Source organism: Nocardioides hungaricus (assembly GCF_054782915.1).
In genome coordinates this window covers 57,672-112,377 of the sequence record NZ_BAAGRO010000026.1, presented here as the reverse complement: position 1 = coordinate 112,377, position 54,706 = coordinate 57,672, and the positions used below count along the sequence as shown (strand labels likewise).

Below are 54,706 nucleotides of genomic sequence, written 5' to 3'. Positions count from 1 at the left end.
GCGCTCTGATCATCAGTGAGGTCGCGAAAGGCCGGATCAACGAGGTGCTTCTCGAACTGGGAGAACAGAGCCTGAACCGCCAGCGCAAGGCAAAGGTCGTCTTGGGCGCGATGCTGGACACCGCGGTCGCGCTCGGCGCGCTGACCGCTAATCCGGTACGAGGGTCGCTAAGCATCAGCCGACCCGCGCCTGACCATCCGTCGCTCACCGAAGTTGAACTCGAGTCCGTGCGCACAGCGGTGCACGCATGGCTCAGCAAGGAGCGCTCAGGGCCGAAGTCATCGGGCAACATCGCCGACATCATCGAGGTGATGCTCGCGACCGGGGCGCGGATCGGCGAGGTGCTCGCGCTCCGCTGGCGTGACATCGACCTTGGGGCGAGGGTCGTCGAGATCAACGCGACGATCAAGACGGAGTCTGGCGTGGGGACCTACCGGAAGCCGATCGCCCGTCCGCGCCTGGTCGCCCTGCCTGAGTCAGCGGCAATGATGCTTCAAACTCGCCGCCGCGACATGCCGGACAACTTCCTCGATGCCGTTTTCCCTACCCGGAACGTGACGTGGCAGCAGGTCAACAACGTCGAGCGCCGGTGGCGACAGATTCGCCGTGAGGCTGGTCTTGGGTGGGTCACGCCCGAGTTGTTCCGTCGAGGTGTCTCAACGACCGAGCCGACACGCGAGCTGCCCAGCTGATGCTAGACAACCGCGTCGTCATCGCTTTCGCGATCCAGGGTCGCGAACAGTTCCTCCTCTCTGTCCGCCGGCCGGTTCGCGAGAAGCGCGCCGTCCGGCTCGGACGGCCGCAGCGTTCGTTCGAGGTGCATGGCGGGCGTGGGATCGATCGCACGGTCCGGCTCGATGTAGTGACCCTCCGTGATCACGGTGGAAGTGTGCCCGAGGAATGCTGCCGCAGCGTCGGTCCCGATCCCACGCGCGATCACGGTCGCTCCGGTCCGCCGGTACCAGCGCAGACTGATGCCGCTGCCACCGAGGCCGGCGAGCTGCAGAAACTCTCGGAACGTGCGGCGGACGTTGTACGGGCTGAGGGCGCTGCCGTTGCGGCTGGCGAAGATGGTCCGGCTACCGGCGCTGCTGGGCATGCCAGCGATGCGACGTCGCAGCACGTCGGCGGCGAACTCGGGGACGGGGATGCACCGGATGGACGCGTCGGTCTTGGGTCGCGGCTGTCTCTCGGCGCCGCTCCCCTTGCGTTGGACGACGGTGCCGTTGACGCTGGCGATCATCCCGGTGGGGAGGTCTTCGATGTCGCTGGGGCGCAGCGCGAGAACCTCACCCGGACGCATCGCGGTGCCGAGCAGGACCTCGATGATGTCCCGGACCTGGCCATCCGGCTTGGGCCCGGGGAGTCCTGGTTCGGTGCGCCACGAAGCTCCTGCCTCCCGGATCGCAGCGATCTGCTCGATCGTCAGCGCTTGCGGTGTGGCCTTGGCCCGTCGCAGCTGCGACGTTCCTTCGACCGGGTTGCGAGCGATGGCGTCGTGTCGCAACGCGAAGGCGAAGAGCAGGTTGAGCATGGTGCGGCTCTGCTTGGCCTGCGAGGGCGAGACCTTCGCCTGTCTCGCGAGGAACCATTCGACTCGGCCGGTCGTCACCTCGACGAGCGTGTAGTGCTCGAAGGCCGGTCGGACGTGCAGCCGCAGGCAGGCCCGGTAGTTCTCCTTGGTGTTGCCGGCCAGGTCACGTTGCTCGAGGTCGGTCAGCCACAGGTCAGCGAGATCGGCAAAGGAGCTCGTGGGCCGCAGCACGCCGGCGCTCGGGAGGGACGGGCGCTCGCGGATGCGCTCGAGCAGCCGAGTCCGCGCGGCCGCTGCGGTAGGCCCCGACGCTCTCACCTGGCGGAGGCGACCGTCGAGGTCGCGGACTCTGGTCTCGGCCACGACGCGGCCACTGTCGCGGCGGGTGTTGATGGCACCGTGGGTGCCGATCGGGGTGCGTGGTCTTCCGGTGCGCATCAGCCGGCCTGTCGGGGGTGTCGCTCGGCGTCGTCGTCCTCAAGTTGGGCGAGCCAGGAGTCGATCTCGCTGACCCGGAACCGGAGCTCACGGCCGACGCGGAACCCGCGTGGGCCACGACCCTGGCTGCGCAGGTCGTACAGGGTCTGGACGGTGACGCCGAGCTGGGAGGCGAGTTGGGACAGGGTGAGGACGGGGCCGAGCCCGGTCTCGGAGGGTGTTGTGGTCGTCATACAGACCAGGTGTGCGAGCCGCGCCTTGGCCGGCCGAGACCGGCCAAGGCGGGCCGAGTACCCCTTGCGTCCGATCGACTTAGTGCTGACTTTCCGCTGAGTTGCCATTGCCTTCTCCTGATTTCAGGATCCGTGCAGGCTTCTGACCAGCGAGTTTGGTGGAGCTGAGGGGATTCGAACCCCTGACCTTCTCATTGCGAACGAGACGCGCTACCAACTGCGCCACAGCCCCAGGTTGTTGCGGTGCGAAACGTTAGCACCGGACCCCGGTGGGGGCCGAATCGGGTCAGGAGGGGATGAGGGCGGCCTCGAGGCGGGCGAGGGCGGTGCGAGCGTAGGGGTTCCACATCCGCTCGAAGAGCGGCATCGCGGCGCTGCCGAGGGCGCCGCGCGGGTGGACCACCCAGGACCAGGTGACGCGGACGCCGGTGCCGGCGGGGGCGAAGGCGAAGCGGCCGTCGACCGAGGTGGCGAGCAGGCCCATCGGGCCGGTGAGTCGGTAGGCGAACGCGTGCGGGCGGTCGACCTCGGTGAGCGTCACGCGGAGGGTGCAGCCGGCGGCGTCCCACTGCTCCTGGTCACGCACCAGCTTGACGGGCGGGATGGCGGCGTACCGGTGCACGAAGCGGTACGCCAGCGTGGTGTCGAACGAGCGCGCGACCCCTCGGACGATCAGGAGCCGGTGGCGCGCTCGCCGGACTCGCGTGCCTCGCGGGCCGCGCGGTCAGCCTGGTCGGCCTGGTCGGCCTCGCGGGCGAGGGCCGCGTCGGCCTCGGTGCGGCCGGACGTCCAGACGCCGGTGCCCTCGAGGTCGATGGTGCGGACGGTACGGCGGGTGGCGGCCGGCTTGCCGACGTACGTCGGGAGGGTGACCGGCACCGGGTCCCACAGCGCCGGGTCGACGACCGCGGCCATGCCCGCGGAGGTGTCGGCCATCGGGTCGACCTCGTCGGAGACCTCCTCCTCGACGAGCACCCTGCCGTCGACCCGGTCCTCGGGCGCCTCGACCTCGTCCTCGGAGGGCTTCTCCACCGGGATCCGGGAGGACGGCGCGACCATCCGGCGACGCTCGCCCCTGACCATGATCCGGCAGGTCACCAGCCAGGCGACCAGGATGCCTGCCGGGATGGCGACGTACCACCAGGCGATGACGCCGAACCCCGCGACGCCGGCGGTCGCGAGGTTCGCCACGAGAACGAGCACCAGCACGTTCCGACGCCGCTTGGTCGCCCGCTTCGCCGCTGCGCGCTGGGCCCGGATCCGGTCCGGGGTGACGGGGACTTCGGTGACGGGGGTGGCCTCGGCGGCCGGGCGGCCGGGGGTGACGACGAGCCGCGCGCTCTTCTTGCTGACCGGCTCGCGCCGCGCCAGCACCCGCATCGAGTGCGAGAACCGCTCGACCGAGCGGCTGCGCGCCACGTCGTCGTGGTGGCGGAGCGCCTTCGGGACGAGGTAGACGGCCCACGCCACGGCGAGGGCGACGAAGATCAGTGCGCTCAGGTCCACGAGTCAGAGGTTAGGAGCGCTACCTCACGCCGTGACGGAGGTCAACAGGTGTGTCGTGAAATCACTCGTGTGACTCGTGGGATGCGAGCCGGGCGAGCAGGCCCTCCGGACACTCCTCCCGGGTGACCGCGTAGAGGCGGTGGTCGCGCCAGTCGCCGTCGATGTGGAGCAGCCTCGGGGCGTAGCCGATCTCCCGCAGCCCGAGCTTCTCCACCACCCGCAGGGAGTTGGAGTTCTCCGGCCGGATCGCCACCTCGATCCGGTGCAGGCCGGCCGTCGTGAGGCAGTGGTCGACGACCAGCGCGAGCGCCCGGGGCATCACGCCGCGGCCGGCGTACTGCCGGTCCAGCCAGTAGCCGATCGAGGCGAACTGCGCCGAGCCGCGCACGATGTTGTTGACGGTGATCTGTCCGGCGAACCGGCCGGCCACGTCGATCGCGAAGGGGTACGTCGTCCCGGCCCGTGCCTGCCTGTGCAGCCGCCGCACCAGCGACCGGAACGTCGAGGGCCGCGCGGACGCGCCCGGCGGCACGGTCGCGTCCCACGGGCGGAGCCAGGCCGCGCTGCGGCGGCGGGCGTCGCGCCAGGCGCGGGCGTCCCGGTAGGCCAGGGGGCGGACGGTCACCTCGTCCGAGGTGAGCCAGGCGGGCCACCCGTCGGTCATGCCCGTTCGATGCTTCGCATCAGTGGTCGCTCCCGACGACCTGCTCCGCGGCGTGCACGAGGATCGGCCGCAGCACGGCGACCGCGTCCTTCACTCCCCCGCGCGAGCCGGGCAGGTTCACGACCAGGCAGGAGCCGACCACGCCCGCCAGCCCACGGGACAGTACGGCGGCCGGGACGCCCTGCGCGACGCCGTACGCCCGGATCGCCTCGGCGATGCCCGGCACCTCGAAGTCCAGCAGCGCCCGGGTCACCTCGGGCGTGCGGTCGGTCGGCGTGAGGCCGGTGCCGCCGGTGGTGAGCACGACCCGCGCTCCCCCGTCGGCGGCCGCGGCGATCGCGGCGCCCACCGGCTCGCCGTCGGGTACGACGACCGGCGACTCGACCAGGAAGCCCAGTTCGCGCAGGAACTCCACGAGCACCGGCCCGGTGATGTCCTCGTAGACGCCGGCGGCGGCCCGGTTGGACGCCACGACGACCTCGGCGCGGAGAGCGGTCACCGCGACCAGTCCCCGCTCTTGCCGCCGGACTTCGACTCGACGCGCACGTCGGTGATGACCGCGCCCTTGTCGACCGCCTTGACCATGTCGACGACGGTGAGGGCGGCCACCGACACCGCGGTCAGCGCCTCCATCTCGACGCCGGTGCGGTCGGCGGTCCGCACGGTCGCGGTGATCTCGACGGCGTCATCGGCCACGGCCAGGTCGACCGTGACGCCGGAGACCGCGAGCGGGTGGCAGAGCGGGATCAGCGCCGGGGTCTGCTTGGCGCCCATGATCCCGGCGATCCGCGCGACCGCGAGCGCGTCGCCCTTGGGCACGCCCTCGCCGCGCAGCAGCGCGACGACCTCGGCCGACACCAGCACGCGGCCCGAGGCCGAGGCGGTGCGGGCGGTGACGTCCTTGCCCGACACGTCGACCATCCGGGCGGCGCCCGACTCGTCGACGTGGGTGAGCCGGCCAGACGGTTCAGCCATCAGAACTCCTCGTCGAGCCTCAGCACCTGCACCTGCTCGCCGGCGGGCACCGTGCCGACGCCCTCGGGCACCACGACCAGCGCGTCGGACTGTGCCAGATCGCCGATCAGGTGGGAACCGTGTCCGCCCACCGGCGTGACCGCCGGCCCGTCCTTCTCGATCGAGTACGACGCCCGCGCAAACTGCCGCCGGTTGTCGGGCGAGCGCAGGTCGTGGGTGAGCCGCGCGGTCACCATCGGCCGGGCGTACGGCGTCCGGCCCATCAGCTTGCGGAGCGCCGGCAGCACGAACTGCTCGAAGGAGATGTACGACGACACCGGGTTGCCCGGCAGCGTGAAGATCGGCGTCCGGTCCTCGCCGACGTGGCCGAAGCCCTGCGGCTTGCCCGGCTGCATCGCGACACCGCCGAACCACACGGTGCCGAGCGGCGACAGCGCCTCCTTGACCACGTCGTAGTCGCCCTGCGAGACCCCGCCGCTGGTGACGACGACGTCGGCCCGGACCAGCTGGTCCTGGATCGCGTCGAGGAACAGCCGCGGCTCGTCGGGCACGATGCCGACGCGGTAGGCCACAGCGCCCGCCCGCCGCGCGGCCGCCGCGAGCAGGAACGAGTTGCCGTCGTAGATCGAGTCGTGGCCGAGCTCGGTGCCGGGCTCGCGCAGCTCGGAGCCGGTCGACACCACGACCACCCGCGGCCGCGGGCGGGCGAGCACGGTCACGCGGCCGACCGCCGCGAGCAGGCCGACGTGGCGCGGGCCGAGCACGGCGCCCGCGGACACCAGCACGTCGCCGGCCTCCACGTCGTCGCCGGCGGGCCGGACGTGCTGGGCGTACGCCGGCGCCCGGTCGATCCGGACCTGCGCGACCCCGCGGTCGGTCCACTCGTAGGGCACCACCGAGTCCGCGCCGGTGGGCACCGGGGCGCCGGTCATGATCTTCACGGCGGTGCCCGGCGGAAGCGCCAGCAGCCGGGCCTGCCCGGCGCCGATCTCGCCCACGACCGGCAGGTGCACCGGCGACTCCTCCGATGCCGTGGCGACGTCGGCGAGCCGCACGGCGTACCCGTCCATCGCGGAGTTGTCGAAGGACGGCAGGTCGATCGTCGCGGCCACGTCCTCGGCCGCGGCGAGGCCCAGCGCCTCCATCAGCGGCTGCGGGAACGCCGGCAGCGGCTCGATGGCCTCGAGGATCCGCTCCCGGTGGTCGTCGACCGAGAGCAGGCCGTCAGCCATCGGTCGCGAGGACGGTGTCGGCGGCGACCCGCTGGGCGGAGCCGGCCTCGAGCGCCACGTCGCCGACCACCTGGACGCCGTGGCCGAAGGTGAAGTCGCCGTCGATGCGCAGCGAGGACGCCCGCTGCAGCGACGGCGCCCCCTCCGGGAACCGCTTGTCGAACTCGCCGACCAGCCTGTAGAAGTCGCCGTCGAGGTCGATGAACGGGATCTCGGCGGACACCTGGTCGAGCACGAAGTCCGAGCCGATGTCGTAGACGTCGGAGCGCAGCACCAGCAGGTCGTTCGTGGTCTTCACCGGCACGAACCGGTCGCGGCCGACCTCGAGCAGCCGGGACCCCTCGAACACCTCGACGGCGGCGCCCATCGCGGTCTCGATCTGGACCACCTCGGGCGTGGACGGATCGCCGGGGTCGAGCGTCTTCACGTTGCGGATCAGCGGCAGGCCCAGGATGCCCTCGCGCTCGTCGAGGACCTGCTTCATGGCGGCGAGGTCGAACCAGATGTTGTTGGTCGAGCAGAACCGGTGCCGGTCCAGGTCGGCCAGCGCCTCCCGGTCGGCGTCCAGCGTCTGCGCGCTCTCGCGGAGCACGATCCGGCCGTCGGCCCTGCGGCGCGCGAAGTGGCCGCCCTTGCGGTCGGAGGGAGTACGCCGGACCGCCTCGATCGCGAACGGCGTCCCGGTCGTCGCGAACCAGCCCGCGATCCGCGGGTCGGGTACGGCGCCGAGGTTGTCGGAGTTGGAGACGAAGACGCGCTGGTAGCCGGCGGCGAGCAGCAGGTCGATCAGGCCGGTGCCGCGCAGCGCGGTGTAGATGTCGCCGTGGCCCGGCGGGCACCACTCGAGGTCGGGGTCCTTGGGCCAGCTCGCCGGGGCGAGGTCCGTGGCGAGCAGCTTGGGCTCCTTGTTCTGCAGGAACTCCAGCGGCAGACCCTCGACCGGGAGGTCGTCGTAGCGCGCCAGCGCCGCCATCGTGTCGCCGGAGGTGCGGAAGCTGTTCATGAGGAGCAGCGGCAGCGGGGCGTCGTACCTCTGCCGCAGGTGCAGGACCTGGCGGGCGATCACGTCGAGGAAGGACAGCCCACGACGCACACAGAGGAGCGACTTGGCGCGGTCCATGCCCATCGAGGTGCCGAGGCCGCCGTTGAGCTTGATCACCGCGGTCCCGCGGATCGCGGCCGCGGCGTCCTCGTCGGGCACCTCCACGCTCGCCAGCGACTCCATGTCGACCGGCTCGATGGTCGACTCGGGGATCATCCCGGTCTCGCCGTGCTCGAGGAGGCGGTAGTAGTGGGCGAAGGTCTCGATCGCCACCTCGTCCACGCCGGCCGCAGCCATCTTCTCGCGTGCCCTGTTCAGGCCAGCACTACCCATGCCCACGATCGTAGGCTTCCCGTGTGACGGCCATGCAATCACCCGCCAAAGTCGCGGCCCGGGACCGGCTCCTGACCGCCCGCAACCGCCGCCCGCTCGCCGAGGTCGGGGAGGCCGCGCGCGCGATCGCCCGGCACCTCCTCGCCTCCGATGCGGTACGGCGGGCAGCGACCGTGGCGGCGTACGTCTCGGTCGACGGGGAGCCCGGCACCGGCCCGCTGCTCGACGGCCTGCGCGCGGCCGGCAAGCGGGTGGTGCTGCCCGTGGTACTGCCCGACAGGGACCTCGACTGGGCCGTCTACACCGGCCCCGACGGGCTCGTGCCCGCGCGGTTCGGGCTGCTGGAGCCGACCGCCGATCCGCTCGGGCCGGACTCGATCGGGACCGCCGACGTCGTGCTCGTGCCCGCCCTCGCGGTCTCCCCCACCGGCGTCCGGCTCGGCCGCGGCGGCGGCTGCTACGACCGCGCCCTCGGCCGGGTGCCGGTCGGCACCTTCACCTGCGCCCTGCTCTACGACGAGGAGGTCGGCGTCGACGTCCCGGTCGAGCCGCACGACCGGCCGGTGCTGTTCGTGGCGACGCCGACGGGGATCCGCCGGCCGGCCTGAGCGTCAGCACGTCCTCGCCGGCGTCCTCGACGGCCCTCTCGCTGAACGCCCAGGGCAGCGTCTCGCCCCTGACCCAGAGCTCGGTCTGGTCGGTGTAGTGCTCGTTGAACGGGTGGCCGGAGACGCCGGTGAGGCTGATCCAGCGCGAGTCGTCCCAGTCCGCCAGCGACACGACCATCCGCATCGACGGCGCGCTGTCGACGCCATATCCCTCGCTCGACCCCTCGCTCGCGTCCCACGACGTCGCGTTCACCGTCGAGGCGCCGCCGCCGACCTCCCAGCCGCCGCGGTTGACCAGCCACTCGACCGGCCCGATGCCGGACTCGCCGAGGGTCGGGCTGCGCAGGTCGAGCCGGTGCAGGCGGCCCCACGACCACTCGCTCGGGTCCAGCGCCTGCCGGCGGGTGAGCTCGTCGCGGGCGTCGAGCAGCGCCCGGCGCAGGATGTCGTCGCGGGTCTCGGTGACGTCCTCGGTGCGCTTGTCGTCCCACCACGGGCTCTCCGGCTCGCGGAGCAGGTCGGTGACCACGGCGTACCACCGGTCCCCGCCGTCGGGCCAGGCCTCCTCGGGCAGGTCGTCCTGGAACGTCAGCGCCAGCAGGTTGCGCCAGACGACGTTGAAGTACGCCGCGCCCGGGCTGTCGGCGCGCTGCCGCCCGTCCCAGCCGCGCAGCTCGCGCTGGCCGGCGGCGTAGTAGCCGCCGCCCAGGTCGAGGTCGAGGAGGTACGGCGTGAGCACGCTCGCCATCGGATGCCGGTCGTCGAGCTGGATCGCGAGCATGTCGTCGACGGAGAGCCTCCCCTGCTCCTCGATCAGGTCGCGGATGCGCTGCGAGCGGTAGCCGCGGTCCCAGTCGTCGGTGAGGAAGTAGGGGTAGTCGGGGCCGGTGACGGCCTGGTTGGCGGTGACGATGAACCCCTCGTCCGGGTTGAGCAGGCTGGGCAGCCCGTCGAACGGGATGTAGTCGCCGGTCCAGTCGTCCTCCGGCAGCCAGCCCTTCGCCGGCAGCCGGCCGTCGTTGCCGGACTTGCGGATCGGGATGCGCCCGGGCGCCTGGTAGCCGATGTTGCCCTGCCGGTCGGCGTAGACGAGGTTCTGCGCCGGTACGGCGAACCTCGCCGCCGCGGCCCGGAACCTGTCCCAGTCGGCGGCCCGGTTCATCGCCAGGACGGCGTCCATGGTGCGCGAGGGCTCCAGCGCGGTCCACTGGAGCGCGACGGCGTAGCGGCCCCGCCCGACCGCGGCCACGTCGTCGGCCACGTCGGAGAGCAGCGGGCCGTGCCGGGTCTCGCGGATGGTGAGCTCCACGTCGGGCCCGTCGGCCACCGCGATCGTCTCGGTGCGCGTGCGCAGCGGGCGCCACCTCCCGTCGTAGCGCCACCGGTCGCCCTCGACCCGCTCGAGGTAGAGGTCGCTGACGTCGGGCCCGAGGTTGGTGAAGCCCCAGGCGATGTCGGCGTTGTGGCCGATGATCACGCCCGGGACGCCGGAGAACGTGAACCCCGAGACGTCCAGTGGGCACTCCTCGCTGACCGTGCGGCAGCGCAGGCCCATCTGCATCCAGATGCCCGGCATGCTCACGCCGAGGTGCGGGTCGTTGGCGAGCAGCGGGGCGCCGGTCTCCGAGCGCTCGCCGCTGACCACCCAGCTGTTGCTGCCCAGGCCGTCGCCGCGGCCGAGCAGCTCGGGCAGGTCCGCGATCCCGGCGCGGAGCCGGGTCAGTGCGGCCCGCATGTCCGCGGTGTACGCCGGCCGGGTCGGGTTGCGCGTGCCCGGCCCGGTCGCGTCCTGCTCGAAGACGCCGTCGACGACCGCTCCCCCCGACACGATCGGCGCATTTGCGCGGTAGTCGTAGGGCGGGTACAGCTCGGCCACCTGCGCGGCGGAGTTGCTCGCCAGCGCGAGCGCGCGGTCGATCTCGTCGGTCATGTTGCCGCGCAGGTCCCACGCCATCGCCTTGAGCCAGGCGATCGAGTCGACCGGCGTCCACGGCTCGGGCTCGTAGCCCAGCCCGCCGGCGTTGAGCACGGTGTACTCGACCGCGATCTGGCTGGGCGACCTCTGGTCGAGGTAGGCGTTGACCCCGGCGGCGTACGCCGTCAGCGCGGCGCGCGTCTCCGGCGTCACCAGCGCGAGCTCCTGCTCGGCGACCCGCCGCCAGCCCATGGTGCGGACGTACTCGTCGCTCTCCAGCGCCGCTTTGCCGAACATCTCCGCCAGCCGCCCGGCGGTCGCCTTGCGCCGCACGTCCATCTCGAAGAACCGCTCCTGGGCGTGCACGTAGCCCTGCGCCATCATCAGGTCGGACATCGAGTCGGCGTAGAGCTGCGGGATGCCGGACTCGTCGCGCACCACCTCCACGGTGCCCTCCAGGCCGGGTACGTCGATGGTGCCGGTCGTCTGCGGGAACGGCCGGCGCACCAGGTAGACGCCGGTCAGCAGGCCGGCGACCAGGAGCAGCGCCAGCGCGCCGGCGACGTAGGTCGCGAGCCGGGCGGCCCGCGGCCAGCCCCGGAACCCCGTCGCCCCCACCGTCCCCGCAGCCATGTCGCCCGCCATTGTGCCGTGTCGTAGCATTGGCACTCGCTTGGCCCGAGTGCCAGCGGAGGCTCTACCAGCGAAAGAGGGGACAGTGCCGACCTACCAGTACGCCTGCACCGAGTGCGGCCACGCCTTCGAGCAGGCCCAGAGCTTCTCCGACGACGCGCTCACCGAGTGCCCCGAGTGCCGCGGCCGGCTGCGCAAGCTGTTCAACGCCGTGGGCGTGGTGTTCAAGGGCTCTGGCTTCTACCGCACCGACAGCCGCTCCGCGTCCGACACCTCCTCCTCGTCCCCGACGACCGAGACCAAGGGCGAGAGCAAGACGGAGACGAAGACCGACTCGAAGCCGGCTCCGGCGGCCGCCGCCGCGTCCTCCTCGAGCTCCTCCGACTGAGGCCTGTGGAGAGCCGCAGCGCGTCCGGCCGATCCCGCCTAGCGTCGCGGCCATGCGCCGCCTCGCCGCCCTGCTCCGATCCGTACGCCGTGCCGTGCTGGCCCGGCGCCGCCTGCTCGCCGCGCTGCTGACCGCCGTCGCCGTCGCGGCGGCGCTGCAGGCGGCCACCGCGCCCCCGCCGGCCGAGGTGCCGGTGACCGTCGCCGCCCGCGACCTGCCGTCCGGCGCGGTGCTCACCGACGCCGATCTGCGCACGGTCGGGTTCGTGCCCGGCTCGGTGCCCGCCGGGATCGTCGACGCGGCCGTCGGGCGGACGCTCGCCGCGCCGCTGCGCGCGGGCGAGCCGCTGACCGACGTGCGCCTGGTCGGGCCCGGGCTGACCGAGGGCTACCCGGGGCTGGCCGCGGTCCCGGTGCGGCTCCCGGACGCCGGCGTGGCGGGCCTGCTGACCGTCGGCGACCGGGTCGACCTGGTCGCGGCCGACCCCCAGGGCGGACCGGCCACGGTGGTGGCCGCGGACGCCGCGGTGCTGGCGCTCCCCGCCGACGAGGGCGACCCGGGCGTCGCCGGCCTCGGCGGGCGGCTGGTCGTGCTCGGCGTGCCGCCGTCCGACGTACCTCCGGTGGCGGACGCTGCGGCGCGGACGTTCCTCACCGTCGCGTTCACCGGCTAACGTGCCGACATGACCGGCTTCAAGAACTTCATCCTCCGCGGCAACCTCGTCGAGCTCGCCGTCGCGTTCATCATGGCAACCGCGTTCGCAGCCGTGATCACCGCGACCGTGAAGTTGATCATGGACCTCATCGGCAAGGTCGGCGGCACGCCCAACTTCTCGAGCTACACACCCGGCGGCGTCTCGGTCGGCGCGTGGCTCACCGCGCTGATCTCGTTCGCGATCATGGCCGCGGTCGTCTACTTCCTCATCGTGAAGCCGTACACGGTGGCCAAGGAGCGCTACTTCCCGAGCGAGGAGCCCGGCACGCCCGAGGACGTCAAGCTGCTCGAGGAGATCCGCGACCTGCTCGCCGCGCGGCAGGGACCGCCGGCCTAGGAACCATGGTGCGGGGGCACCTGCTCCCGCAGCCATCGGTCGCTCTCGTCGTCGCGCTCCGGCGCGTCCCCGCGCTCGTCGCGGGTGGTGTCCGGCATCGGGTCGCCGAAGACCTCGGCCCGCCGCTTGCGGCGCTCCCAGTCCGACTCGGCGGGCTTCCCCCTCACGACGTGCACAGCCCGGCGTCGGCGAGCGCCTGCTGGTCGGCCTGGCTCTTGGGCCCGCCGCCGCTCCCGGGCAGGTTGCCGGCGGAGATGACGTCCTGGGTGAGCCTCTTGGTCAGCGGCTCGTCGTTGGCGATCTTGTCCCAGACCTGCTGGGCCTGCGGCTGGGTCCACACCAGGCGGTTGGGGTCCTGCGGGTCCGGCATGTTCGGGATCGTGAGGAACTGGATCTGGTCCAGGCCGGTGTTCTGGAACTGCAGGCCCAGGTCGGCGATCTTCACGACGTTCTTCAGGCCGGGGTCGACGGTGAGCGAGCTGGTCGCGGCGTTGAGGAACCGCACCAGCCGGTCCGGCCGGGCGAGCGTGCCCGCGGACACCACGGCACTGGTCATCGACGCGATGAACGCCTGCTGGCGCTTCATCCGTCCCACGTCGGAGCCGTTGCCGATCGAGTAGCGGGCCCGGACGTAGTTGAGCGCCTCGGCGCCCTTGAGCTTGCGGGTGCCGGCCTCGATGTTGATGCCGTGCGAAGGATCGTCGATCGGCTGGGGGATGCACATCTCCACGCCGCCGACGGCGTCGACCATGTCCTTGAAGCCCTCGAAGTTCACCACCACGAAGTGGTCGAGGCGGACGCCGGTGAGCTGCTCGAACTGCTGCATCGTGCAGGCCGGGCCGCCGAGCCCGAACGCCTCGTTCCACATCACGTTGTCGGCACCCGGGATCGTCTGGCCGTCCGCGGTCTTGCACTCGGGACGGTCGACCATCGAGTCGCGCGGGATGCTGATGCCGTAGGCACGCTGCCGGTCGGCGGAGACGTGCAGCAGGATCGTGGTGTCCGAGCGCTGGCCGCCGCCGGTGAGGTTGTCGATGTTGCAGCCCTCGCAGTCGCGGCTGTCGGAGCCCATCACCAGGATGTTGAGCGGCTCCTTCGGCCCCTCCACGTCGACCTTGTCCGGCCGGTTCGACATCTGCGCGCTCGGATCGAGCACGTTGAGGTTGCCGTTGAGGTGCCGGTAGAGCCAGATGGTGCCGAGGCCGGTCACCATGCCGAGGACGACGACGGTCGCGACCAGCACCTTCGCGACGGTGTGCCGCTTGCGGGTCTTCGCCTTGCGTCTGGGTGCGCCGGGGTCGCGCTGCTCGTGCTCGGACGCAGCGTCGGGCATGCGGTGGCACCTCAGGAGGTCGGGAGTCGGGCTCGGCCGAGGGTACGGCTCGATCCTTAAGTGTCCCTGTGACCAGCGGCTTCGGACAAAACGGCGGCACGCCGCCACGGGGATCGGCTGCCGGACGTCTCTTGTACCCTCGTCCCCGGCCCCAGTAGCTCAGTGGATAGAGCAGCCGCCTCCTAAGCGAAAGGTCGTAGGTTCGACTCCTACCTGGGGCACCCAGCGATCCACACCCAGAGCAGCCGCACTCCACCACAGCCCGGAAGCGAAAGGTCGTAGGTTCGACTCCTACCTGGGGCACCCAGCGATCCACACCCAGAGCAGCCGCACTCCACCACAGCCCGGAAGCGAAAGGTCACCAGTTCGACTCTGGCCTGGGGCACCCAGCGATCTGGGGCCACCCAGGACGACCCCGCGGCGCCCAGGCTCCTGCTCTTCGAACAGGTGGTGGAAGTGCCCAGAACGTCCCTAGAGCGTCCAGGTCGAGAAGATGATCGCCTTCTCGCGCCAGGCCTGGATGTTGGCGTCCAGGACGTCGAGCGGGTTGAACGCCTGCACGCCCTCGATCAGGTCGTCCTCGCGCATCCCGTACAGCGCGCCCATCGCGAACCGGCAGGCGTAGACCTTGGCGCCCTCGTCGATGAGCGTCTTGAGCTGCTTGTTGTAGCCGAGGTTGCCGGGGAAGCCCTCGGAGCCGACCGAGGGGTAGCCGCGGGCGGCCGAGGCCATGAGCACGCCGGGCCCGTAGAGGACGAAGGTGAGCTCGAAGCCCTTCCGCTGGAGGCGGGTGGCGGTGAGCATGTTGACCAGCCCGACCGAGCCCTCGAAGGGCACCGTGTGCATGAAGACGTAGGCCTTCTCCCCCTCGTTGGCCTGCAGGTCGGGGAAGACCTTCTGCTCGACGTCGAACAGGATGTCGCCCTCCTGGGGCGGGTCGATAGTGACGGTCTTCGGCATCGGCTGACTCCTTCTTGATTGGTGTTGGGTGCTGCTTCTCACTGATCGTGCGGTGGGAGGTAGGTCGGGTGCGGCCAGCCCATCCGGTGGCTGCCGGGGATCCGCTGCATGGCCGCTCGCCGCAGCCGCCACGGCAGGATGCGGTAGAGCGGGGTGAAGACCTGACGCCACCATCGGTCCTCGAGCCCGTGCGGGCGGCCCGGCGGGTTGGCGCCGTACTTGGCGGCCATCCGCCTCTGCGCGTCGCGCAGCAGGGCGTGCTCGGAGTTCGAGCGGAGCCAGCGGAAGAAGGACACCGTCGCGCCTCAGAGCTTCGACACGAGGTTCTGGGCCGCCATGGCGATCGGCTCGTTGAGCGCGCCGATGGCGGGTGAGTAGACGTTCTCCATCGTGGCGAGCGTGTCGACGGTGACCCCGGTCCTGGCCACCACGCCGAGGAAGTCGGCCCGCTCCTTGATGCCCTCGCCGCCGACCATCTGGGCGCCGATCAGCCGCCTCGTGGCCGGGTCCGCGAGCAGCTTCACGGTGATCGGCTTGACGCCGGGGTAGTAGCGCGCCCGCGTGATGCCGTTGGCCACGCCGGTGACGAACGGCAGGCCCAGGGCGGTGGCGAGCGTCTCGCCGAAGGAGACCCCACCGATCATCCACTGGCCGGCGAGCATGCCCCACGGCACCACCACCGGGTCGTGCACCCGGTGGCCGCCGGCAGCGTTGATGCCCGCGGTCTTGCCCTGCGCGTAGGCGTGGCTGCCGGAGAGTCCCTGCAGCGGAACGCCCGAGACACCGTGCGGGATCTCGGCGCAGTCGCCGGCGGCGTACACGTGCGGGTCGGACGTGCGCATCCGCGCGTCGACCGCGATGCCGCCGGTGCTGCCGAGCTTGATGCCGGCCGCGCTCGCCAGCGCGGTGTTGGCCACCTTGTGGCTGCCGATGATCGCGAGCTGGGCCTCGACGGCGCCGAACGTCGTGCTCACGTGGGTGAGCGTGTCGGTGCCGTGGAACGCCGTGACCCGTTCGTTGAACTTCAGCTGGACCCCGGACTCCTCCCAGTCCCTGCGGACCGGTTCCACGATCTCGGGGTCGATCACGTCGGCCATCGGCCATGGGCCCGGGTCGACCAGGGTGACCTCGATGTCCCGGTGCCGGAGGGCGGAGACCATCTCCATGGCGATCGGTCCGGACTCGACCACGACCGCGGACTTCACGGTGTCGAGGAACCTGTCCCACTCCATCGCGGCGCGGATGTTCTTGACGTGGTAGATCCCGCCGAGATCGACCCCGCGGAGATCCGGGGTGTCGTAGTTCCAGCCGGTCGCGAGCACGAGCTCGTCGTAGGAGACCTCGCCCTCGCCGCGCACCTTGACGGTCCTCGACCTCGTGTCGATGCTCTCGACCGTCGTCTCGTAGTGGACGTCGATGCCCTGCGCGACGTACTGCTCCTTGGTGGCGAGGAACAGCTTCTCGAAGGACTCGATCTCCTTGCCGTGCACGAACGGGATCCCACACGGACTGTAGGCGACGTCCTCGAACTCGGTGTAGACGACGGTCTCCACGCTCGGGTCGTGGCCCTTGGCCGCGCCGGCCACGCCGAGCCCAGCGGCACCCCCGCCGATGACGACGATCTTCACGTAGCGCTCTTTCTTCGAATCTGATCCTAAATAATTGTGTCTGATAGTAGATACCCGGCTGAGCGCTGGTCAAGGCGTGACGACGGCCGCCCGGGTCGTCAGCTCGACACCTCGGCGCAGCGTGTTCGTCACGTAGCAGACGCGCTCCGCGGTCGCGACCAGACTGGCGAGCTCGTCCTCGGGCGCGCCGACCTCGGCGCTCACGTGCACGGAGGCGAACCGCAGCCCGTCGTACTCCCCGGTGACCGTGACCGACAGGTGCGAGAGGTCGACGGAGCGCTTCCTCGCGGCGTAGCTGATCGCGAGGGTGAAGCAGGAGGCCACCGAGGCGAGGAACAGGTCGGTCGGCTGCGGACCCAGGTCGGTGCCGCCGGCCTCGGGCGGCTCGTCGACATCGAGAGTGAAGCTGCCGGCCTCGACCGTGCAGTGGTAGCCGCTCTGCCAGGTGCTCCGGACGGTTCTCACGGTGATGAATGTCTCCGATCTGAGATGAACACACAAGATGAGAAACGATTCTCGCGGGTCGACCATGAGCTAGCCTGAACGCCGTGTCCCCTTCCTCATCCCCATCCCGCGCGGCGGCCGGGCCCGAAGCCGTGTCCGTCGACCGGCTCAGCACCGCGCCCCTGAGCGAGTCCGAGGTCACCGAGGTCGTCTCGGGCATCGGTCCCCGGCTGCACGCACTACGGTCTCGCCACGGCCTCTCCCTCCAGCAACTCGCCGACCGGTCCGACGTCTCGCCCGCGGCGATCCACAAGGTCGAGCAGGGCACGATGGTGCCGACCATCACGACGCTGCTGAAGCTCGCGGCGACCTTCCAGGTCCCGGTGGCCCACTTCGTCAACGAGGCCGGGGACGCCGCCTCCCCCGTCGTCTACACGCCCGCCCGGCAGCGCCCCACCAGGACGTCCACCGACGGACAGGTCGAGATCGGCAGGATCAGCGCCGGGTCGGGACCGTTCGACCTCGACGCCGCGGTCCGGGAGGTCGCGGGCGGGGCGCGGTCCGACGAGGCCGCCGACCCGGCGGGCGAGACGCTGGTGCACGTCGTCTCGGGCACCCTGGAACTCACCGTGGGCGGCCAGGTCTTCCGGATGACCGCCGGCGACTCGCTGCACTTCCGGTCCGAGGAGGCCCACGCCTGGCGCAACCCCACCAGCCGGGTGACCAGGGCGATCTGGGCGTCGGTGCCGGAGCGGCGCTGACCCGGTCCGGCCGCGGCCCGACGCAGGCTCAGTACGTGTTGAGAAAGGGGTCGGCCGTCGCGAGCGTCGCATCCGGTGCGTGCCTGGCAAGGCGGAGGAGGGAGGCGGGACGGAGTCCCGGCGACCGACGACAACGCGGTCCAGGTGCGTGCCGGGGCGGCGCGCAGCAGGCCATGACCCTCTCTCAACACGTACTCAGACCGTGGCGAACACCGGCTCGACCGAGCGCGCCGCGAGCGGCAGGGGCGTGACGGTCGCCAGCGAGGATCGGGCGGGGGCAACCGAGGACAGCGCAATCGAGGACAGCGCGACGAGGGCGTCGAACACGCGGTCGGCGTCGCTCCAGGCGTGCTCCTGGGCGAACTGGATCCAGTCGGCCGGCGCGATCACCGGCTCCGACTCGCCGAACTCGAGCTCGCCCCAGGTGGCGGCCATCTCGATCAGCTCGACCAGGGACGTCATCGGCTCGTGCTCGAGGGCGACGAGCCGGCGGTGATGGGCGGGAGCGCTCTGCTCGAAACGGCAGCCGCAGCGGTCGGGTGTGGGTTCCATGACGGGAGCCTGGCTCGCGCCGTTGCACCGACGTTGCACGCCGTTGCAGCGCTCGCTCAACCGCGCGCGGCCTGCCGCGCGCGGGCCACCAACCGAGCCTCGGCCACGGCGTAGGTCTCCAGGGCGTGGCGGGCCTGCCTCTCGAGGTCGGCGGCGCGGACGAGGTAGTCGTCGACCATCGCCGAGACCGCCTCCGGGGCGGCGCCGCCGAGGGCGCTGCGGGTGGCGACGATCGTGCGCGGGTCGAGGACGGCGCGGACCTCCTCGGGGTCGAGGCCGAGCGGGCGGCCGACGACGTCGGCGGCGGCCGCGTCGAGGTCTCCGGAGGAGATGTCGACCCCGCGTACGCCGTCGCGGCTGGCGGTGCGCACCGCCTCCCCGACGACGAGGTACGCCGCGCGGTAGTCGATGCCGCAGCGCAGCATCACGAACTCCGCGAGGTCGGTGGCCTGGGTGTAGCCCTCCTCGAGGCGCTCCCACATCCGCTCGGCGTTCACCGTCATGGTGTCCACGACACCGTCCATCAGCGCGGTCACCCGGGCGGCGAAGTCGAGCGCCTTGGGGATCTCGCCGTAGGCGAAGATCAGGTTGTCGCTGCGGGCCGAGGGGCTCTTGACCACGGCGAGGAAGCCGGCGAGCCTGCCGATCAGCACGCCGCCGGCGCCGCGCACGATCGAGAGCGCGTACGGGTTGCGCTTCTGCGGCATCAGCACCGACGCGCGGGTGTAGGGGCCGGCGAGGTCGATGTAGTCGAACTCCTGACTCGACCAGATCTCGAGATCCTCGGCGAGCTTCGACTGGTTGGAGAGGAGGCTGACGCTGGTGGCCAGCAGGTCGATGAAGGTGTCGGTCTGCCACATCGCGTCGCGGGTGTGGGTGATGACGCCGTCGAAGCCGAGCAGGTCCGCGACGACCTGGCGGTCCTCGAGCAGCCGGCTGCCGTTGACGCAGCCGGCACCGCCCGGGCTGGTGTTCACCTCGGCGAGCGCGCCGAGCAGACGCTGCCCGTCCCGGAGCGCGGGCGGCACGAAGCCGAGCAGGTAGTGGCCGAACGTCGACGGCTGGGCCTGCTGGAGGTAGGTCTGGTCGGGCATGAAGACCTCGCGGCAGCGCGCGGCCGTGCGGCAGGTCGTCGTCGCGAAGTCGGCGGCCGCGACCGCGAGGTCGGCCGCGAGGGTGCGGAGCAGCAGCCGCAACGCCACCCGCGCCGCCTCCCGGCGCGGGCGGCCGGCGTGCAGCCACCCCGCGTCGTCGCCGATGGTGGCCACGAAGTGCCGCTCGCGGGAGTTGTACGGCTCGCCGTACTCGGCGTGGTACGGGAAGTCCTCGGGCGCGGTGCCGTGGGCCTCCAGCAGTACGCCGAGCAGCCGGGCCGCCGCGGGCTCCGGGACCAGCCGGCGGTGCCGGAGGTCGAGGACGTGCGCGATGTCCGCGAGGTTCAGGCCGTGGTGCAGCAGCGGTGCGTCGGCGATCTCCCACGCGAAGCCGGCGTCGATGAGCTGCCGCGCCGGCTGGTCCTTGGACGGCCCCTCGGCCCGGCGGTGGGTGTCTGCTGCGGTCATGTCCCTGACTCCTCGGTGAGTGCGTCGGCGGCGGCGAGCAGGCCGCCGGTGCTCCAGTAGACGACCGGTCCGGCCAGCTCGCCGCGGTGCCGGCCCAGCCACCGCAGGGCCTTGACGTTGTAGACCGGGTCGGCGACGAACCCGCTGCCGCGCAGCAGGGTCGCAGCCAGGCCGTCGTCCTCGCCCGCCCGTCCGTCGACGAGCACGAGGTCCGCTCCCGGGTCGGGTCCGCCCAACAGCCGCGCGGTCTCGGTCGCCCGCGCGATGATGCGCTCCGGGTCGGGGGCCCGCGTCGCCGAGACCCCCACCAGCCGGACCCGGTCGTCCAGGCCGTGCCGCGCCAGGCCCGCCAGCAGCCCGGCGATGCTGCCGCCCGAGCCGACCGGCAGCACCACGGTGACCGCGCCGAGACCGGCCTCGTCCAGCTGCGCGACCAGCTCGGGAGCCGCGACGGCGAAGCCGCGCGCACCCACCGCCGAGGCACCGCCGCGCGGCACGGCGTACCCGCCCAGCTCGCGCGCCAGCGCCTGGGCGCCGGTCTCCATCGACCCCTTGTCGTCGGAGCCGGTGAAGGTGACCGCGGCCCCGGCCTGGCGGGAGAGCGCGAGGGCGGTGGCGGAGCGGGGCCGGCCGTGGCAGACCTGGTGCACCGCGAGCCCGCAGCCCGCGGCGGCGACCGCGAGCAGCGCGGCGAAGTTGGAGGCGGGGGCGCCGGCGACGACGACGGTGCCGACCCGGCGCTCCAGCACGTCGGCCAGCACGGACTCGACGGTGCGCACCTTGTTGCCGCCCCAGGCCCAGCCGGTGAGGTCGTCGCGCTTGAGCCAGAGGTCGGTCAGGCCGGGCGCCCCGAGGTCCGCGACATGGTGCAGCGGCGTCGGGAGCCGGGCGAGCTCTAGCGCCACGACTCGGACTCCGTCGCCCGGCGCCGCGTCGCCCGGGCGACCACCTCGTCGGCCATCGCGGCCGCGGCACCGGTGTGCACCCGGCCCAGCTCGGCGAGCTCGTCGGGCTGCACCCGGCCCGCGAGCACCACGGTCAGCGGGGAGCCGCTGCGGGCCACCTCGGCGTAGGCGTCCTGGAGGGCCGCCTGGGCCCGGTGCTTGCCGAGCCGTGCGGACATCACGCTGAGCAGCCGCTCCGATCCGGACGTGCCGGCGGCCTCCAGGTTGGCGAGCATCCGGTCCGGGTCGACCTCGAGGCCGGCCACCAGCCGGCGCGACATGGCGGAGGCGGCCAGCGCGTAGTGGCAGAGCTCGGGGAACGCCGCCCACTCGGTCTTCCAGGCGCGCGCGTCGCGCTCGTGGTCGCCGACCATCGTCTCGGTCAGCACGCCGGCCAGCGAGCGGACCAGCCGGGCCAGGGCGACGATCTGCTCGCTGGCCTCGGGGTTGCGTTTGTGCGGCATGGTGATGCTGCCCACCGTCGTGCTGCTGGTCGGCTCGCGGACCTCGCCGACCTCGGCCCGGGCCAGCACGTAGACCTCGTTGGCGATCCGGGCCAGCGTCGCGGTGACGGCGGCGGCGACCTGGGCGAACTCCGCCAGCCGGTCGCGGGTGGAGAGCCAGGAGATCGGCGGCTCGCCGAGCCCCAGCCGCCGGCAGTACGCCGCGCGCAGCGGCAGTGCCTGCTCCCCGAAGAAGCCCAGCACCCCGACCGCGCCGCCGAGCTGGGCGACCAGCCACCGGTCCCGGCCCTCGCGCAGCCGCTCCAGGCCGCGGCCGAGCTCATCGGCCCACGTCGCCGCCTTGAAGCCGAACGTGATGGGCGCACCGGGCTGGCCGTGGGTGCGGCCGAGCATCGGGTCCTCGCGGTGCCGGGCCGCGAGCCCGAGGAGGGCGGCCTCGGCCCGCCACAGGTCGCGCCACAGCAGGTCGCCCACCGCCGCGAGCTCGAGCACCTGGGCGCTGTCGCTGACGTCCTGCACGGTCGTGCCGGAGTAGACGTGCTCGGCGGCCTCCGGTGGCAGCTGCTGCTGGAGCACCTGGATCAGGCCCAGGGTCGAGTGCGACGTGGTCCTGGTGCGCTCGGCGACGGCCGCGAGGTCGAGGTCCCGGTCGCGCAGCTCCGCGATCGCCGCGGCCGAGGACGCGGGGATGATCCCGACCTCGGCCTGCGCCTCGGCGAGCGCGGCGATGACGTCGACCCAGCGGCGTACTCGGGCCGGCTCGTCGAAGACCGCGTGGCTCTGCGGCGTGCTCCACTGGTGGCCGAAGACCTCCGAGTCGATCAGGTGGCCGTCCACGCCACCCCCGAGAGCCTCACGACCTCGTCGACGGCCCGGTGCACCTCGGCCAGCGAGGCGCCCCACGGCACCACGACGTTGCCGCCCTCGACCTCGACGCCCTCCTGGAGCAGGCAGCACCGGGTCAGGGTGACGCCGTCGCTCCCGACGGGCAGCCACTGCCGCGGGCAGGTGTCGACCCGGCGCGGCGCAACTCCGTAGCACCACCGGTGGATCTGGTCGGAGCGCTCGCAGCCGAGCAGCGTCCAGTCACGTGCGTCCGGGCGCTCGTCGAGGAACGAGACCTCGCTGCCCGCGAACTCCATGCCCGCGGCCCGGCAGGGCAGCAGCACGTCGGCCGGCGGCGGGTCCGGGAGCAGCCGGCGTACGTCGTGCAGCTCGGCCTCGGCGAGCACCGGCGGGACGTCCTCGGCGAGCGCGAGCACCCGCGCGACCTGGTCGGCGAGCTTCGCCGGGCCCGGCGGCTCGACGTCGACCACCCGCAGCCGCACCGGCGCCGGGTTGAGGATGAAGCTCACGTGCGAGTAGAGCCCCTCGACGACGACGCACCGCGCCCCCGGCACTCGGGCCGCCGCTGCCGCGAGCTGTGAGGGCACCGCCGTGTCGACCGACTCGTCGGCCACGAACCCGCACTCGTCGGGGCCGGCCAGGACCCGGGCCGCCACGGTGGGCACGAACAGCTCGCCCGACTCGGGCCGGTCCACCTCGACCAGCGCCCGGCGGCCCTCGCACTGGGCGACCACGAACCGGGTGCGGAAGTAGACCTCGCGGCCGGTGAGGTGCTCCACGAGCCACCCGGGCTCCAGCGTGGGCACGGTCGAGACCGAGACCTGGCGGTAACGCGACGGCACGAGGTTCGGCGCCGACGCGTCAGTGGCCATGCCCGCTCTCCTCCAGGGCCCGCGTGTGGCACAGGGTGTCCGAGCGCAGGCCGCGGCGCAGCGTCTCCAGGCTCATCAGGTCGTCGAGCGCGATGTTCCCGAGGCCGACCTCGGAGCCGAGCCGCCGGATCAGCACGGCCTGCTGAGAGCGCTGCGGCGCCTCGTAGACGATCCGGCCGGCGTGCGGCAGCGCCGCGAGCTCGTCGAGCAGGTCCTCGCGGACCGCACCCGTGCCGTCGTACAGGCCGACGGTGCCGCTCTCGCGGCCCTCCGCCACCACCCAGGACGCGCCCGCGGCGAGGTCCGCCTCGGCCTCCGCGGCCCAGGCCGACGCCGAGACCGGCTCCTCGGGGTCCTTGCTGCCGATCTCCGCGAAGACCTCGAAGCCCAGCGACCGGGCCCGCTCCACCAGTCGGTGCTTCTCGTCGAGCGGCAGCATGGTCGCGCCGCGCGAGACCTCGACGCAGTCGAACCCGGCCAGCGTCACCCACTCGAAGAGCTCCTCGGTCCTCCCCTGGACCCAGGCGATCTCGAGCAGCGTGCCGCCCGTGCAGAGCCGGACTCCGTGGTCACGCAGCAGCCGGACCTTCTCCGCCAGGTGCGGCTCGACGTACGCCGTGCCCCAGCCGAGCTTCCACACGTCGACCCAGGCGCCGTAGGAGCGCAGGGCAGACTCGACCCGGTCCGGCGAATACCCTTTGTCGAGCACGTGGGTCAGCCCCGCCGACCGTGGCTTGGTCGACCGCTCCGGCAGCGTGAGGAAGTCTGGCGCCACGCTCAACTCCGTCTCCTCGGACTCGTTTCATATAGGCGGTTAAGCGTACATTATAGGAGACGGATCGAGCGGGAGAGGAGCTGGACCAGGCGATGCCGAACCACTCCGCGCCGGCGACCGTGTTCGTCCTGGGCAGCCTCGAGGTCGTCGACGCCGACGGGCGCGAGCTCGGCCCGGTCCCGGCCGGCCGCGCGAGCGTGCTGCTCCGGCGCCTCGTCGCCTCCAACGGCGGTCTCGTGGAGGTCGACGCGCTGGTCGACGCGCTGTGGGACGACGACGTGCCGCACTCGGCGGACCGCGTCATCGCCTCGCTCGTGAGCCGGGTGCGCCGGACCGTGGGCACCGACCTGATCACCGGCTCCGCGTCGACCGGCTACCGCTTCAACGCCGGCCTGGGGTGGACGAGCGACCTGGCCCGCGTCGAGGAGCTGACCAGGTCCGCGCAGACCAACGCGGCACTCAGCCCGGCCGTCACCGTGACCGCCGCCCGGCGCGCCCTGGGCCTCCTGGCCCGAGGGCGCCCGGAGCTCCCGCCCGCCTTCGCCCAGCGGGCCTGGGCCGAGGACCAGCAGCGGTACGTCGAGACGCTCGCCCGGCGACTGCACCGATCCCTCTGGGACGCCGAGTCGCTCCTGGGCATGTGGGGCGACGTCGTCGACCGGGCCGAGGGTGTGCTCGCCCACGACCCGCACGACGAGGTCGCCGCCCGCGCGCTGATGAACGCCCAGTGGCATCTGGGCGACCGCGCCTCGGCGCTGCGGGCCTACGACGCGCTCCGTGCCCGGCTCGAGGCGGAGTTCGGCGTCGAGCCGAGCCGCGCGACCGACGAGCTGTTCAGCGCGATCGTGAGCGGCGCGGAGCCCGGCGCCGCGCCCGGCCACGGGTCCGGACACGAGACCCGCGCCTCGAGGCTGATCGGCCGGCGGGACGAGCTGGACGCCCTGATCGAGCGCTGGCACGCGGCCGCCGGCGGCGTCCCGGGGTCCGTGGTCGTCACCGGCGGCCCCGGCGCCGGCACCTCGTCGCTGGCCCAGGAGCTCGCCCAGTACGCCGAGCGCGAGGGCGGTCGGGCCATCCGCGTGGACTGCTTCGAGGGCGACCGCTCCTCGCCCCTGCAGCCGCTCGCGACCGCACTGAGCCGGATCCTGCTGTCGACGCCGCCCGACTCCCTGCCACCCCTGCTCGGCCTGTGGTCCGACACGGCGGTGGAGCTGGTGCCGGACCTGCGCGCGATCCTCGGCGTCGTCGAGTACCGCCGCGCCAGCCCCGAGATCGAGCACCGCCGGGTGCTCAACACCATCCGCTTCGTGCTCACCTCGGCCGCCGACCAGCAGCCCCTGCTGCTGTTCTTCGACGACCTGCACCTGGCCGGCGCCGCCACCGTCGAGGCGCTGCAGTGGCTGCTGCACAACGTCGGGACCGCGCCGCTCCTGGTGGTGGTCACGGTCCCCGCGGACCGGATGGACGAGGAGCTGCGCAGCCTGGCCGCCGACGGGCTCCGCGTCGAGCTCGGCCCGCTGGCCGAGTCCGACGTGGCCGAGCTGGCCCAGCAGGCCGGCGTACCGGCCGAGGCGCCGTTCGTGTGGGAGCTGACGCAGGGCCACCTGATGTTCGTGGTCGAGGTGCTCGCCGCGCTCGGGCGGGGCGAGCCGCGCTCGGCCGTCCCCGCGACCCTCGGCTCGATGGTCCTCGACCGGGTACGCCGTAGCGGCGCGGACGTCGACGAACTCCTCCAGTCGGCATCGGTGATCGGCACCGCGTTCGACGTGGACTCGCTGCAGGAGCTCGTCGGACGCCCCGCGACCGAGCTCACGCCGGTCCTCGTCAAGGCACTCGAGGCGGGGCTGCTCGAGCCCCGCCAGCACCTGTTCGTGTTCTCCCCGCCGGTCCTCGCGCAGGCGCTCTACGACCACCTGCCCGGACCGATCCGGATGCTTCGGCACCGCCAGCTCGCCGACATCCTCTCGGCGCGGCCCGAGCTCCGGGCCCACCATCAGCAGCGGGCCGGGCTCGTCGCTGCGGCCGCCCGGTCGTGGTACGAGGCGGCCGCGCTGGCCCGTCGGGCGTTCGCCAACGCCGACGCGGTCCGACTCTTCACCTCGGCCCTGCAGGCCGCCCGGGAGAGCGGTGACCAGGAGCTCGAGGGCCTCGTGCTCATCGGCCGGGGCGCCGCCCGCGAGGACCTCGCGGACTTCGACGGGGCCACCGACGACCACCAGGCCGCGGAGGCCCTCGCCGTGGCCACGGGCGACCGCGCGCTGCGCGCGTCCGCGGTGGAGCGGCTCGGCTGGACGGCGTACTACCGGCGCGACGTGGACGAGGCGGTCGCCCGGGCAGAGGAGGGCGCGCAGATGCCCGGCGCCGGCCCCGGCACCTGGAACCTGCTCGGCCGCACCCGGCACTGGGCGGGAGACCTCGACGGGGCCTACCGCGCCTACGAGCGGGCACTGATCGAGGTCGGCGACGACGACGAGGCGGTGCGGGTGTCCGTGCTCAGCTGCCTGGGCGCGCTGCTCGGCCACGCGGACCGGTACGGCGAGGCGATCGAGGTCCTCGACGACGCCGTCGCGGTCTCCACCGAGCTGGGCGCCCTGCACCCGCTGCTGCGCGGGCTGTTCTTCGCCGGCCTGGCCCGGGCCAACGCGGGCGACCTCTCGGGCGCGCTGACCGCGCTGCAGACCAAGGCGACGATCCTGGAGCGGTACGACGTGTCGTTCTACCGTGCCCGGACCAACACCACGCTCGCGTGGGTGTGGCGTGAGCTCGGCGAGTACGACCGGGCGCACGAGCTCTCCGACCTCGCCCTGGTGCAGTCGCGCGAGGTGGAGGCCGGCAGCCTGCAGATCGAGCAGGAGCTGCACGCCCTGTGCGCGCTCGCCGACAGCGAGCGGCTCGCCGGGCATGCGGACCGCGCGGCGGAGCACCTGGCCGCGGCCCGGCGGCTGATCGACAACTGGCTGCCCTTCCGCTGGCGCGCGGACCTGCGGATCCGCGAGGTGGCCGCCCGGCTCGGGGCCGAGGACCCCGAGGCCCTGCTCGAGGCCGCGCGCGCCGCGAGCTCGCTGAAGTACCAGTCCCTCGCTCTGCACCTGATGGGCCGGGGAGCGGAGGCCTCGCGGCTGGCCCGGCGGACCGGGTCGCTGCTGCTGCTCGGCGAGGTCGGCGCCCCGGACGAGTCGCGCGACGCACTGCGCCGGCTCGAGGCGACGCTGCCGCGCCAGCTGCGCAGCGGCTTCACCCGAGCCGGTCGGCTGCCGCAGGAGCGGGGCTGAGGGCCGCGAGCCCGATGCCCCACAGCAGCGCCGTCCCGGACGAGGCGCCGATCGAGGCGATGGTGTCGACGAGGTGGTCGAAGCGCTCGTCGTCGGCCGCCGCGGCCACCAGCCCGTGGACCGGGGCGAGGCTCTGGCCCTGCGCCGCCCAGGCCAGGAACGACCGGCTCAGGCGGGTGGTCGCGGCCGCCTGCGCGGCGGCGCGCAGCCACGCGGAGTCGTCGCCGCACCACGCGCGGACCAGCAGGACGCCGGCGAGGACGTCGTCCCCGGTCGGGGTCAGCCCGATCCCCCGGCCCTCGAGCAGCGTGCGGAGCGACCCGAGGTCACCGGCCTCGACCGCCGCACGCACCTCGTCCCATCGGGACGCGAGGTCGTCGGGTACGGCGAGCCGGCCCAGCATCCGGTGGAGGGCGGGCCGGGCGGCCAGCAGCTCCGGGCCGTGCGGCTGCGATGGTGCGTACGCCGGGACGGACCCCAGGTCGACCTCCCAGCCGGTCGACCGGAGCCGGTCGCCCGTGCGCCAGACCGCGAGCCCCTCCGCGACGGGGCGCGGCGGCTCGGCGACCACGAGGTGGATCGGGCCCGGCACGACCGACGGCCCGGCGACGGCGTACACGCCGTGCTCGACCTGCACGTAGCAGCCGTGGCGGAAGGTGCCGACCACCGACCCGTGCGCGCCGTCTCGGTGGGCGGCAGCGACCCCGGCTCCGACCGACAGCGCAGCGAGGCGGGCAGCCATCGCTCAGGCCAGGCGCCGGTCGAGGTCGAGCAGCGCAGCGGTGAAGCACTCGATCGGCGCCCACGCCACACCGGCGCCGACCTGACCCGTGCCGTCGGCCCTGTGGACGATGCCGGTGTTCACCGCGGGCGTGACGCCGAGCTCGACCACCTTGCGGACATCCACCCCCACCGGCGTGCCCACGTTGTCGAGGATCGGCAGCCGGAGGCGCGGACTCTCCCCCGCGCAGATCCGCTGCATGCTGCGGGTCGCCGCGATCGCGTCCGCCATCCGGCCGCCGAGGAAGCCGGCCACCGCCGGCGAGTTCGCCGCGGCCGGGCCGCCGAGCCCGACCAGCTCGAGCACCGCGCTGTCGCCGATGTCGGGAGCGCTGGTCTCGGGTCCCTGGCCGGGGTAGTAGAGCGCGTCCTGGACCGGCGGTGCCGGCGCGAGGAACCAGTCGCCGCCGCCGGCCAGCCGGACGCCGTACGTCGCACCGTTGCGCGACATCGTGGTCACGATGCTGGAGCCCGGGACCTCGGCCGCCCACTCGACCAGCGACTTGGCCCCCGCCATGGCGACGTTGAGGAACATCAGGTGGTTGCCGCTCAGGAACGTGGCCACGTCCGGCGCGGCCGGGTTGGTGCCGCGGACCAGGTAGGGCAGCAGGTCGCGCAGGAACAGGTTGGTCGTGGCCTGCACCCGCAGGTGCACGTCGTCGCCCATCGACACGCCCTGCGCGGCCAGCGAGAACACGTCGACCGGCCCCTTCGCCTCCAGCGCCGCACCGAGCACCGGGGCGAGCTCGTCGCGGACGAAGCGCAGCCGCGCGATCGCGTCGTCGCTGTCCACGCCGAACCACTGCACCGCGCCGGAGCCCTGGTTGAGGCTGGAGTACGCCGTGACCCCGCCGGCCTCGTTCTGCACCACGTACACCGGCGCGGACGGTCCGATCGAGGTCGCCATCGGGAGCACCGTGCGCGACTCGTTGGCCGGCTTGAGGGTGACCTCGCCGGCCTCGACGAGGCGGCCGGCCGCCTCGACGTCGTCCGCCCAGCCCTCGGCCACGACGGCCGCGCGCACCGAGCGCTGGAGCGGGTCCGGCATCTCCGCCCAGGCGATCGCGGGGCCGCAGTGCAGGACGTCGCGCTCGCCCATGCCCGGGACCACCGCGCCGGCGCGGTCGATGCCGACCAGCAGGGGCACCCCGTCGTTGAGCCGCCGGAGGACCTCCCCGTTCGCACGGTCGACCCGCTCGGCCTGCGGGCCGTAGAGCCGGGCCAGGGCCGTCACCACGTCGAGCGCCCCGCCCGCGGGGATCCGCCAGTCCACGCCGACGACCGCCACGCCCTGGTCGCGCAGCGCGTCCTCGAACAGCGGGAGGCCGATGTTGACCACGTCGACCGAGCTCGGCAGGGCGACCACGGGAGTGCCACTCATCGCAGCGCCTTCCTGTCATGACGGACACGTGAAATCTACTATACGATACGACGCATGGGGAGCGCGGAGCTCGACGAGGTCGTCGTCGCCGTCCGGCGGCACGCAGGCGTCTCGGGCAAGGAGGCGATCTCCCAGCTCCGCGCCTTCGTCGATCCGGGCGACCCGTTGCGCGGACCCGGCGACGACGGCGCCGTGGTCGAGATCGACGGCGTCCGCGTGGTCGTCTGCGGCGAGGCCATCGCGCCGGCGTTCGTCCGCCGGGACCCGTACGGCGCGGGCGTCGCCGCCGTCCTCGCCAACGTCAACGACGTCGCCGCGATGGGTGGTGTGCCGCGGGCCGTCGTCGACACCGTCGTCGGCCCGGACGCCGACGTGCACGAGGTGCTGCGCGGCCTGCACGACGCGGCCGCGATGTACGACGTGCCCGTCGTCGGCGGCCACACCACCCGCGCGGAGGGCGACTGCTCGCTGTCGGCCTTCGCACTCGGGCAGGTGCGCTCTCCCCTGTCCATGGCCGCGGTCCGGCCCGGCCAGTCCGTGCTGCTCGCCGCCTGCCTCGACGGCACCATGCGCACGGACTTCCCGTTCTTCACCTCGATCAGCGAGCAGGCCCCGACACTCGCCCGCGACGTGCGCCTGCTCGCCCGGCTCGCGGACTCGGGTGCGGCGGTGGCGGCCAAGGACGTGTCGATGGCCGGTGCCCTCGGCTCGCTCGCGATGCTGCTGGAGTTCACCCGCCACGGCACCCGGGTGGACCTGGATCTGCTGCCGGTGCCGGCCGGCACCGACCCCCTGTGCTGGCTGGTCGCCTTCCCGACGTACGCCTTCTGGATCACCACCGAGGCGGGCCGCGCCGGCGAGTGCGTCGACCTGTTCGAGCGGCACGGGCTCGCGTGCCGGGAGGTCGGACAGGTCGACGAGAGCACCGAGCTGCGGATCGCGAGCGGCGACCGCGAGGCGGTCCTGCTCGACCTGGCCGCCGAGGGCGTGACCGGCCTCTGGCGGTGAGGGGGCGGTGAGGGTCAGCCCGTCCGCGCCTCCAGGGCCGGCCCGACCTCCAGGCCCACCGGCCGCCCACGCATGGTCACTCCGGGCGCCCGGCCGAGGTCGAAGCACATGGCCTGGTGCTCGAGGCCGCAGTACGGCGCCGGCTCGCCCGCCCGGACCCACCCGAGCCGCTCGAAGAACCGCACGTTCGGGAGCTGGATCTGCGCCGTCATCGAGCTGCCACCGCGTGCCGCGGCGGTCGCGACGGCGAAGCGGACCAGCTCGGCCCCGACCATCGACGACCGGTGCGAGGGGAGCACCGCGAGCCGATCGCCCTGCCAGAGGCCGTCTTGCAGCGGGTACAGCCGCACCGCCCCGACGGTCCGGCGGCCGTGCGCGGCGAGCACGTGGACGGTGCCGGGCGAGAGGTCGTGGATGTCGATGTCGGTGAGCTCCATGACCCGCTGCTCGAGGACGAACACGCGGTGCCGGATCGAGTAGTGCGCGGCGCGGTCGTCGTGGTCGGCGATCCAGACACCGATGTCCTCGGTCCGGCTCACGAGGCGTCCCGCACCGGGACGGCCGGCATGCCCAGCTGGATGGTGCGCTCGAGCGAGCCGAGAGCCGAGCAGGCCTGGCACCGGGCGCAGCCGGCGGCGACCTTGTCGGCGGTCAGGCCGCGCCGGACCAGCTCGGGTGCCACGGCGCGCGCGATCCGCTCGGTGTAGTCGTGCGGCGGCGGCGTCTCGTCGGCCATCAGGCTTCCCGGCACCGGGCGCAGCGGGACGATGAACGGGTAGACGCCGATGTCGACCGCGCGCTTGCAGGATTCGATGGTCAGGTCCGGGTCCTCGCCCATGCCGAGGATGACGTAGGTCGAGACCTGGCCCTCGCCGAAACGCTCGACGGCGTACTCCCAGGTCTCGAAGTAGCGCTCGATGCCGGTCCGCGCCTTCGGCGGGGCCACCCGGGCCAGCACCTGCGGGTCGAACGACTCCACGTGGATGCCGAGCGAGTCGATGCCCAGGTCGTGGACCCGGTCGATGACCGCGAGTTCGGTGGGCGGCTCGAACTGCACCTCGACCGGCAGGCCGGATGCCTCCTTCATCGCGTGGCCGCACCTGCTGACGTAGAACGCCCCTCGGTCCTTGCCGAACGTCGAGCCCGTCGTGAGCGTGATGTCCACGGCACCGTCGAGATCGCGGGCGGCGACCGCCACCTCGGCGAGCTGCTCGGGCCGCTTGACCTTGACCGTGCTGCCCGACGCGAGCGAGACGCCGATGCCGCAGAACCTGCACTGGTCGTCGTTCCCCCAGTAGGCGCAGGTCTGGAGGACCGTGCTCGCGAGCGAGTCGAGGTGCATCAGCGCGAGCTTCCAGTACGGCGTGCCGTCGGCCGTCTCCAGCTCGTAGAAGCGGGGCCGGCCCGCCGGCGTGGCCGATGCGAGCCGGACGCCGTCCTTGTAGATCCCGTGCCCGGAGTCCTCGCGCTCCATGGTGTACGGCGTGCCCGCGACGTACGGCGCGTCGACCGGGACCGTCACCGGCGTCCCCTCGACCCAGACCATCCCGGCGTCCGACGGGCCCGCGCCCCCCGGCCGCCTCTCCAGCGCGCCATTGACCGCGAGGCCCTTCGACTGGAGCTCCAGGATCAGGTCGCTCAGCCGGCTGCCGTCGTCGACCGTGGCGATGGGCACTCTGGACGCTGAGCGGGTCACGGGCGATCCTTCCGGACGAGGCGTGGTGCCACTTTACTTCGTCACGGACATGACCGTCTACTATCAGATACGTCTCGAGGCGCGCTGCTCGACCAATCCGCGGAGCGTGGACTCGCCGGCGCGGAGGGACGCGACGTCGGGGCAGGCCAGGTCGGCCACGCCGGGGTCGTCGTCGAGGAGGTCGCCCGTCTCGGGGTCGAGCTGGACCACGACGAGGGTGCGCACCGGTGATCCGTCGGAGGGGTCCGGGTGCAGGCCGGCGACGATCGCCAGGCCGGAGCCGACGTGCATCCGGGTCGAGCCGTAGGGGTCGGCCAGGCCCGCCAGCGGATCGCCGCTCTCGTGCAGCACCACCCAGCCGGCGCCCTCGACCCGTGCCGCACGGACCAGCTCCGTACGCGCCTTCCGCGCCTCCTGGGCCTGGAGTGCGGCGCACCGGAGCGCGAACGCCGCGCCCGCGACCCGATCCACCTGGAGGCCGCCGACCGGCACCCCCGCCCGTGCCGACGCGGCTCCGACCAGCGCCTCGGCGTCCGGCCACCGGTCCACCAGGGCGGCGGTCGACTCGACGTCGCCGAGCTCGTCCGACACCGCGCGCACCAGCCGGATCGCCTGCTCGTATCGGTCGACGTCGCCGCCGATCGCGTACAGGGACTGCTCCGCCTGCCGCCACGCGGTCCGCAGCGCTCGCGCGGTCATCTCGTCGGCCATCGCAGCCATCCCATCGCATCCTGGTTCATCTACTATACGAGACATATGCCTGTTATCGTACGACGGCGCAATCCGACGCACGACGTCCCCAGCTGCCGGAAGTGGGTCCATGAGGAACATCGCGGTGATCGCCCTGGGCGGGAACGCCCTCATTCGCGAGGACCAGCGGGGCACCCTGGAGGAGCAGTACGCCAACGCGCTCACCATGTCGAAGTCGGTGCGGTCCCTGCTCCGCAAGGGCTGGCAGGCGATCATCGTGCACGGCAACGGGCCGCAGGTGGGCAACCTGGCGATCCAGCACGAGGAGGGCGCCCGGCTGGTCCCGGCGCTCCCCCTCCACTCGCTCGGCGCGATGACGCAAGGCGCCCTGGGCAGCCTGATCTGCCTGGCCCTGCGGGAGGTGTGCGGGCGCGAGATCCCGGGCGCGGTCTGCATCGTCACCCACGTCGTCGTCGACAGGGACGACCCGGCCTTCGCCGACCCGACCAAGCCGATCGGCCCGTTCTTCGCCGAGGCCGAGGCCGAGGAGCTCACCCGCCTGCGCGGCTGGACCATGGCGCCCGACTCGGGGCGGGGCTGTCGCCGCGTCGTACCGTCCCCGGCGCCGCTAGCCACGCTCGAGGCGCACGCGATCGCCGCACTGGCGCAGTCCGGCCACATCGTGGTGGCCGCGGGCGGTGGCGGCATCCCGGTCGTGGAGGAGGACGGCGCCTACCGCGGCGTGGACGCCGTCATCGACAAGGACTTCGCGGCCGCGCAGATCGCGGTCGCGGTCGACGCCAACGCCCTGGTGATGGTCACCGGCGTCCCCGCGGTGAAGCTCGACTTCGGTACGCCGCAGGAGCGCCCGATCGCGGACCTGTCGGTCTCGGAGGCCAGGGCACACCTGGCCGACGGCCAGTTCCCGCCCGGGAGCATGGGGCCGAAGATGCGGGCCGCCGTCGCCTTCGTCGAGGGCTCGACCTCGACGAGGCGGCCGCGGTTCGCGGCCATCACCACGCCCGAGCTGGTCTACGCGACCCTCGACGAGCCCCACGGCGTCGTGGAGGGTGCCCGCGGCACGCGGATCCTCCCCGAGCCCGCCGAGGAGCTGGTCGGATGACCACCCGCGTCGCCGTACGCAAGAACTCCTACAAGGACAGCGTCCGCCTCCTCGAGGCCACTCGCGCGATCCTCGACTCACCCGGCGTCTCGTGGGGCTGGGCGCTGATGGCCACGTCGGCCAACCTCGAGACCCTCGCCGAGCACGGCGTGACCGACGGCGTCGGGGACGCCGGCGCCAACGACCTGGTGCTGGCCGTCCGGGCCGACGACGACGCGGACGCGGACGCCGCGCTCGAGACCGCGGAGGAGACGCTGTTCGCCGCCACCGCCGCACCGGGCCAGGACGCCGAGCGGCACGCCGCCGACCTGGCCGGCGCGCTGGCCGAGCATCCTGCAGCCAACCTGGCGGTCATCTCCGTGCCGGGAGCGTACGCCGCGCTCGAGACGCACAAGGCGCTCAGCGCCGGCCTCGACGTCCTGCTGTTCAGCGACAACGTGCCGCTCGAGGACGAGGTCGCGCTCAAGGAGCGGGCCCGCGGCCTCGGCCGCCTCGTGATGGGCCCGGGTGCGGGGACCGCGATGGTCGCCGGCGCCGGCCTGGCGTTCGCCAACCGGGTGGAGCCCGGCAGGGTCGGGATCGTGGCCGCGGCCGGCACCGGCGCGCAGGAGGTGATGAGTCTCCTGGGCCGCTGGGGTGTGGGCGTCTCGCACGTGATCGGCGTCGGCGGCCGCGACCTCTCGCCCGAGGTCGGCGGCCTGATGGCCGAGTCCGCGCTGCGCGCCCTGGACGCCGACGACCGGACCGAGGTGGTCCTGCTGGTCTCCAAGCCGCCGGCCCGCGAGGTCGCGGAGCGGCTGCTCGGAGTGCCGGCCAAGCCGACCGTCGCCGCCCTCATGGGACTGCGCGGCGACGAGCTCGCGACCGCCGACCACGTCACGGTCGTGACCACCCTCGAGCAGGGCGCGATCCGCACGCTGGCGCTCGCCGGCCAGACCGCGCCCGACCTGGTGCAGGGCCTCGCCGAGGACGTGGCCGGCGTGGTCACCGGGATGGACCCGGCCCGGCGCCGGGTCGTCGGCCTCTACAGCGGCGGAACGCTCTGCTACGAGGCGCTCACCATCGCCACCGACCACCTCGGCCCGATCCACTCCAACGTCCCGCTCGACGCCTCGCTCACCGTCGAGTCCGCCGCGCCCGAGGACCACCTGTTCCTCGACCTCGGCGAGGAGGAGTACACCCGGGGCCGGCCGCACCCGATGATCGACCCCCAGGCTCGCGTCGAGCTCATCGAGCAGCAGGCCGAGGACCCCTCGGTCGCCGCGGTCCTGCTCGACGTGGTGATCGGCGACGGGGCCCACCCCGACCCGGCGGGGACGCTCGCGCCGGCGATCGAGAAGGCGACCGCCAGCGGCGCGGTCGTCGTCGCGTACGTGCTCGGCACCGAGCTCGACCCGCAGGGGTACGACGCGCAGCGGGAGACGCTGCGCCGGGCGGGCTGCCTGGTGACCGAGACCGCCGCGCGGGCGGCCCTGGCCGCGTCGGCCGTCGCGCTGCGGGACCCCGCGCTGGTCGCGACGGAGCTCTAGCCGTGTCCCTCCGCGTCGCGCTCACGACGTACTCCGTGAAGCCGCGGGGCGGCGTGGTGCACACGCTCGAGCTGGCCGAGGCGCTCCAGGCCGCCGGGGTCGACGTCACCGTGGTCGCGCTCTCGGACGGCGGCCGGACCTTCTTCCGCCCGGTCGACGTCCCGGTCCACCTGGTCGAGGCGCCGGCCCCGGCCGAGACGCTCGAGGAGCGGGTCTTCCAGTCGATCGCCACCCTGACCGAGGGGCTGCGCGGGATCGGCGACCGCTTCGACATCGTGCACAGCCAGGACTGCATCTCGGCCCGGGCGGCGGCGCGCGTCCGCGACGAGGGAGCGCCGTTCCGGGTGCTGCGGACCGTGCACCACGTCGACGACTTCACCACCCCGGCGCTCGTCGACTGCCAGCGGCGGGCGATCCTCGAGCCGGACGGCGTGCTGGTGGTCAGCCGGCTGTGGCAGCGGCTGCTGCGGGCCGACCCCGGCGTCGAGGCGAGCATCGTCACGAACGGCGTGCGCACCGCCCGGTTCGGCGCGCGCCTCGCCGACGACGAGCGGGCCGAGCTGCGGCAGCGGGTCGGTGCCGAAGGCCGGTTCCTGCTGCTGACCGTGGGCGGCATCGAGCCGCGCAAGGGCACTGTCCACCTGGTCGACGCCCTGGCCCGACTGAAGGCCGCGCACCGCGCTCCGCCCGTGCTCGCGATCGTCGGCGGGCACTCGTTCCAGGACTACCGCGCCTACCGCGAGGCGGTGCTCGGCTCGCTGGAGGGGAACGGGCTGCGCCTCGGCGAGGACGTGGTGCTGCTCGGCACGGTGCCCGACGCCGAGCTGCCGAGGTGGTTCGCCGCCGCCGACGGGTTCGCGTTCCCCTCCATGAAGGAGGGCTGGGGGCTGGTGGTGCTGGAGGCGATGGCGGCCGGGCTGCCGGTGGTCACCTCCGACATCGAGGTGTTCCACGAGTTCCTCGCCGACGAGGAGGACGTGCTGATGACCCGCGCGGGCGACCCGGAGTCGCTGGCGCGGGGCCTGGCCCGGCTGATCGACGACGAGCCGGCCCGGCGCCGGCTGGCGGCCCGCGGACCGATGCTCGCGGCGGCGTACTCGTGGGAGCGCACGGCCGCCCAGCACCTCGAGCTCTACCGCCGGTCGCTCGCCACCACCTGATCGCCGGCCGCTCAGCCGTGCCGCTCAGCCGTAGAGGGCGTCGTAGTTGTCCCGCAGCATCAGCCGGGCGAGCTCGGCGCTCTCGGTGGCGGCCTCGAGGCGAGCGACCTCGCCGACGTAGTCCCCCCAGGGCTCGTCGCTGGCGAACAGCACCCGGTCCTGGCCGAGGCCGCGCCGGTCGATCTCGCTGGCCAGCCAGCGGGGCGCGAAGCCGATCGACCACGACAGGTCGGTGTAGACCTGCTTCCCGGCGGCGATCCAGTCGAAGAACCGCTCGTTGATCAGCTTGATGTGGCCGCTCATGCCGCCGCCGAAGTGCACGAGGTGGATCTTCACGTCGTCGCCGTAGCGGTCCACCAGCTGGCCGACCTGGTCGATGTCCGAGGCCGCGCCGGGCGAGGTGTGGAAGTGCACGACCAGGCCGCGCTCGCGGGCGGTGCCGAAGATCTTGTCCAGCTGGATCAGGCACTCCTCGTCGTCGGCGCGGCCGCCGAGCAGGAAGCTGCTCTTGAGGGCGACGACGCCCGGCTCGCCGGCCAACGCGAGCGCCTCGTCGGTCAGCTCGGCGTCCTGGGGCCTCGGCGAGGTCCACAGCCCGCAGCGGATCCGGTCGTCGGCCGCGGCGGCCTCGAGCACCAGCGGGTTGAAGCCGAAGGAGACCTCGGCCCGCGGGACGCCGTAGTTCGGGATGACCACGGCCCGCTCCGTGCCCTCCCGGTCGAGGTCGGCGATCAGCTCGGCGACGGTCGCCCGGGCCGAGATGTCGGGGTGGCACGGTGGGCCGCCGTAGAACGGGAAGGCCGGCATGACCCCCAGGTGCCGGTGTGCGTCGTTGACTCGGAAGGAGGTTGTCATGCCGTCACGCTACGGAACGAATGTGTCGTATGCAATACCTTCGTTTCGTATCCGATACGCCATCGGGTCCGTCCAGCCCGAGGGAACCGCGTGTCAGGCGGTGACGATCGCCTCCGGCGCGACGGCTCGGCCCGGAGACGCCGAGTCGGCGCAACTTGCCCGCCAGAAGACACCGACTCGGTGCAAGTTGCCCGGGTCATGGGCAAGACGCGCCGACTCGCGGCATCCGAGCGGGCAAGACGCGCCGACTCGCGGTGTCTGACGGGACAGGTCGTGATCCTCGACGCGCCGTGGACCGCAACGACGACGAGCCTCCAGCGGCGACCTCTACTCGACGACCTCCAACCTGATCCCGGCGGACTGGAGGCGGGCGAGCAGGTTGTCGCCCATCGCCTGGGCGGTGGTGACCTGGCCGGCCGTCTGCGGGTTGTCGTCGAGGGCCAGGCAGAGGGCGGACTCGGCGAGCATCTTCGCGGTCTCGTCGTAGCCGGGGTCGCCGCCGCTCACGCGGGTGCGGACGATGCGGCCGTCGCCCTCGGCGACGAAGTCGACGGTGAACCACGACTTCGCGCGGCGCTCCTCGTCCGGGCCCGCGCCCGCGGGGACCCGGCCGAGCAGGAGCCGCCGCAGCGGCGGCACCTGGGCGGCGCCGAACATGGCGGCCGCGGCGACGGCGCCGCCGGCGGCGTACCGCAGCGTCTTGGTGCCGGCGTAGTGGGAGTAGGAGAAGTCCGGGCCGTACGCCGCGAGCGCGGCGCCGCTGCGCGCGACCACGAACGGGTCGATCGTCGGGAGCGGGAGCAGCCAGTAGCCGAGGACCGGGTCGCGGTGCGGCCTGCCCTGCACGGCCCGGGACGTGCGGCCCTCCGGGCGCGGCTCGGCGCGGCGCCGCGCCTGCATGGCCGCGCGCATCTGGCGGGCGCGCGAGAACTGGCCGAGGGCGGAGTGGAACGTGCCGCCGGAGAGCCCCGCGCCGGAGCGGACCACGCCGCGCAGCCGGACCGGGCCGGTCGCGGCGAGTTGTCGGACGGCATACAGCGCGCCGAGGTCGTGCGGGACGGAGTCGAAGCCGCAGGCGTGCACGATCCGCGCGCCGGAGCGCTGTGCGGTCGCGTGGTGGGCGAGGTAGACGCGGTCGACGAACTCGGGCTCGCCGGTCAGGTCGACGTAGTCGGTGCCGGCCTCGGCGCACGCCGCGACCAGCGGCTCGCCGTGCTCGAGGTAGGGCCCGACCGTGGTGATCACGACCCGGGTCGCGTCGGCGACGTCGGCCAGCGAGACCCGGTCGGTGGCGTCGGCGTGCAGCAGGGGTACGTCGCCGCCCCCCTGGTCACCGAGCCGGTCACGGAGCCGGTCGCGGACCGCCTCGAGCTTCGCCCGATTGCGGCCGGCCAGCGCCCAGCGCAGCCCGTCGGGGGCGTGCTGGGCGAGGTACTCGGCGGTCAGGCCGCCGGTGAACCCGGTGGCCCCGAACAGGACGACGTCGTACTCGCGAGTCACTTCGCTCATGCAGCCCACTCTGGCAGGTCGCCGGGCGACGTAGGCTCGTGGGCATGTGCCGCAACATCCGCCCGCTGAACAACTTCGAGCCGCCGGCCACCTCGGACGAGGTCGCCGCGGCGGCCCTGCAGTACGTCCGCAAGGTCAGCGGCACCACGAAGCCGAGCCGGGCCAACCAGGAGGTGTTCGACCGGGCGGTGCGGGAGATCGCGCATCTCACCCAGCACCTCCTCGACGACCTGGTCACCACCGCGCCGCCGAAGAGCCGCGAGGTCGAGGCGGCCAAGGCACGGGCGCGCGCGGAGCTCCGGTACGTCCGGTGAGCGTCTCGACCGGATCGGTGACCCGGGCGGCGCTCGACCTCCTGCTCGGCCGCCCACTGGTCGTGCTCACCGGCGCCGGCCTGTCGACCGACTCCGGCATCCCCGACTACCGCGGGCCCAGGCCGGCGGGGAACAGCTCCTCGGCGCGCACGCCGATGACCTACCAGGAGTTCGTGTCCGGGCCGGCCGCACGGCAGCGGTACTGGGCGCGCAGCCACCTCGGGTGGGGCCGGATGGGCGGCGCCGAGCCGAACCCCGGCCACCGCGCGCTGGCCGAGATCGCGCCCGAGCTGCTCATCACCCAGAACGTCGACGGGCTGCACGAGCGCGCCGGCACCCCGCGGCTGGTCGCGCTGCACGGCCGGATCGCGGACGTGGTCTGCCTCGGCTGCCGGGCCACGTCGGCGCGGACCGCGCTCCAGGCCGAGATGGCGGCGCTGAACCCCGGCTTCGCGGAGCGGTACGCCGAGGTCGCGATCCGCCCGGACGGCGACGTCGACCTGGAGGACACCGCCGGGTTCGCCGTACCGGCGTGTGGTGGGTGCGGCGGCGTGCTCAAGCCGGACGTGGTGTTCTTCGGGGAGAACGTGCCGGCGCCGCGGGTGGAGCGGTGCTACGCGGCGGTGGACGCGCTGGCGGAGGCCGGTGGCGCGCTGCTGGTGGCCGGGTCGAGCCTGACGGTGATGTCGGGACTCCGGTTCGTGCGGCGGGCGGCGAGAGCCGGCGTGCCGGTGGTGATCGTCAACCGGGGCGCGACGCGCGGGGACGAGCTGGCGACCGCGACGGTCGACGCGGGGTGCAGCGAGTTCCTCGGCGAGCTCGCGGAGGCGGCGCGGCCGGTCAGAGCCTCTTGACGAAGATGTGGTCGGCCGCCTCGGGCACGATCTCGGCGGTCTCGCCACCGGAGCCGACGAGCACGCCCTCCTCGGTCGCGACGACGGTGATGGTCTTGTCGGGCAGCGCGCCGACGCGGCGCATCGCGCTCATCAGCATCTCGTCCTTCTGCATCTCCTCGGAGATGCGGCGGACCAGGACCCGGCCCTCCTGGGCGCTCGCGGCCTGCGAGAGCGGCTCGACGCCGTCCATGAAGTCCTCGCCGAGCTCCGCCTCGCCGAGCTCGTCGAGGCCGGGGATCGGGTTGCCGTAGGGCGACTCGGTCGGGTGGTCGAGCAGCTTCAGCAGCCGGCGCTCGACGGTCTCCGACATCACGTGCTCCCAGCGGCACGCCTCCTCGTGCACCAGCTCCCACTCGAGGCCGATCACGTCGGTGAGCAGCCGCTCGGCGAGCCGGTGCTTGCGCATCACCCGCGTGGCGAGGCGCAGCCCCTCGTCGGTCAGCTCGAGGTGCCGGTCGCCCTGGACGGTGAGCAGCCCGTCGCGCTCCATCCGCGCCACGGTCTGCGACACGGTCGGCCCGCTCTGGTGCAGCCGCTCGGCGATCCGGGCGCGCAGCGGGACGATGCCCTCCTCGACCAGCTCGTAGATGGTCCGCAGGTACATCTCGGTGGTGTCGATCAGGTCGCTCACGCGCTCATTGTGTCCCATCCACCAACCTGCTGGCAGGCTGGCGGAGATGCCGACCGTGATCCCGTCCGTGATGTGGTTCCGCCGCGACCTCCGCCTGCGCGACAACCCCGCCCTCGTGGCCGCGGCCGCGGACGGCCCCGTGCTCCCCCTCTTCGTCCTCGATCCAGCGCTGTGGGGGCCGTCCGGCCCGAGCCGCCGTGGCTATCTGACGGCGTCGCTCCACTCGCTCTCCGCGAGCATCGGCGCCCTCGCCGTCGTCGAGGGCGATCCGGTACGCCGGGTGGTCGACGCCGCCCGCTCGGTCGGTGCCGAGCGCGTGCATGTCGCGGCCGACTTCGGCCCGTACGGCCGGCGCCGCGATGAGCACCTCGAGCAGGCGCTGGCCGGGCACGGCATCGAGCTGGTGCGCACCGGCTCGCCCTACGCCGTGGCACCGGGCCGGGTGACGACCAGGGCCGGCGAGCCGTACCGGGTGTTCACGCCGTACCACCGCGCCTGGGCCGAGCACGGCTGGCGCGGGCCGATCGACGCGCCCGCCGACGTCGAGTGGGCGGGGCTCGACGACACGGTGGACCTGCCCGAGCCGGACCTGCCGGACGGTCTCGAGCTGCCCGCGGCCGGCGAGGACGCCGCGCTGCGGCAGTGGGCGGCGTTCCTGGACCGGGTCGCGGACTACGCCGACGAGCGCGACCGGCCCGACCTCGACACCACCTCGCGGATGTCGGTGCACCTGCGCTGGGGCGAGGTCCACCCGCGCACGCTGCTGGCGGACCTCGCGCGGCTGCGCAGCGACGGGGCGGCGGCGTACCGCCGGGAGCTGGCGTGGCGTGAGTTCTTCGCCGACGTGCTGGCCGCGCGGCCGGAGACGGCGCGGGACTACCTGCGCCCGGAGTACGCCGGCATGCGCTACGACCGGCCGGGCAGCACCTTCGCCGCGTGGCGGGAGGGACGCACCGGCTATCCGATCGTCGACGCCGGCATGCGGCAGCTGCGGGCGACCGGCTGGATGCACAACCGGGTGCGGATGGTGGTCGCTAGCTTCCTGGTCAAGGACCTGCACGTCGAGTGGCGGCACGGGGCGCGGCACTTCATGGAGTGGCTGGCCGACGGCGACCTCGCGTCCAACCAGCAGAACTGGCAGTGGGCGGCCGGGAGCGGCGTCGACGCGGCGCCGTACTTCCGGGTCTTCAACCCGACGTCGCAGGGGCGCAGGTTCGACCCCGACGGCGGCTACGTGCGGCAGTGGGTGCCGGAGCTGGCCGGGGCCGGCGACCCGCACGACCCCAGCCCCGAGGACCGCCGTGCGTCGGGCTACCCGGACCCGATCGTCGACCACGCGGTCGAACGCCGGGAGGCGCTCGACCGCTGGGAGGAGATCCGTTGACGGAGCCGGTTGCCTAGGATGGAGCGCATGGGTTTGAACGATCAAACGCGTCAGGAGTGGTGGCGGCACGCCGTCACCTACCAGATCTACCCGCGCAGCTTCGCGGACGCGAACGGCGACGGCGTCGGCGACCTGGCCGGCATCACCTCGCGGCTGCCGTACCTGCGCGACCTCGGCGTGGACGCGATCTGGATCTCGCCGTTCTACACCTCGCCGCAGCGCGACCACGGGTACGACGTCGCCGACTATCGCGACGTCGACCCGCTGTTCGGCTCGCTCTCCGACGCCGACGACCTGATCGAGCGCGCGCACGAGCTCGGCCTGAAGGTGATCGTCGACCTGGTGCCCAACCACACCTCCGACCAGCACCCGTGGTTCCGGGCGGCCCTCGCCGCCGGCCCGGGCAGCCCCGAGCGCGACCGCTACCTCTTCCGCGACGCGAGGCCGGACGGCTCGCTGCCCAACAACTGGAGGTCGGTCTTCGGCGGCCCCGCCTGGACCCAGGTGGAGGGGGGCCAGTACTACCTGCATCTCTTCGACAGCAGCCAGCCCGACCTCAACTGGCGCAACCCCGAGGTCGGCGAGATGTTCGTCGACGTGCTGCGCTTCTGGCTCGACCGCGGCGCCGACGGCTTCCGCGTCGACGTCGCCCACGGCCTGTTCAAGGAGGAGAGCCTGCGCGACCAGGTGCTCCCCGAGGGCGAGGAGCTCGCCCGCGGCGCCGGCGGGTCGCTGGTCGAGCGCACCCTGCGCGACGAGCCGATGTGGGACCAGCCCGAGGTCCACGACGTCTACCGCCGCTGGCACGACCTCCTCGCCACGTACGACGGCGACCGGATGCTCGTCGCCGAGGCCTGGACCCAGACCCCGGAGTCGATGGCGCGCTACATCCGCGAGGGCGAGTGCAGCCAGGCGTTCAACTTCGCCTGGCTGCTGGCCCCGTGGTCGGCCGCGGAGTTCACCGAGGTCGTCACCGGCACCATGACGGCCGTCGGCCTGGTCGGCGGCTCGCCCACCTGGGTGCTGAGCAACCACGACGTCGTTCGCCATGTGACCCGGTACGGCGGCTGCGAGGTCGGCCTGGCCCGGGCCCGCGCCGCGACGCTGACCATGCTCGCGCTGCCGGGCTCCGCGTACCTCTACCAGGGCGAGGAGCTCGGCCTGCCCGAGGTCGAGGTCGCCCCCGAGAACCGGTCGGACCCCTTCTTCCTCCGCACCGGCGAGGGCGGCCGCGACGGCTGCCGGGTGCCGATCCCGTGGAGCGGCACCACCGCGCCGTACGGCTTCGGCCCGGGCAGCGGCCAGCCGTGGCTCCCGCAGCCCGGCGACTGGGCGCCGCTCACCGCGGCGGCCCAGGCCGGCGACGACTCCTCGACGCTGGAGTTCTATCGCACGGCGCTCGCCGTCCGGCGTACCTTCGCGACGACCGCGGGCGACGACGTCGACCTGCTCGACCTCGGCGCGGACGTGCTCGCCTTCCGGCGCGGCCCCCTCACCGCCGTACTCAACTGCGGCACCGCCCCCGTCACGCTGCCCGCCGGCGACGTGCTGATGTCCAGCGGCCCGGTGTCTCGGGAGCTCCCGCCCGACACGGCGGTGTGGCTGGGCTGATGATTTGTCGTCGAGACACCAGAAACGGCCCTCGATCCGCTCGATTGAGGGCCGTTTCTGGTGTCTCGACGCCGGAGGGATCAGCCCCGGGCGTCCAGGGCCGCGTTGTAGCGGCCGAGCAGCTCGACGATGGCGGAGAGGTCTGAGTCGGACCAGTCGCGGAGCCGGTCGTCGAGCCAGGCGCGGCGCTCGTCGTTGACCGTCGCCATCCGGGCGACCGCGTCGGGGGTGGCGGAGACGAGGGTCGCGCGGCCGTCGTCGGGATCGGGGGTGCGGTCGACCAGGCCGAGGTCCACGAGGTGCTGGATCTGGCGGCTGATCGCCCCCTTGTCGATGCCGAACGCCTCGGCCATCGCCGACGCCCGCTGGGCGCCGTGCTGGCCGAGCCAGGTGAGCATCAGGTACGACGACGTCTGCAGGTCGGGGTGTACGGCGCGGGCGCGCTCGCCGATGACCCGGCGGATCCGGCGGATCATCACGCCGACCTGCTGCTCGAGTCCGCCGAGCAGCTCGGCGCGGGCACGGGTGCTGGTCACAGGGCTAAGCATGTCAGCGCTCGGCCCTCGCCACCGCGTGGTGCAGCTCCGGAGCCGCCTCGACCTCCTCCAGGTTGGACGTGCGCAGCGGCACCTCCTCGATCAGCAGCACGCAGACCAGCGCGACCAGGGCGAGCGGCGCGGCCACGAGGAAGATGTGGCCGAACGACGCGCCGAAGGCCTGCTCCCAGATCGACTGCTCCCAGCCGGGCAGCGAGGGGACGTCCGGCACCGCGTGGCTGCCGGCGTCGAAGGACGGCGGCCGCTGCGCGGCGGCGTACCCCTCGGCGACCTTGGCGGCCACCTGGCTGCTGAGGATCGCGCCGAGCACGGACACGCCGATCGAGCCGCCCATGGAGCGGAAGAACGCAACGACCGAGCTGGCGGCGCCCAGGTCGGACATGGCGACGTTGTTCTGGACCGAGAGCACCAGGTTCTGCATGGTGGCGCCGAGGCCGATGCCGAGGATCGCCATGAACGCGCCGATCACGACCAGGTTGGTGGTCTCGTCGATGGTGCCGAGCAGGCCGAGGCCGACCACGACGAGGACCATGCCGCCGACCAGCCAGCGCTTCCACCGGCCGGTGTCGCTGATGGTCCGGCCGCTGACGACGCTGGAGACGAACAGCCCGCCGACCATCGCGATCGACATCAGGCCGGCCTCGGTGGGCGTCATGCCGCGGGAGGTCTGGAAGTACTGGCTCAGGTAGACCGTGGAGCCGAACATCGCGACGCCGATGAGCACCGACGCGATCGTCGCGAGCGTGGTGGTGCGGTCCCGGAAGAGCCGCAGCGGGATCACCGGCTCGGCCGCGACCTTCGCCTCGACGTAGATCGCGGCACCGAGGAGCAGCGCGCCGAGGACGACGAGGCCGACGCTGGTGGCCGAGGCCCAGTCGAAGCTGTTGCCGGCCAGGCTGACCCACACCAGCAGCACCGAGACGCCGGCGACCAGCAGGGTCGCGCCGACGTAGTCGATCTGCACCGGGCGCTTCACGACCGGCAGGTGGAGGGTCTTCTGGAGCAGGAAGAACGCGAGTACGGCGAACGGCAGACCGACGAAGAAGCAGCCCCGCCACCCGAGGGCGGAGTCCACGATCACGCCGCCGATGAGCGGCCCGCTGACCGTGGCCAGCGCGAAGACGGCACCGAGGTAGCCGGCGTACCGGCCGCGCTCGCGCGGGGAGATCATCGTGGCGATCACCACCTGGACCAGCGCGGTGAGGCCGCCGACGCCGAGGCCCTGGACGACGCGGGCGCCGATCAGCACCTCCATCGAGGGGGCGAACGCCGCGATCACGGAGCCGCCGATGTAGATGAGCAGCGCGAGCTGGACCAGCAGCTTCTTGCTGAACAGGTCGGCGAGCTTGCCCCAGATCGGCGTGGTCGCGGTCATCGCGAGCAGGGTCGCGACGACGACCCAAGTGTAGCCGGTCTGGCTGCCCCGCAGGTCGCTGACGATCGCCGGGAGGGCGTTGGTGACGACCGTGCTGGACAGCATCGCGACGAACATCGCCAGCAGCAGGCCGCTGAGCGCCTCCAGGATCTGGCGGTGGGTCATCTCGGTGGGCTGCTGGGGCACGAGCGCTCGATTCACGGGAGCCATAAGGTTGTCGAGGTCAACTGTATTCCCAGAACGTTGACATCGGCAACGAATGCGACGCAGGTCACCCGCACACGCAGCGACCCGCAGACGTGGACTCCTGGCGGAGCCCGCTCCGGTGGACGTGAAGACCGGATCGCCTGCGGGTCGGGTGACTGCCTGGGATTCACCAGCAGCCGGCCCGGGGTGGCTCCACCCCGGGTGATGCCAGTGGGCTGCTAGCGGGCAGCCACCTCACGCGTCCTGTAGGAAATCATTCTTCGGACCACCTCCTTTCCCGTGTGCGGCCACGGTAGGCCGGCGGCTCGTCGCGTTCAACGGGTTAATCGGCCGCCAGGGCCGCCGTGAACTGCGACCGATACAGCCGGGCGTAGGCGCCCTCGCGGGCGAGCAGCTCCTCGTGGGTGCCCTGCTCGACGATCGCGCCCTCCTCCATCACCAGGATCAGGTCGGCGTCGCGGATCGTGGAGAGCCGGTGGGCGATCACGAACGAGGTCCGGTCGGTGCGCAGCGCGGCCATCGCGTGCTGGAGCAGCAGCTCGGTGCGGGTGTCGACCGACGAGGTCGCCTCGTCGAGGATCAGCAGCGCCGGGTCGGTGAGGAACGCGCGCGCGATCGTCACGAGCTGCCGCTCGCCGGCGGAGAGGTTCGAGCCCTCCTCGTCGATGAGGGTGTCGTAGCCGTCGGGGAGCGAGTGCACGAACCGGTCCACGAACGTCGCCCGCGCGGCCTCCAGGATCTCGGGCTCGGTCGCGTCCGGCCGCCCGTAGGCGATGTTGTCGCGGATGGTGCCGGCAAACAGCCAGGTGTCCTGGAGCACCATGCCGACCTGCGCCCGCAGCGCCGCCCGCGGCATCGAGGCGATGTCGACGCCGTCGAGCGTGATCCGGCCGGCGTCGAGCTCGTAGAAGCGCATCACCAGGTTGACCAGCGTGGTCTTGCCGGCGCCGGTCGGGCCGACGATCGCGACCGTCTCGCCGGGGCGCGCCACGAGCGAGAGGTCGGTGATCAGCGGCCGCTCCTCGTCGTACCGGAACGACACCCGCTCGAAGGCCACCTCGCCCCGGCGCCCGGACGACGGCGCCCCGGCCAGGTCCACGGACTCCTCGTCGGCGTCGAGCAGCTCGAAGACCCGCTCGGCCGAGGCGACACCGGACTGCAGCAGGTTCGCCATCGACGCGACTGCGGTGAGCGGCTGGGTGAACTGCCGGCTGTACTGGATGAACGCCTGCACCTCGCCCAGCGACAGCTGGCCGCTCGCGACGCGGAGGCCGCCGACGACCGCGACCAGGACGTAGTTGAGGTTCCCGAGGAACATCATCGACGGCATGATCAGGCCGCTCACGAACTGCGCGCCGAGGCTGACCTTCGCGAGCTCGTCGTTCTCCTCCGCGAAGGCCCGCTCGACCTCCTCCTGCCGGCCGAACACCTTGACCAGCGCGTGGCCGGAGAAGGCCTCCTCGACCTGGGCGTTGAGGGCGCCGGTGCGCCGCCACTGCGCGACGAACATCCCCTGCGACCGCTTCATGATCTGCGCGGTCACGACCAGCGACAGCGGCACCGTCACCAGCGCGACCAGTGCGAGCAGGGGCGAGATCCAGAACATCATCACGAGCACCGCGAGGACGGTCATCAGCGAGGTGAGCAGCTGGCTCATCGTCTGCTGGAGGGTCTGCGACACGTTGTCGATGTCGTTGGTGACCCGCGAGAGCAGCTCGCCGCGCGGCGACCGGTCGAAGTAGCCCAGCGGCAGCCGGTGGACCTTCGACTCGACGTCCTCGCGCAGCTGGCGCACGGTGCTCTGCACGACCGTGTTGAGGACGAAGCCCTGGAGCCAGCCGAGCAGCGCGGCGCCGGCGTAGATCGCGAGCACCAGGAGCAGGACGTCGCCGACGGCGCCGAAGTCGACGCCCTGACCGGGTACGACGTCCATCCCCCGCACGGCCGCGGGCCATTCGGACTCCGGCGTCCCGGGCGGGATCTGCCGGCCGACGTACCCGTTGAAGACCAGGTCGGTCGCGTGGCCGAGGATCCGCGGGCCGACCGACATCAGCGCGACGCTGGCGACGCCGAGCAGCACCACCAGCACGGCCTTGCCGCGGTCGGGCCGCATCCGCGCGACCAGGCGCCTGGCGGACGGGCCGAAGTCCATCGCCTTCTGCCCGACCATGCCGCCGCCCATCGGGCCGCGGCCGGGTCCGCCCTGGGGCGCCTCGATCCGCTCGGTGGCCCGGAACTCCTGCTTCTGGCTCACGCCGCCTCCTCCGCCGAGAGCTGGGAGGCGACGATCTCCCGGTACGTCGCGCACTCGGCCAGCAGCTCGCCGTGGGTGCCCCGGCCGCCGACCGCGCCGTCCTCGAGGACGACGATCAGGTCGGCGTCGCGGATCGTGCTGACCCGCTGGGCGACGATCAGCACGGTCGCGTCCCGCGTCACGGGCGTCAGCGCCGCCCGCAGCCGCGCGTCGGTCGCGAGGTCGAGGGCCGAGAACGCGTCGTCGAACAGGTAGATCCCCGGCCTGCGGATCAGCGCCCGCGCGATCGCCAGCCGCTGCCGCTGGCCGCCGGAGAGGTTGGTGCCGCCCTGGGCGACCGGCGCGTCCAGCCCGTCGGGCAGCGCCTCGACGAAGTCCCGGCCCTGGGCGACCTCGAGCGCCGCCCACATCTCCTCGTCGGTGGCGTCCCCCTTGCCGTACTGGAGGTTGCTGCGGACCGTGCCGCTGAACAGGTACGCCCTCTGCGGCACCAGGCCGAGCTGCTCCCAGAGGAGCCCGGGTTCGAGCTCGCGGACGTCGCGGCCGCCGACCCGGACGGTGCCGGACGTGGCGTCGAAGAGCCGCGGCACCAGGTTGACCAGCGTGGTCTTGCCGGCACCGGTCGAGCCGATCACGGCCACGGTCTGGCCGGGCCGCGCGGAGAGAGAGACGTCGCTGAGCACCGGCGCGTCGGCGCCCGGGTAGGCGAACGTGACGCCCTCGAGGTCGAGGTGGCCGCGCAGCGCCGGGTCGGGGGCGACCGGCCGCTCCGGCGGCGGCACCGACTTGTGGGTGTCGAGCACCTCGACGATCCGGTCGGCGCACACCGACGCGCGCGGGATCATCATCAGCATGAACGTCGCCATCATCACCGACATCAGGATCTGCATCAGGTAGGAGAGGAACGCCGTCAGCGCGCCGACCTCCATCCGGCCGTCGTCCACACGGTGGCCGCCGTACCAGATGACCGCGACGCTCGAGACGTTCACGACCAGCATCACCAGCGGGAACATGGTCGCCATCCAGCGCCCGGCGCGGACCGACACGTCGGTGAGCGCGTCGTTCACCTCGCCGAACCGCTCGCGCTCGTGCGGCTCGCGCACGAACGCGCGGACCACCCGGATGCCGGTGATCTGCTCGCGCAGGACGCGGTTGACCTCGTCGATGCGCGACTGCATGGCGCGGAAGCTCGGCACCATCCGGCTCACCACGAAGCCGACGGAGACGAACAGGGCGGGTACGACGACCGCCAGGATCCAGCCGAGGCCGGCGTCCTCGCGCAGCGCCATGACCACGCCGCCGACCATCATGATCGGGCTCTGCACCGCGATGTTGCAGCCCATCAGCACCAGCACCTGGGTCTGCTGCACGTCGTTGGTGCTGCGGGTGATCAGCGACGGCGCGCCGAACTGCTGCACCTCGCGGGTCGAGTAGGTGCCGACCCGGTGGAAGATCGCGGCCCGGACGTCGCGGCCGAAGCCCATCGCGATCCGCGAGCCGAACCAGACCGCGGCCACCGCGCACGCGACCTGGCCGAGCGAGATCAGCAGCATCAGGCCGCCGATGCGCAGGATGTAGCCGGTGTCGCCGGTGACCACGCCGCGGTCGATGATGTCGGCGTTCAGGCGCGGCAGGTAGAGGAGCGCGACGACGCCGAGGAACTGGAGCACCACGACCATCGCGATCTGGCGGCGGTACGGCGCGAGCCGCTCGCGGAGCAGGCGCAGGAGCATCAGGAGTCTCTCCTCAGTACGCCGTTGAGGATCACGTCGGCGATCTCCTCGGGCGCGAGGGGTTGCTGGTCGGAGATGTGGGGGTGGCTGCCGGCGAAGGTCAGCAGCCGTACCAGGTGGGTGACCCGGTCGAGCGAGACCGTGAAATGGCCGGCGTCGCCGGCGAGCAGCGCGGCGAGTCCGCCCTCCTGGAGCCGCTTGCGAACCGACGGGTCGCCGGTCACCTCGGGCGGCTTGCGCACGCCCATCGCGGCCATCAGCGCGAAGATGCCGACGAACCGGCGCTGGAGCAGGGCGGTGAACGTGACCAGGCGGTCGCGCAGCGACAGGTCCGGATCGATCTGCGCGACGTCGTCGAGGAAGCCGGTCGGGTCGAACTCCGCCTCGAGGACCGCATCGAAGAGCTCCTCCTTGGAGGAGAACGCCCGGAAGATCGTGCCCTCGGCGATGCCGGAGGCCTCGGCGATCAGCTTGGTGGTGGTCGCGCGACCGTGCTCGTAGAGCAGCGGTCGCGTCGCGGCGATGATCGCCCCGCGCCGCTTCTCCGGCGACATCGGCCGGGCCCGCTCCCTCTTGGTCTCCACGATCGGACACCATAAATGAGTGAGCACTCACTCACAAGGGGTGCGGGCCTCGCTCCTCCGTCCGCGGGCGCAACGCTGTCGGCCGAGCGGTGCACAATGTCGTCAACGCCGACTGTCAAACCCGGATAGAGGTGATGACGACAGTGACCGATCTCGAGTTCATGGTCGACGAGGGCCGCTCCGCCTCCGCCGACCGGTTCTTTCGCGCCGGGAGCGATCTGCTGACTCTGCTCGACGAGATGACCGACGTCCCGGTCGACTGGGTGATCGCAGACCTGCACCTAGGCTCTGCGGTCGCACGCATCAGCACAGTCACAGACGATCCGGTTGCCGACGCCGCACTGGAATCGGTCGTCGCGGGGCTCCAAATCGTCGAAGGTGGCGGCCTCCTGCCAGAGATCTGGGGTCCAGATGCCATCGCCGCCGCGCGTCGACTCTCCGCCGTTGTCGATCCGATCCCGGAACAGTCTGATTCCCCCGGGCGCGCACGCCTGACGCTGATCGGCGGCAACCACCTCCCCAGCAGTCGCACCGTCGAGTTGACGACGTCGCTTGCGGGTCGCCTCGCCGACCTCCAACCGTTCGAGCGGCGCATGCCCGGCTCGGTGCGCGGACGACTAGTCGGGATGAACATCTCTCGCGGCAACAGGGCCTCTCTCCGCGAACCCACCGGGCGGATCGTCCGAGTCACGTTCGGCAACGAGCTGCGCGTACCGATCCGGGACGCCCTTCTCGAGGATGTCGAACTCGGCGGAGATCTACGGCAGGACGCCGACGGCCGCGTCTTCCAGATTCGGGCCTACCAGGTTCGGACGTTGCCATCACCACGGATGCGCTGGACAGCCCTGTTCGCGGCGGATCCGGACATCACGGCTGGCGTGACGGTCGACGAGTACCTGGAACGGTCACGTGGCTCGGCCTGAGCACATCGAGCGCGTGCTGCTGGACGCTTCGTGCCTGATCGGCGTCATCATGGGCGAGCCGGCCATGGAACCACTGACCTCTCTTCTGGCTGCCATCGACCGCGGAGAGATCAAACTCGTCGAGTCGAGCGCGATTCTCGCGGAGGTGTTGCCATCGCACGCACGCGATACCGGCGGCGACATGCGAGACGCGATACTCGAACTCCTGGAGGCCGCCTGAAGTCGAACTCGTCGATGTCTCCACCGTGGTCGCCAAGAAGGCCGCGCAACTGCGAATCGACCACGGCCTGAAGACGTGGGATGCCATCCATCGTGCCACCGGGATCGTCGCGCAGGTCGACGTACTGATCGTCCGCGATGCCAAGTTCCCCAGCGATCGATCCATCGAAGGCGTCTACGTGACGGAGCCGTTCGACGTCGACGACGACAAGCTCCTCTAGGGCGCGAGCCGCTCGGTGACCCAGCCTTCGGTCCCACTGTCGGCGCCACTCTCGGCGGTGCGCCGGTAGCGCAGCCGGTCGTGCATCCGCCCCGGACGGCCCTGCCAGAACTCCACGGCGTGGGCGCGCACGACGTACCCGCCCCACTCCTCGGGGACCGGCACCTCGTCGGGGTAGCGCAGGTCCGCGGCCTCGAACGCGCCGGCGAGCTCCGCGCGGGTGGTCACCCGCGACTGGTGCGACGCCCACGCGCCGAGCTTGGAGCCGCGCGGCCGGGTGGCGAAGTATGCCTCGACGTCGGCGGGCGGCAGCGGGGTCGCGACGCCGTCGACGCGGATCTGCCGCTCCAGCGGGTGCCACGGGAAGAGCAGGGCGCAGCGCGGGTTGCCGGCCAGCTCGACGCCCTTGCGGGAGCCGGTGTTGGTGAAGAACACGAAGCCCGCTTCCCCCACCCCCTTGAGCAGCACCAGCCGCGAGGACGGCGCGCCGTCGGCGCCGACGGTGGCGACCACCATCGCGTTCGGGTCGTGCAGGCCGGCGTCGACCGCGTCCCGCATCCAGCGCTCGAACATCGGGATCGGCTCGGGTGTGAGATCGCCCTCGTCCAGTCCGGCCCGTCCGTACTCCTCGCGCAGCCCCGCCAGATCCATACGGACGACCCTAGACTGCCGCCGTGACCGACGTTGACGTGCAGCACGGGCTGGAGGGCGTGGTCGCCTTCGCCACCGAGATCGCCGAGCCGGACAAGGAGGGCTCCGCGCTGCGCTACCGCGGCGTGGACATCGAGGAGATCGTCGGCCGGGTGCCGTACGAGTTCGTGTGGGGCCTGCTCATCGACGGCGCCTACACGCCCGGCCTCGCCCCGGCCGAGCCCTACAACCTCCCCGTCCACACCGGCGACGTCCGCGTGGACGTCCAGGCGGCGGTGGCGATGCTCACGCCGGCGTTCGGCTTCGGGCAGACCTACGACATCAGCGACGAGCAGGCGCGCGAGGACATCGGCCGGCTCGCCGTCATGGTCCTCTCGTACGCCGCCCAGTCGGCCCGCGGCCTGCACCAGCCGGTCGTCCCGCAGCGGGTCGTGGACGAGGGCAGCACGCTCGCGGAGAAGTTCCTGATCCGCTGGAAGGGCGAGGCCGACCCGAGGCACGCGCACGCGATCGACGCCTACTGGTCGTCCGCGGCCGAGCACGGCATGAACGCCTCGACGTTCACCGCCCGGGTGATCACCTCGACCGGCGCGGACGTGGCGGCGGCATTCTCCGGCGCGATCGGCGCGATGAGCGGCCCGCTGCACGGCGGCGCGCCGTCGCGAGTGCTCGGCATGATCGAGGAGGTCGAGCGCCGCGACGGCGACGCGGCGTCGTACGTCAAGGAGCTGCTCGACAGCGGCGAGCGGCTGATGGGCTTCGGCCACCGGGTCTACCGGGCCGAGGACCCGCGCGCCCGGGTCCTGCGGCGTACGGCGCGCGAGCTGGATGCGCCCCGCTACGCGGTCGCCGAGGCGCTGGAGCAGGCCGCGCTCGCCGAGCTGCGCGACCGGCGGCCGGACCGGGTGCTCGAGACCAACGTGGAGTTCTGGGCCGCGATCGTGCTCGACTTCGCGGAGGTGCCCGCGCACATGTTCACCTCGATGTTCACCTGCGCCCGCACCGGCGGCTGGTCCGCCCACATCCTGGAGCAGAAGCGCACCGGCCGGCTGATCCGGCCGTCGGCCGTCTACATCGGCCCCGCCGCCCGCCCGGCCTCCGCGGTCGACGGCTGGCGGTCGGAGTGGCACCAGTAGCGACCCTTCGAAGGGAAAGCGCCGGGCTCAGGCGACCGCGTGACCGCACGCATCGCAGAACCGCGCCGACGGTGCGACCGGCTGGCCGCAGCTCGAGCAGAACTCCCCGCCACGCGGGACGCCGTGCTCGATCGTGATGCGGGAGTAGGCGCCGCCGCGGGTCAGGATCGCGGCGCGGGTGAACGCGACGATGCCGAAGCCGATCACGGCGGCGAACCCGCCGGCCGCGAACAGCGCCATCGAGGAGTCGCCCCCGTTCGCGGGGTCCGCCTGGGCGAAGCCCACGAACCCCAGCACCACGCAGACGAGCCCACCCAGGATCACGACGGCTCCGACGACGAGCAGCAGCTTCTGGACCGGCGTGGCGTTGTTCATGATCTGTCATCCCCCGAGAGTCGGCTGCTGATCCTGACAGAATAGGGAACCGTGAGCGACGCCCCGCAGATCCCCCACGACCTCCTGCCCGCCGACGGCCGGTTCGGGGCCGGACCGTCGAAGATCCAGACCTCGCACCTCGACGCGCTCGCCGCGACGGGTACGGCGGTGATGGGCACGTCCCACCGCCAGGCGCCGGTGCGCGATCTGGTGGGCCGGGTGCGCTCCGGGCTCTCGTCGCTCTTCTCGCTGCCCGACGGCTACGAGGTGATCCTGGGCAACGGCGGCGCCACGGCGTTCTGGGACGTCGCCACCTACGGCCTGATCTCCGAGAAGTCGCAGCACCTGTCGTTCGGGGAGTTCTCCTCGAAGTTCGCCGCCGCAGCCACCGCCGCTCCGTGGCTCTCCACGCCGTCCGTCATCACGTCCGAGCCGGGCTCGGCGCCGGTCGCGGTCGCCGAGGACGGCGTCGACGTCTACGCCTGGGCGCACAACGAGACCTCGACCGCGGTGATGGCCCCGGTCGTGCGGCCTTCCTCCGACGGTCTGGTCCTCATCGACGCCACCTCCGGCGCGGGCGGCCTGCCCGTCGACGTGCGCGAGGCCGACGTCTACTACTTCGCCCCGCAGAAGTGCTTCGCCTCCGACGGCGGCCTCTGGGTCGCGCTCTTCTCCCCCGCCGCGCTCGCGCGTGCCTCCGCCATCGCCGGGTCGGGTCGTCACATCCCGGCGTTCTTCGACCTGCCGACCGCGATCGACAACTCGCTGAAGAACCAGACCTACAACACCCCCGCCGTCGCCACGCTCTTCCTCATGGCCGAGCAGCTGGACTGGATGAACTCCTCCGGCGGGCTGTCCGGGATGGTGGCTCGCACGACGGAGTCGTCGGACATCCTCTACACCTGGGCCGAGAAGTCGCCGTACGCCTTTCCCTACGTCG

General features: G+C 72.7%; 57 protein-coding genes and 2 tRNA genes (2 of these 59 only partly in view). 21 read left to right on the top strand and 38 right to left on the bottom strand.

Annotation, left to right across the window (positions count from 1 at the left end; genetic code table 11):
- Positions 1-692, top strand: the 3' portion of a protein-coding gene (locus ACYVKX_RS11580) for a tyrosine-type recombinase/integrase (protein ID WP_460832238.1). Its footprint begins 145 nt before the window's first position; only the last 692 of its 837 coding nucleotides appear in the window; the start codon falls outside the window, past its left edge; its stop codon occupies positions 690-692.
- 2 nt (positions 693-694) lie between these two features.
- Here the strand turns inward: ACYVKX_RS11580 and ACYVKX_RS11575 are convergent, their stop codons facing one another.
- The 10 genes from ACYVKX_RS11575 to ACYVKX_RS11530 form a co-directional block, all read right to left on the bottom strand.
- Positions 695-1,765: a site-specific integrase gene (locus ACYVKX_RS11575; protein ID WP_460832235.1), complete on the bottom strand. Its 1,071-nt coding sequence runs from the start codon at positions 1,763-1,765 to the stop codon at positions 695-697.
- A 206-nt stretch (positions 1,766-1,971) separates the two neighbouring features.
- Positions 1,972-2,205, bottom strand: coding sequence for a helix-turn-helix transcriptional regulator (locus ACYVKX_RS11570; protein WP_460832231.1), 234 nt, complete (start codon positions 2,203-2,205; stop codon positions 1,972-1,974).
- Positions 2,206-2,361: 156 nt separating this feature from the next.
- Positions 2,362-2,437: transfer RNA gene (locus tag ACYVKX_RS11565), tRNA-Ala, on the bottom strand.
- Positions 2,438-2,491: 54 nt separating this feature from the next.
- Entirely contained in the window at positions 2,492-2,827 is a 336-nt protein-coding gene (locus tag ACYVKX_RS11560; protein WP_460832229.1) for an SRPBCC family protein, read from the bottom strand.
- Positions 2,828-2,877: 50 nt separating this feature from the next.
- Entirely contained in the window at positions 2,878-3,711 is an 834-nt protein-coding gene (sepX, locus tag ACYVKX_RS11555; RefSeq protein WP_460832225.1) for a divisome protein SepX/GlpR, read from the bottom strand.
- Positions 3,712-3,772: 61 nt separating this feature from the next.
- On the bottom strand, positions 3,773-4,375 hold the full coding sequence (locus ACYVKX_RS11550; RefSeq protein WP_460832222.1) for a GNAT family N-acetyltransferase: 603 nt from the start codon (positions 4,373-4,375) through the stop codon (positions 3,773-3,775).
- Between the two features lie 19 nt (positions 4,376-4,394).
- Positions 4,395-4,874, bottom strand: coding sequence for a MogA/MoaB family molybdenum cofactor biosynthesis protein (locus tag ACYVKX_RS11545; RefSeq protein ID WP_460832218.1), 480 nt, complete (start codon positions 4,872-4,874; stop codon positions 4,395-4,397).
- The gene (gene moaC / locus ACYVKX_RS11540; RefSeq protein WP_460832214.1) at positions 4,871-5,350 is read right to left on the bottom strand and encodes a cyclic pyranopterin monophosphate synthase MoaC; all 480 of its coding nucleotides are present in this window, start codon (positions 5,348-5,350) and stop codon (positions 4,871-4,873) included. The genes ACYVKX_RS11545 and moaC overlap by 4 nt, the downstream gene beginning before the upstream one ends.
- Positions 5,350-6,582, bottom strand: coding sequence for a molybdotransferase-like divisome protein Glp (glp, locus tag ACYVKX_RS11535; RefSeq protein WP_460832211.1), 1,233 nt, complete (start codon positions 6,580-6,582; stop codon positions 5,350-5,352). The genes moaC and glp overlap by 1 nt, the downstream gene beginning before the upstream one ends.
- Complete coding sequence (locus ACYVKX_RS11530) at positions 6,575-7,957, bottom strand: UTP--glucose-1-phosphate uridylyltransferase (RefSeq protein ID WP_460832209.1); 1,383 nt, start codon at positions 7,955-7,957, stop codon at positions 6,575-6,577. The genes glp and ACYVKX_RS11530 overlap by 8 nt, the downstream gene beginning before the upstream one ends.
- A 32-nt stretch (positions 7,958-7,989) precedes the next feature.
- Between ACYVKX_RS11530 and ACYVKX_RS11525 the strand changes: the two genes are divergently transcribed.
- Positions 7,990-8,565 carry a 5-formyltetrahydrofolate cyclo-ligase gene (locus ACYVKX_RS11525; protein ID WP_460832365.1) on the top strand — a complete coding sequence of 192 codons (576 nt, stop codon included), beginning with the start codon at positions 7,990-7,992 and terminating at the stop codon, positions 8,563-8,565.
- Here the strand turns inward: ACYVKX_RS11525 and ACYVKX_RS11520 are convergent.
- A complete protein-coding gene (locus ACYVKX_RS11520; protein WP_460832206.1) occupies positions 8,453-11,113 on the bottom strand; it encodes a penicillin acylase family protein in 2,661 nt (886 codons plus the stop codon). The two genes, ACYVKX_RS11525 and ACYVKX_RS11520, sit on opposite strands and share 113 nt — an antisense overlap.
- 85 nt (positions 11,114-11,198) lie before the next feature.
- Between ACYVKX_RS11520 and ACYVKX_RS11515 the strand changes: the two genes are divergently transcribed.
- From ACYVKX_RS11515 to ACYVKX_RS11505, 3 genes are read left to right on the top strand one after another with little or no spacing between them, the layout of a single operon-like run.
- Entirely contained in the window at positions 11,199-11,501 is a 303-nt protein-coding gene (locus tag ACYVKX_RS11515) for an FmdB family zinc ribbon protein (protein WP_460832203.1), read from the top strand.
- A 52-nt stretch (positions 11,502-11,553) separates the two neighbouring features.
- Positions 11,554-12,174 (top strand): SAF domain-containing protein, encoded by a 621-nt coding sequence (locus tag ACYVKX_RS11510; RefSeq protein WP_460832200.1) that lies wholly within the window; start codon positions 11,554-11,556, stop codon positions 12,172-12,174.
- 9 nt (positions 12,175-12,183) lie between these two features.
- Positions 12,184-12,552, top strand: coding sequence for an MscL family protein (locus tag ACYVKX_RS11505; RefSeq protein ID WP_460832197.1), 369 nt, complete (start codon positions 12,184-12,186; stop codon positions 12,550-12,552).
- Here ACYVKX_RS11505 and ACYVKX_RS11500 read toward each other — a convergent pair.
- Both ACYVKX_RS11500 and ACYVKX_RS11495 read right to left on the bottom strand, forming a co-directional pair.
- Entirely contained in the window at positions 12,549-12,719 is a 171-nt protein-coding gene (locus ACYVKX_RS11500; protein WP_460832195.1) for a hypothetical protein, read from the bottom strand. The genes ACYVKX_RS11505 and ACYVKX_RS11500 overlap by 4 nt on opposite strands.
- Complete coding sequence (locus tag ACYVKX_RS11495) at positions 12,716-13,885, bottom strand: LCP family protein (RefSeq protein WP_460832193.1); 1,170 nt, start codon at positions 13,883-13,885, stop codon at positions 12,716-12,718. Before ACYVKX_RS11495 ends, ACYVKX_RS11500 begins: the two co-directional genes overlap by 4 nt.
- A gap of 148 nt (positions 13,886-14,033) precedes the next feature.
- On the opposite strand from ACYVKX_RS11495, the gene ACYVKX_RS11490 reads away from it, so the two are divergent.
- A tRNA-Arg gene (locus tag ACYVKX_RS11490) sits at positions 14,034-14,106 on the top strand.
- Positions 14,107-14,356: 250 nt separating this feature from the next.
- On the opposite strand, the gene ACYVKX_RS11485 is transcribed toward ACYVKX_RS11490, so the two are convergent.
- The 4 genes from ACYVKX_RS11485 to ACYVKX_RS11470 form a co-directional block, all read right to left on the bottom strand.
- Complete coding sequence (locus ACYVKX_RS11485; RefSeq protein ID WP_460832191.1) at positions 14,357-14,845, bottom strand: MSMEG_0572/Sll0783 family nitrogen starvation response protein; 489 nt, start codon at positions 14,843-14,845, stop codon at positions 14,357-14,359.
- Between the two features lie 38 nt (positions 14,846-14,883).
- Entirely contained in the window at positions 14,884-15,141 is a 258-nt protein-coding gene (locus ACYVKX_RS11480) for a hypothetical protein (RefSeq protein WP_460832189.1), read from the bottom strand.
- A 9-nt stretch (positions 15,142-15,150) separates the two neighbouring features.
- On the bottom strand, positions 15,151-16,473 hold the full coding sequence (locus ACYVKX_RS11475) for an FAD-dependent oxidoreductase (protein WP_460832187.1): 1,323 nt from the start codon (positions 16,471-16,473) through the stop codon (positions 15,151-15,153).
- Between the two features lie 69 nt (positions 16,474-16,542).
- A complete protein-coding gene (locus tag ACYVKX_RS11470) occupies positions 16,543-16,938 on the bottom strand; it encodes an OsmC family protein (protein WP_460832185.1) in 396 nt (131 codons plus the stop codon).
- Positions 16,939-17,021: 83 nt separating this feature from the next.
- Between ACYVKX_RS11470 and ACYVKX_RS11465 the strand changes: the two genes are divergently transcribed.
- Positions 17,022-17,678 carry a cupin domain-containing protein gene (locus ACYVKX_RS11465; RefSeq protein WP_460832183.1) on the top strand — a complete coding sequence of 219 codons (657 nt, stop codon included), beginning with the start codon at positions 17,022-17,024 and terminating at the stop codon, positions 17,676-17,678.
- Between the two features lie 195 nt (positions 17,679-17,873).
- Here the strand turns inward: ACYVKX_RS11465 and ACYVKX_RS11460 are convergent, their stop codons facing one another.
- From ACYVKX_RS11460 to ACYVKX_RS11435, 6 genes are read right to left on the bottom strand one after another with little or no spacing between them, the layout of a single operon-like run.
- On the bottom strand, positions 17,874-18,230 hold the full coding sequence (locus ACYVKX_RS11460) for a hypothetical protein (RefSeq protein WP_460832181.1): 357 nt from the start codon (positions 18,228-18,230) through the stop codon (positions 17,874-17,876).
- Between the two features lie 56 nt (positions 18,231-18,286).
- Positions 18,287-19,792, bottom strand: a complete 1,506-nt coding sequence (locus ACYVKX_RS11455; RefSeq protein ID WP_460832179.1) for a lyase family protein — start codon at positions 19,790-19,792, stop codon at positions 18,287-18,289.
- Positions 19,789-20,697: a pyridoxal-phosphate dependent enzyme gene (locus tag ACYVKX_RS11450; RefSeq protein WP_460832177.1), complete on the bottom strand. Its 909-nt coding sequence runs from the start codon at positions 20,695-20,697 to the stop codon at positions 19,789-19,791. Before ACYVKX_RS11450 ends, ACYVKX_RS11455 begins: the two co-directional genes overlap by 4 nt.
- Entirely contained in the window at positions 20,688-22,037 is a 1,350-nt protein-coding gene (locus tag ACYVKX_RS11445) for a lyase family protein (RefSeq protein ID WP_460832176.1), read from the bottom strand. The genes ACYVKX_RS11450 and ACYVKX_RS11445 overlap by 10 nt, the downstream gene beginning before the upstream one ends.
- On the bottom strand, positions 22,022-22,918 hold the full coding sequence (locus ACYVKX_RS11440) for an XcbA family protein (RefSeq protein ID WP_460832174.1): 897 nt from the start codon (positions 22,916-22,918) through the stop codon (positions 22,022-22,024). The genes ACYVKX_RS11445 and ACYVKX_RS11440 overlap by 16 nt, the downstream gene beginning before the upstream one ends.
- Positions 22,908-23,693 carry a phosphosulfolactate synthase gene (locus ACYVKX_RS11435; RefSeq protein WP_460832363.1) on the bottom strand — a complete coding sequence of 262 codons (786 nt, stop codon included), beginning with the start codon at positions 23,691-23,693 and terminating at the stop codon, positions 22,908-22,910. Before ACYVKX_RS11435 ends, ACYVKX_RS11440 begins: the two co-directional genes overlap by 11 nt.
- A 92-nt stretch (positions 23,694-23,785) precedes the next feature.
- Between ACYVKX_RS11435 and ACYVKX_RS11430 the strand changes: the two genes are divergently transcribed.
- Positions 23,786-26,965 (top strand): ATP-binding protein, encoded by a 3,180-nt coding sequence (locus ACYVKX_RS11430; RefSeq protein ID WP_460832172.1) that lies wholly within the window; start codon positions 23,786-23,788, stop codon positions 26,963-26,965.
- Here ACYVKX_RS11430 and ACYVKX_RS11425 read toward each other — a convergent pair.
- Both ACYVKX_RS11425 and ACYVKX_RS11420 read right to left on the bottom strand, forming a co-directional pair.
- The gene (locus tag ACYVKX_RS11425) at positions 26,928-27,707 is read right to left on the bottom strand and encodes an oxamate carbamoyltransferase subunit AllH family protein (RefSeq protein WP_460832169.1); all 780 of its coding nucleotides are present in this window, start codon (positions 27,705-27,707) and stop codon (positions 26,928-26,930) included. The genes ACYVKX_RS11430 and ACYVKX_RS11425 overlap by 38 nt on opposite strands.
- A gap of 3 nt (positions 27,708-27,710) precedes the next feature.
- Entirely contained in the window at positions 27,711-29,126 is a 1,416-nt protein-coding gene (locus ACYVKX_RS11420; RefSeq protein ID WP_460832166.1) for a YlbE family protein, read from the bottom strand.
- A 54-nt stretch (positions 29,127-29,180) separates the two neighbouring features.
- Between ACYVKX_RS11420 and ACYVKX_RS11415 the strand changes: the two genes are divergently transcribed.
- Positions 29,181-30,134 carry an AIR synthase related protein gene (locus ACYVKX_RS11415; RefSeq protein WP_460832162.1) on the top strand — a complete coding sequence of 318 codons (954 nt, stop codon included), beginning with the start codon at positions 29,181-29,183 and terminating at the stop codon, positions 30,132-30,134.
- 14 nt (positions 30,135-30,148) lie between these two features.
- Here the strand turns inward: ACYVKX_RS11415 and ACYVKX_RS11410 are convergent, their stop codons facing one another.
- The 3 genes from ACYVKX_RS11410 to ACYVKX_RS11400 form a co-directional block, all read right to left on the bottom strand.
- A complete protein-coding gene (locus tag ACYVKX_RS11410) occupies positions 30,149-30,673 on the bottom strand; it encodes an MSMEG_0567/Sll0786 family nitrogen starvation N-acetyltransferase (RefSeq protein ID WP_460832159.1) in 525 nt (174 codons plus the stop codon).
- Positions 30,670-31,830 carry an MSMEG_0568 family radical SAM protein gene (locus ACYVKX_RS11405; protein ID WP_460832157.1) on the bottom strand — a complete coding sequence of 387 codons (1,161 nt, stop codon included), beginning with the start codon at positions 31,828-31,830 and terminating at the stop codon, positions 30,670-30,672. Before ACYVKX_RS11405 ends, ACYVKX_RS11410 begins: the two co-directional genes overlap by 4 nt.
- 63 nt (positions 31,831-31,893) lie before the next feature.
- Positions 31,894-32,550 (bottom strand): hypothetical protein, encoded by a 657-nt coding sequence (locus ACYVKX_RS11400; RefSeq protein ID WP_460832154.1) that lies wholly within the window; start codon positions 32,548-32,550, stop codon positions 31,894-31,896.
- A gap of 100 nt (positions 32,551-32,650) precedes the next feature.
- On the opposite strand from ACYVKX_RS11400, the gene ACYVKX_RS11395 reads away from it, so the two are divergent.
- From ACYVKX_RS11395 to ACYVKX_RS11385, 3 genes are read left to right on the top strand one after another with little or no spacing between them, the layout of a single operon-like run.
- Positions 32,651-33,643, top strand: coding sequence for a carbamate kinase (locus ACYVKX_RS11395; protein ID WP_460832151.1), 993 nt, complete (start codon positions 32,651-32,653; stop codon positions 33,641-33,643).
- Entirely contained in the window at positions 33,640-35,172 is a 1,533-nt protein-coding gene (locus tag ACYVKX_RS11390; RefSeq protein ID WP_460832149.1) for a hypothetical protein, read from the top strand. The genes ACYVKX_RS11395 and ACYVKX_RS11390 overlap by 4 nt, the downstream gene beginning before the upstream one ends.
- Before the next feature lie 2 nt (positions 35,173-35,174).
- Positions 35,175-36,332, top strand: a complete 1,158-nt coding sequence (locus ACYVKX_RS11385) for an MSMEG_0565 family glycosyltransferase (protein WP_460832148.1) — start codon at positions 35,175-35,177, stop codon at positions 36,330-36,332.
- 24 nt (positions 36,333-36,356) lie between these two features.
- On the opposite strand, the gene ACYVKX_RS11380 is transcribed toward ACYVKX_RS11385, so the two are convergent.
- A complete protein-coding gene (locus ACYVKX_RS11380; protein ID WP_460832146.1) occupies positions 36,357-37,187 on the bottom strand; it encodes an amidohydrolase family protein in 831 nt (276 codons plus the stop codon).
- 327 nt (positions 37,188-37,514) lie between these two features.
- Positions 37,515-38,696 carry a saccharopine dehydrogenase family protein gene (locus tag ACYVKX_RS11375; RefSeq protein ID WP_460832144.1) on the bottom strand — a complete coding sequence of 394 codons (1,182 nt, stop codon included), beginning with the start codon at positions 38,694-38,696 and terminating at the stop codon, positions 37,515-37,517.
- Between the two features lie 44 nt (positions 38,697-38,740).
- Between ACYVKX_RS11375 and ACYVKX_RS11370 the strand changes: the two genes are divergently transcribed.
- Positions 38,741-39,010 carry a DUF2277 domain-containing protein gene (locus ACYVKX_RS11370; RefSeq protein WP_460832141.1) on the top strand — a complete coding sequence of 90 codons (270 nt, stop codon included), beginning with the start codon at positions 38,741-38,743 and terminating at the stop codon, positions 39,008-39,010.
- Positions 39,007-39,864, top strand: a complete 858-nt coding sequence (locus ACYVKX_RS11365; protein ID WP_460832137.1) for a Sir2 family NAD-dependent protein deacetylase — start codon at positions 39,007-39,009, stop codon at positions 39,862-39,864. The genes ACYVKX_RS11370 and ACYVKX_RS11365 overlap by 4 nt, the downstream gene beginning before the upstream one ends.
- Here the strand turns inward: ACYVKX_RS11365 and ACYVKX_RS11360 are convergent.
- The gene (locus tag ACYVKX_RS11360) at positions 39,851-40,537 is read right to left on the bottom strand and encodes a metal-dependent transcriptional regulator (RefSeq protein ID WP_460832135.1); all 687 of its coding nucleotides are present in this window, start codon (positions 40,535-40,537) and stop codon (positions 39,851-39,853) included. The two genes, ACYVKX_RS11365 and ACYVKX_RS11360, sit on opposite strands and share 14 nt — an antisense overlap.
- A 46-nt stretch (positions 40,538-40,583) precedes the next feature.
- On the opposite strand from ACYVKX_RS11360, the gene ACYVKX_RS11355 reads away from it, so the two are divergent.
- Both ACYVKX_RS11355 and ACYVKX_RS11350 read left to right on the top strand, forming a co-directional pair.
- Positions 40,584-41,921, top strand: coding sequence for a cryptochrome/photolyase family protein (locus ACYVKX_RS11355; RefSeq protein ID WP_460832133.1), 1,338 nt, complete (start codon positions 40,584-40,586; stop codon positions 41,919-41,921).
- Between the two features lie 27 nt (positions 41,922-41,948).
- On the top strand, positions 41,949-43,532 hold the full coding sequence (locus tag ACYVKX_RS11350) for a glycoside hydrolase family 13 protein (RefSeq protein WP_460832130.1): 1,584 nt from the start codon (positions 41,949-41,951) through the stop codon (positions 43,530-43,532).
- Positions 43,533-43,612: 80 nt separating this feature from the next.
- Here ACYVKX_RS11350 and ACYVKX_RS11345 read toward each other — a convergent pair whose 3' ends face one another.
- The 5 genes from ACYVKX_RS11345 to ACYVKX_RS11325 all read right to left on the bottom strand — a co-directional run bounded on the left by ACYVKX_RS11345 (position 43,613) and on the right by ACYVKX_RS11325 (position 50,242).
- Positions 43,613-44,068 (bottom strand): MarR family winged helix-turn-helix transcriptional regulator, encoded by a 456-nt coding sequence (locus ACYVKX_RS11345; protein WP_460832127.1) that lies wholly within the window; start codon positions 44,066-44,068, stop codon positions 43,613-43,615.
- A gap of 13 nt (positions 44,069-44,081) precedes the next feature.
- Positions 44,082-45,650 (bottom strand): MDR family MFS transporter, encoded by a 1,569-nt coding sequence (locus tag ACYVKX_RS11340; protein ID WP_460832125.1) that lies wholly within the window; start codon positions 45,648-45,650, stop codon positions 44,082-44,084.
- A 343-nt stretch (positions 45,651-45,993) separates the two neighbouring features.
- The gene (locus ACYVKX_RS11335; RefSeq protein WP_460832361.1) at positions 45,994-47,853 is read right to left on the bottom strand and encodes an ABC transporter ATP-binding protein; all 1,860 of its coding nucleotides are present in this window, start codon (positions 47,851-47,853) and stop codon (positions 45,994-45,996) included.
- Positions 47,854-47,921: 68 nt separating this feature from the next.
- Positions 47,922-49,658, bottom strand: coding sequence for an ABC transporter ATP-binding protein (locus tag ACYVKX_RS11330; RefSeq protein ID WP_460832123.1), 1,737 nt, complete (start codon positions 49,656-49,658; stop codon positions 47,922-47,924).
- Entirely contained in the window at positions 49,658-50,242 is a 585-nt protein-coding gene (locus ACYVKX_RS11325; RefSeq protein ID WP_460832121.1) for a TetR/AcrR family transcriptional regulator, read from the bottom strand. Before ACYVKX_RS11325 ends, ACYVKX_RS11330 begins: the two co-directional genes overlap by 1 nt.
- 134 nt (positions 50,243-50,376) lie before the next feature.
- On the opposite strand from ACYVKX_RS11325, the gene ACYVKX_RS11320 reads away from it, so the two are divergent.
- The 3 genes from ACYVKX_RS11320 to ACYVKX_RS11310 are packed head-to-tail and all read left to right on the top strand — an operon-like array spanning position 50,377 to position 51,605.
- Positions 50,377-51,165, top strand: coding sequence for a hypothetical protein (locus ACYVKX_RS11320; RefSeq protein ID WP_460832119.1), 789 nt, complete (start codon positions 50,377-50,379; stop codon positions 51,163-51,165).
- Positions 51,166-51,178: 13 nt separating this feature from the next.
- Positions 51,179-51,385, top strand: coding sequence for a hypothetical protein (locus ACYVKX_RS11315; RefSeq protein WP_460832117.1), 207 nt, complete (start codon positions 51,179-51,181; stop codon positions 51,383-51,385).
- 25 nt (positions 51,386-51,410) lie between these two features.
- On the top strand, positions 51,411-51,605 hold the full coding sequence (locus tag ACYVKX_RS11310) for a hypothetical protein (protein ID WP_460832115.1): 195 nt from the start codon (positions 51,411-51,413) through the stop codon (positions 51,603-51,605).
- On the opposite strand, the gene pdxH is transcribed toward ACYVKX_RS11310, so the two are convergent.
- Positions 51,602-52,255: a pyridoxamine 5'-phosphate oxidase gene (pdxH, locus tag ACYVKX_RS11305; protein ID WP_460832113.1), complete on the bottom strand. Its 654-nt coding sequence runs from the start codon at positions 52,253-52,255 to the stop codon at positions 51,602-51,604. The two genes, ACYVKX_RS11310 and pdxH, sit on opposite strands and share 4 nt — an antisense overlap.
- A gap of 23 nt (positions 52,256-52,278) precedes the next feature.
- Here pdxH and ACYVKX_RS11300 point away from each other — a divergent pair, with 23 nt between their 5' ends.
- Entirely contained in the window at positions 52,279-53,391 is a 1,113-nt protein-coding gene (locus tag ACYVKX_RS11300) for a citrate synthase 2 (protein ID WP_460832109.1), read from the top strand.
- 27 nt (positions 53,392-53,418) lie between these two features.
- Here ACYVKX_RS11300 and ACYVKX_RS11295 read toward each other — a convergent pair whose 3' ends face one another.
- Entirely contained in the window at positions 53,419-53,766 is a 348-nt protein-coding gene (locus ACYVKX_RS11295; protein WP_460832107.1) for a zinc ribbon domain-containing protein, read from the bottom strand.
- A gap of 51 nt (positions 53,767-53,817) precedes the next feature.
- Between ACYVKX_RS11295 and serC the strand changes: the two genes are divergently transcribed.
- Positions 53,818-54,706, top strand: the 5' portion of a protein-coding gene (gene serC, locus ACYVKX_RS11290) for a phosphoserine transaminase (RefSeq protein ID WP_460832105.1). 224 nt of this gene lie beyond the right edge of the window; only the first 889 of its 1,113 coding nucleotides appear in the window; its start codon is at positions 53,818-53,820; the stop codon falls past the right edge of the window.

Excerpts from the sequence above, each read along its gene's own strand:
- moaC (WP_460832214.1), bottom strand. The coding sequence starts at position 5,350 with ATGGCTGAACCGTCTGGCCGGCTCACCCACGTCGACGAGTCGGGCGCC.
- ACYVKX_RS11355 (WP_460832133.1), top strand. The coding sequence starts at position 40,584 with ATGCCGACCGTGATCCCGTCCGTGATGTGGTTCCGCCGCGACCTCCGC.
- ACYVKX_RS11370 (WP_460832141.1), top strand. The coding sequence starts at position 38,741 with ATGTGCCGCAACATCCGCCCGCTGAACAACTTCGAGCCGCCGGCCACC.
- ACYVKX_RS11420 (WP_460832166.1), bottom strand. The coding sequence starts at position 29,126 with ATGAGTGGCACTCCCGTGGTCGCCCTGCCGAGCTCGGTCGACGTGGTC.
- ACYVKX_RS11335 (WP_460832361.1), bottom strand. The coding sequence starts at position 47,853 with ATGGGCGGCGGCATGGTCGGGCAGAAGGCGATGGACTTCGGCCCGTCC.
- ACYVKX_RS11550 (WP_460832222.1), bottom strand. The coding sequence starts at position 4,375 with ATGACCGACGGGTGGCCCGCCTGGCTCACCTCGGACGAGGTGACCGTC.
- ACYVKX_RS11430 (WP_460832172.1), top strand. The coding sequence starts at position 23,786 with ATGCCGAACCACTCCGCGCCGGCGACCGTGTTCGTCCTGGGCAGCCTC.
- ACYVKX_RS11570 (WP_460832231.1), bottom strand. The coding sequence starts at position 2,205 with ATGACGACCACAACACCCTCCGAGACCGGGCTCGGCCCCGTCCTCACC.
- ACYVKX_RS11350 (WP_460832130.1), top strand. The coding sequence starts at position 41,949 with ATGGGTTTGAACGATCAAACGCGTCAGGAGTGGTGGCGGCACGCCGTC.
- ACYVKX_RS11415 (WP_460832162.1), top strand. The coding sequence starts at position 29,181 with ATGGGGAGCGCGGAGCTCGACGAGGTCGTCGTCGCCGTCCGGCGGCAC.
- ACYVKX_RS11455 (WP_460832179.1), bottom strand. The coding sequence starts at position 19,792 with ATGACCGCAGCAGACACCCACCGCCGGGCCGAGGGGCCGTCCAAGGAC.
- ACYVKX_RS11520 (WP_460832206.1), bottom strand. The coding sequence starts at position 11,113 with ATGGCTGCGGGGACGGTGGGGGCGACGGGGTTCCGGGGCTGGCCGCGG.
- ACYVKX_RS11425 (WP_460832169.1), bottom strand. The coding sequence starts at position 27,707 with ATGGCTGCCCGCCTCGCTGCGCTGTCGGTCGGAGCCGGGGTCGCTGCC.
- ACYVKX_RS11525 (WP_460832365.1), top strand. The coding sequence starts at position 7,990 with ATGCAATCACCCGCCAAAGTCGCGGCCCGGGACCGGCTCCTGACCGCC.
- ACYVKX_RS11460 (WP_460832181.1), bottom strand. The coding sequence starts at position 18,230 with ATGGAACCCACACCCGACCGCTGCGGCTGCCGTTTCGAGCAGAGCGCT.
- ACYVKX_RS11330 (WP_460832123.1), bottom strand. The coding sequence starts at position 49,658 with ATGCTCCTGCGCCTGCTCCGCGAGCGGCTCGCGCCGTACCGCCGCCAG.
- ACYVKX_RS11440 (WP_460832174.1), bottom strand. The coding sequence starts at position 22,918 with ATGGCCACTGACGCGTCGGCGCCGAACCTCGTGCCGTCGCGTTACCGC.
- ACYVKX_RS11505 (WP_460832197.1), top strand. The coding sequence starts at position 12,184 with ATGACCGGCTTCAAGAACTTCATCCTCCGCGGCAACCTCGTCGAGCTC.
- ACYVKX_RS11390 (WP_460832149.1), top strand. The coding sequence starts at position 33,640 with ATGACCACCCGCGTCGCCGTACGCAAGAACTCCTACAAGGACAGCGTC.
- ACYVKX_RS11510 (WP_460832200.1), top strand. The coding sequence starts at position 11,554 with ATGCGCCGCCTCGCCGCCCTGCTCCGATCCGTACGCCGTGCCGTGCTG.
- glp (WP_460832211.1), bottom strand. The coding sequence starts at position 6,582 with ATGGCTGACGGCCTGCTCTCGGTCGACGACCACCGGGAGCGGATCCTC.
- ACYVKX_RS11530 (WP_460832209.1), bottom strand. The coding sequence starts at position 7,957 with ATGGGTAGTGCTGGCCTGAACAGGGCACGCGAGAAGATGGCTGCGGCC.
- ACYVKX_RS11380 (WP_460832146.1), bottom strand. The coding sequence starts at position 37,187 with ATGACAACCTCCTTCCGAGTCAACGACGCACACCGGCACCTGGGGGTC.
- ACYVKX_RS11400 (WP_460832154.1), bottom strand. The coding sequence starts at position 32,550 with ATGGCTGCGATGGCCGACGAGATGACCGCGCGAGCGCTGCGGACCGCG.
- ACYVKX_RS11495 (WP_460832193.1), bottom strand. The coding sequence starts at position 13,885 with ATGCCCGACGCTGCGTCCGAGCACGAGCAGCGCGACCCCGGCGCACCC.
- pdxH (WP_460832113.1), bottom strand. The coding sequence starts at position 52,255 with ATGGATCTGGCGGGGCTGCGCGAGGAGTACGGACGGGCCGGACTGGAC.
- ACYVKX_RS11295 (WP_460832107.1), bottom strand. The coding sequence starts at position 53,766 with ATGAACAACGCCACGCCGGTCCAGAAGCTGCTGCTCGTCGTCGGAGCC.
- ACYVKX_RS11485 (WP_460832191.1), bottom strand. The coding sequence starts at position 14,845 with ATGCCGAAGACCGTCACTATCGACCCGCCCCAGGAGGGCGACATCCTG.
- ACYVKX_RS11395 (WP_460832151.1), top strand. The coding sequence starts at position 32,651 with ATGAGGAACATCGCGGTGATCGCCCTGGGCGGGAACGCCCTCATTCGC.
- ACYVKX_RS11320 (WP_460832119.1), top strand. The coding sequence starts at position 50,377 with ATGACGACAGTGACCGATCTCGAGTTCATGGTCGACGAGGGCCGCTCC.
- ACYVKX_RS11375 (WP_460832144.1), bottom strand. The coding sequence starts at position 38,696 with ATGAGCGAAGTGACTCGCGAGTACGACGTCGTCCTGTTCGGGGCCACC.